58 protein-coding genes and 1 pseudogene (2 of these 59 running past the window's edge) are annotated in these 57,671 nt (G+C 36.5%); 11 read left to right on the forward strand and 48 right to left on the reverse strand.

Features of this window, described 5'->3' with window-relative positions; all coding sequences use genetic code 11:
- On the reverse strand, nucleotides 1-148 hold the beginning of the coding sequence (locus AHA02nite_RS04950; protein WP_246118813.1) for a M20/M25/M40 family metallo-hydrolase. Its footprint begins 1,463 nt before the window's first position; 148 of the gene's 1,611 nt are visible here — the first part of the coding sequence; its start codon is at nucleotides 146-148; its stop codon lies off the left edge, out of view.
- A gap of 77 nt (nucleotides 149-225) precedes the next feature.
- On the opposite strand from AHA02nite_RS04950, the gene AHA02nite_RS04955 reads away from it, so the two are divergent.
- From AHA02nite_RS04955 to AHA02nite_RS04970, 4 genes are read left to right on the forward strand one after another with little or no spacing between them, the layout of a single operon-like run.
- Nucleotides 226-948, forward strand: coding sequence for a glycerophosphodiester phosphodiesterase (locus tag AHA02nite_RS04955; RefSeq protein WP_146815118.1), 723 nt, complete (start codon nucleotides 226-228; stop codon nucleotides 946-948).
- 18 nt (nucleotides 949-966) lie between these two features.
- Nucleotides 967-1,986 (forward strand): NADPH dehydrogenase NamA, encoded by a 1,020-nt coding sequence (namA, locus tag AHA02nite_RS04960; RefSeq protein ID WP_146814971.1) that lies wholly within the window; start codon nucleotides 967-969, stop codon nucleotides 1,984-1,986.
- Between the two features lie 23 nt (nucleotides 1,987-2,009).
- Complete coding sequence (gene rnz, locus AHA02nite_RS04965) at nucleotides 2,010-2,939, forward strand: ribonuclease Z (RefSeq protein ID WP_146814973.1); 930 nt, start codon at nucleotides 2,010-2,012, stop codon at nucleotides 2,937-2,939.
- Entirely contained in the window at nucleotides 2,940-4,313 is a 1,374-nt protein-coding gene (locus tag AHA02nite_RS04970) for an aldehyde dehydrogenase (RefSeq protein WP_146814975.1), read from the forward strand.
- A 46-nt stretch (nucleotides 4,314-4,359) separates the two neighbouring features.
- Here AHA02nite_RS04970 and AHA02nite_RS04975 read toward each other — a convergent pair whose 3' ends face one another.
- The 5 genes and pseudogenes from AHA02nite_RS04975 to AHA02nite_RS05000 all read right to left on the reverse strand — a co-directional run bounded on the left by AHA02nite_RS04975 (nucleotide 4,360) and on the right by AHA02nite_RS05000 (nucleotide 10,836).
- Nucleotides 4,360-5,595, reverse strand: coding sequence for a DNA polymerase IV (locus AHA02nite_RS04975; RefSeq protein WP_281284091.1), 1,236 nt, complete (start codon nucleotides 5,593-5,595; stop codon nucleotides 4,360-4,362).
- 67 nt (nucleotides 5,596-5,662) lie between these two features.
- The gene (locus tag AHA02nite_RS04980) at nucleotides 5,663-6,784 is read right to left on the reverse strand and encodes a M20/M25/M40 family metallo-hydrolase (RefSeq protein ID WP_146814977.1); all 1,122 of its coding nucleotides are present in this window, start codon (nucleotides 6,782-6,784) and stop codon (nucleotides 5,663-5,665) included.
- Between the two features lie 18 nt (nucleotides 6,785-6,802).
- Nucleotides 6,803-8,350 carry an acyl-CoA carboxylase subunit beta gene (locus AHA02nite_RS04985; RefSeq protein ID WP_146814979.1) on the reverse strand — a complete coding sequence of 516 codons (1,548 nt, stop codon included), beginning with the start codon at nucleotides 8,348-8,350 and terminating at the stop codon, nucleotides 6,803-6,805.
- 11 nt (nucleotides 8,351-8,361) lie between these two features.
- A pseudogene (gene mce, locus AHA02nite_RS15250) lies at nucleotides 8,362-9,160 on the reverse strand (methylmalonyl-CoA epimerase).
- A 20-nt stretch (nucleotides 9,161-9,180) separates the two neighbouring features.
- A complete protein-coding gene (locus tag AHA02nite_RS05000; protein WP_146814985.1) occupies nucleotides 9,181-10,836 on the reverse strand; it encodes an acyl-CoA mutase large subunit family protein in 1,656 nt (551 codons plus the stop codon).
- A gap of 146 nt (nucleotides 10,837-10,982) precedes the next feature.
- Here AHA02nite_RS05000 and prli42 point away from each other — a divergent pair, with 146 nt between their 5' ends.
- Complete coding sequence (gene prli42 / locus AHA02nite_RS15060; protein ID WP_017186796.1) at nucleotides 10,983-11,123, forward strand: stressosome-associated protein Prli42; 141 nt, start codon at nucleotides 10,983-10,985, stop codon at nucleotides 11,121-11,123.
- 118 nt (nucleotides 11,124-11,241) lie between these two features.
- The gene (locus AHA02nite_RS05005) at nucleotides 11,242-14,271 is read left to right on the forward strand and encodes an efflux RND transporter permease subunit (RefSeq protein ID WP_146814987.1); all 3,030 of its coding nucleotides are present in this window, start codon (nucleotides 11,242-11,244) and stop codon (nucleotides 14,269-14,271) included.
- A 110-nt stretch (nucleotides 14,272-14,381) separates the two neighbouring features.
- Here the strand turns inward: AHA02nite_RS05005 and AHA02nite_RS05010 are convergent, their stop codons facing one another.
- From AHA02nite_RS05010 to AHA02nite_RS05095, 17 genes are all read right to left on the reverse strand, one after another.
- Nucleotides 14,382-14,828, reverse strand: a complete 447-nt coding sequence (locus AHA02nite_RS05010; protein ID WP_146814989.1) for a DUF4871 domain-containing protein — start codon at nucleotides 14,826-14,828, stop codon at nucleotides 14,382-14,384.
- A gap of 107 nt (nucleotides 14,829-14,935) precedes the next feature.
- Nucleotides 14,936-15,493 (reverse strand): YdcF family protein, encoded by a 558-nt coding sequence (locus AHA02nite_RS05015; RefSeq protein ID WP_146814991.1) that lies wholly within the window; start codon nucleotides 15,491-15,493, stop codon nucleotides 14,936-14,938.
- A gap of 1,164 nt (nucleotides 15,494-16,657) precedes the next feature.
- Nucleotides 16,658-16,903, reverse strand: a complete 246-nt coding sequence (locus tag AHA02nite_RS15255; protein ID WP_407642718.1) for a GNAT family N-acetyltransferase — start codon at nucleotides 16,901-16,903, stop codon at nucleotides 16,658-16,660.
- A gap of 249 nt (nucleotides 16,904-17,152) precedes the next feature.
- Nucleotides 17,153-17,356: a hypothetical protein gene (locus tag AHA02nite_RS05030; protein WP_146814993.1), complete on the reverse strand. Its 204-nt coding sequence runs from the start codon at nucleotides 17,354-17,356 to the stop codon at nucleotides 17,153-17,155.
- Between the two features lie 90 nt (nucleotides 17,357-17,446).
- Entirely contained in the window at nucleotides 17,447-17,728 is a 282-nt protein-coding gene (locus AHA02nite_RS05035) for a DUF4190 domain-containing protein (protein WP_146814995.1), read from the reverse strand.
- 61 nt (nucleotides 17,729-17,789) lie between these two features.
- On the reverse strand, nucleotides 17,790-18,272 hold the full coding sequence (locus tag AHA02nite_RS05040) for a hypothetical protein (protein WP_170235971.1): 483 nt from the start codon (nucleotides 18,270-18,272) through the stop codon (nucleotides 17,790-17,792).
- Nucleotides 18,273-18,396: 124 nt separating this feature from the next.
- Nucleotides 18,397-19,095 carry a DJ-1/PfpI family protein gene (locus tag AHA02nite_RS05045; protein WP_146814999.1) on the reverse strand — a complete coding sequence of 233 codons (699 nt, stop codon included), beginning with the start codon at nucleotides 19,093-19,095 and terminating at the stop codon, nucleotides 18,397-18,399.
- A gap of 239 nt (nucleotides 19,096-19,334) precedes the next feature.
- A complete protein-coding gene (locus tag AHA02nite_RS05050) occupies nucleotides 19,335-20,180 on the reverse strand; it encodes a DUF5700 domain-containing putative Zn-dependent protease (protein WP_146815001.1) in 846 nt (281 codons plus the stop codon).
- Nucleotides 20,181-20,221: 41 nt separating this feature from the next.
- Nucleotides 20,222-20,707 (reverse strand): hypothetical protein, encoded by a 486-nt coding sequence (locus AHA02nite_RS05055; protein ID WP_146815003.1) that lies wholly within the window; start codon nucleotides 20,705-20,707, stop codon nucleotides 20,222-20,224.
- A gap of 17 nt (nucleotides 20,708-20,724) precedes the next feature.
- Nucleotides 20,725-21,177 (reverse strand): GNAT family N-acetyltransferase, encoded by a 453-nt coding sequence (locus tag AHA02nite_RS05060; protein WP_146815005.1) that lies wholly within the window; start codon nucleotides 21,175-21,177, stop codon nucleotides 20,725-20,727.
- A 131-nt stretch (nucleotides 21,178-21,308) separates the two neighbouring features.
- Nucleotides 21,309-21,782, reverse strand: a complete 474-nt coding sequence (locus AHA02nite_RS05065; protein ID WP_246118814.1) for a GNAT family N-acetyltransferase — start codon at nucleotides 21,780-21,782, stop codon at nucleotides 21,309-21,311.
- Between the two features lie 17 nt (nucleotides 21,783-21,799).
- Nucleotides 21,800-22,663: an aminoglycoside phosphotransferase family protein gene (locus AHA02nite_RS05070; protein WP_146815007.1), complete on the reverse strand. Its 864-nt coding sequence runs from the start codon at nucleotides 22,661-22,663 to the stop codon at nucleotides 21,800-21,802.
- 31 nt (nucleotides 22,664-22,694) lie between these two features.
- The gene (locus tag AHA02nite_RS05075; protein WP_146815009.1) at nucleotides 22,695-23,033 is read right to left on the reverse strand and encodes a hypothetical protein; all 339 of its coding nucleotides are present in this window, start codon (nucleotides 23,031-23,033) and stop codon (nucleotides 22,695-22,697) included.
- A gap of 162 nt (nucleotides 23,034-23,195) precedes the next feature.
- On the reverse strand, nucleotides 23,196-23,549 hold the full coding sequence (locus tag AHA02nite_RS05080) for an HIT family protein (RefSeq protein ID WP_146815124.1): 354 nt from the start codon (nucleotides 23,547-23,549) through the stop codon (nucleotides 23,196-23,198).
- A gap of 393 nt (nucleotides 23,550-23,942) precedes the next feature.
- On the reverse strand, nucleotides 23,943-24,524 hold the full coding sequence (locus tag AHA02nite_RS05085; RefSeq protein ID WP_218025401.1) for a hypothetical protein: 582 nt from the start codon (nucleotides 24,522-24,524) through the stop codon (nucleotides 23,943-23,945).
- Between the two features lie 167 nt (nucleotides 24,525-24,691).
- On the reverse strand, nucleotides 24,692-25,228 hold the full coding sequence (locus AHA02nite_RS05090) for a transcription repressor NadR (RefSeq protein WP_146815013.1): 537 nt from the start codon (nucleotides 25,226-25,228) through the stop codon (nucleotides 24,692-24,694).
- The gene (locus AHA02nite_RS05095; RefSeq protein WP_146815015.1) at nucleotides 25,229-26,356 is read right to left on the reverse strand and encodes an IscS subfamily cysteine desulfurase; all 1,128 of its coding nucleotides are present in this window, start codon (nucleotides 26,354-26,356) and stop codon (nucleotides 25,229-25,231) included.
- A gap of 100 nt (nucleotides 26,357-26,456) precedes the next feature.
- On the opposite strand from AHA02nite_RS05095, the gene nadB reads away from it, so the two are divergent.
- From nadB to nadA, 3 genes are read left to right on the forward strand one after another with little or no spacing between them, the layout of a single operon-like run.
- Nucleotides 26,457-27,962 (forward strand): L-aspartate oxidase, encoded by a 1,506-nt coding sequence (gene nadB, locus AHA02nite_RS05100; protein ID WP_170235972.1) that lies wholly within the window; start codon nucleotides 26,457-26,459, stop codon nucleotides 27,960-27,962.
- Entirely contained in the window at nucleotides 27,949-28,797 is an 849-nt protein-coding gene (gene nadC / locus AHA02nite_RS05105; protein ID WP_146815019.1) for a carboxylating nicotinate-nucleotide diphosphorylase, read from the forward strand. The genes nadB and nadC overlap by 14 nt, the downstream gene beginning before the upstream one ends.
- Nucleotides 28,798-28,799: 2 nt before the next feature.
- Nucleotides 28,800-29,900: a quinolinate synthase NadA gene (gene nadA / locus AHA02nite_RS05110; RefSeq protein ID WP_146815021.1), complete on the forward strand. Its 1,101-nt coding sequence runs from the start codon at nucleotides 28,800-28,802 to the stop codon at nucleotides 29,898-29,900.
- A gap of 52 nt (nucleotides 29,901-29,952) precedes the next feature.
- Here the strand turns inward: nadA and AHA02nite_RS05115 are convergent, their stop codons facing one another.
- Complete coding sequence (locus tag AHA02nite_RS05115) at nucleotides 29,953-30,642, reverse strand: hypothetical protein (protein WP_146815023.1); 690 nt, start codon at nucleotides 30,640-30,642, stop codon at nucleotides 29,953-29,955.
- 172 nt (nucleotides 30,643-30,814) lie between these two features.
- Here AHA02nite_RS05115 and AHA02nite_RS05120 point away from each other — a divergent pair, with 172 nt between their 5' ends.
- On the forward strand, nucleotides 30,815-31,351 hold the full coding sequence (locus AHA02nite_RS05120) for a ribonuclease H-like YkuK family protein (RefSeq protein ID WP_146815025.1): 537 nt from the start codon (nucleotides 30,815-30,817) through the stop codon (nucleotides 31,349-31,351).
- A 100-nt stretch (nucleotides 31,352-31,451) separates the two neighbouring features.
- On the opposite strand, the gene AHA02nite_RS05125 is transcribed toward AHA02nite_RS05120, so the two are convergent.
- The 10 genes from AHA02nite_RS05125 to AHA02nite_RS05170 all read right to left on the reverse strand — a co-directional run bounded on the left by AHA02nite_RS05125 (nucleotide 31,452) and on the right by AHA02nite_RS05170 (nucleotide 43,090).
- Nucleotides 31,452-32,405: an aromatic acid exporter family protein gene (locus AHA02nite_RS05125; protein ID WP_146815027.1), complete on the reverse strand. Its 954-nt coding sequence runs from the start codon at nucleotides 32,403-32,405 to the stop codon at nucleotides 31,452-31,454.
- Nucleotides 32,406-32,530: 125 nt separating this feature from the next.
- Nucleotides 32,531-32,962 (reverse strand): BrxA/BrxB family bacilliredoxin, encoded by a 432-nt coding sequence (locus AHA02nite_RS05130; RefSeq protein WP_146815029.1) that lies wholly within the window; start codon nucleotides 32,960-32,962, stop codon nucleotides 32,531-32,533.
- 148 nt (nucleotides 32,963-33,110) lie between these two features.
- A complete protein-coding gene (locus AHA02nite_RS05135) occupies nucleotides 33,111-34,394 on the reverse strand; it encodes a dihydrolipoamide acetyltransferase family protein (RefSeq protein WP_146815031.1) in 1,284 nt (427 codons plus the stop codon).
- 35 nt (nucleotides 34,395-34,429) lie between these two features.
- Entirely contained in the window at nucleotides 34,430-35,413 is a 984-nt protein-coding gene (locus AHA02nite_RS05140; RefSeq protein WP_146815032.1) for an alpha-ketoacid dehydrogenase subunit beta, read from the reverse strand.
- Between the two features lie 2 nt (nucleotides 35,414-35,415).
- A complete protein-coding gene (locus tag AHA02nite_RS05145; protein WP_146815034.1) occupies nucleotides 35,416-36,426 on the reverse strand; it encodes a thiamine pyrophosphate-dependent dehydrogenase E1 component subunit alpha in 1,011 nt (336 codons plus the stop codon).
- Between the two features lie 18 nt (nucleotides 36,427-36,444).
- Nucleotides 36,445-37,866 carry a dihydrolipoyl dehydrogenase gene (gene lpdA / locus AHA02nite_RS05150; protein WP_146815036.1) on the reverse strand — a complete coding sequence of 474 codons (1,422 nt, stop codon included), beginning with the start codon at nucleotides 37,864-37,866 and terminating at the stop codon, nucleotides 36,445-36,447.
- Between the two features lies 1 nt (nucleotide 37,867).
- On the reverse strand, nucleotides 37,868-38,962 hold the full coding sequence (buk, locus tag AHA02nite_RS05155; protein WP_407642719.1) for a butyrate kinase: 1,095 nt from the start codon (nucleotides 38,960-38,962) through the stop codon (nucleotides 37,868-37,870).
- 20 nt (nucleotides 38,963-38,982) lie between these two features.
- Nucleotides 38,983-40,080, reverse strand: a complete 1,098-nt coding sequence (locus tag AHA02nite_RS05160) for a Leu/Phe/Val dehydrogenase (RefSeq protein WP_146815040.1) — start codon at nucleotides 40,078-40,080, stop codon at nucleotides 38,983-38,985.
- Between the two features lie 19 nt (nucleotides 40,081-40,099).
- On the reverse strand, nucleotides 40,100-40,999 hold the full coding sequence (gene yqiS, locus AHA02nite_RS05165) for a phosphate butyryltransferase (RefSeq protein ID WP_146815042.1): 900 nt from the start codon (nucleotides 40,997-40,999) through the stop codon (nucleotides 40,100-40,102).
- A gap of 36 nt (nucleotides 41,000-41,035) precedes the next feature.
- Nucleotides 41,036-43,090: a sigma 54-interacting transcriptional regulator gene (locus AHA02nite_RS05170; RefSeq protein ID WP_146815044.1), complete on the reverse strand. Its 2,055-nt coding sequence runs from the start codon at nucleotides 43,088-43,090 to the stop codon at nucleotides 41,036-41,038.
- Nucleotides 43,091-43,222: 132 nt separating this feature from the next.
- Here AHA02nite_RS05170 and AHA02nite_RS05175 point away from each other — a divergent pair, with 132 nt between their 5' ends.
- The gene (locus tag AHA02nite_RS05175) at nucleotides 43,223-43,453 is read left to right on the forward strand and encodes a DUF2627 domain-containing protein (protein WP_146815046.1); all 231 of its coding nucleotides are present in this window, start codon (nucleotides 43,223-43,225) and stop codon (nucleotides 43,451-43,453) included.
- Between the two features lie 193 nt (nucleotides 43,454-43,646).
- On the opposite strand, the gene AHA02nite_RS05180 is transcribed toward AHA02nite_RS05175, so the two are convergent.
- The 14 genes from AHA02nite_RS05180 to AHA02nite_RS05245 all read right to left on the reverse strand — a co-directional run.
- Nucleotides 43,647-44,999, reverse strand: coding sequence for an aspartate kinase (locus AHA02nite_RS05180; RefSeq protein WP_146815048.1), 1,353 nt, complete (start codon nucleotides 44,997-44,999; stop codon nucleotides 43,647-43,649).
- 107 nt (nucleotides 45,000-45,106) lie between these two features.
- Nucleotides 45,107-45,886 carry a sporulation transcription factor Spo0A gene (spo0A, locus tag AHA02nite_RS05185; RefSeq protein ID WP_146815050.1) on the reverse strand — a complete coding sequence of 260 codons (780 nt, stop codon included), beginning with the start codon at nucleotides 45,884-45,886 and terminating at the stop codon, nucleotides 45,107-45,109.
- Between the two features lie 196 nt (nucleotides 45,887-46,082).
- Nucleotides 46,083-47,168, reverse strand: coding sequence for a SpoIVB peptidase (gene spoIVB, locus AHA02nite_RS05190; protein WP_146815052.1), 1,086 nt, complete (start codon nucleotides 47,166-47,168; stop codon nucleotides 46,083-46,085).
- Between the two features lie 198 nt (nucleotides 47,169-47,366).
- Nucleotides 47,367-49,088, reverse strand: coding sequence for a DNA repair protein RecN (gene recN / locus AHA02nite_RS05195; RefSeq protein ID WP_146815054.1), 1,722 nt, complete (start codon nucleotides 49,086-49,088; stop codon nucleotides 47,367-47,369).
- Nucleotides 49,089-49,106: 18 nt separating this feature from the next.
- Nucleotides 49,107-49,556 carry a transcriptional regulator AhrC/ArgR gene (ahrC, locus tag AHA02nite_RS05200; RefSeq protein WP_146815056.1) on the reverse strand — a complete coding sequence of 150 codons (450 nt, stop codon included), beginning with the start codon at nucleotides 49,554-49,556 and terminating at the stop codon, nucleotides 49,107-49,109.
- Nucleotides 49,557-49,599: 43 nt separating this feature from the next.
- Nucleotides 49,600-50,415, reverse strand: a complete 816-nt coding sequence (locus AHA02nite_RS05205; protein WP_146815058.1) for a TlyA family RNA methyltransferase — start codon at nucleotides 50,413-50,415, stop codon at nucleotides 49,600-49,602.
- A gap of 4 nt (nucleotides 50,416-50,419) precedes the next feature.
- Nucleotides 50,420-52,312 (reverse strand): 1-deoxy-D-xylulose-5-phosphate synthase, encoded by a 1,893-nt coding sequence (gene dxs, locus AHA02nite_RS05210; protein WP_146815060.1) that lies wholly within the window; start codon nucleotides 52,310-52,312, stop codon nucleotides 50,420-50,422.
- Between the two features lie 31 nt (nucleotides 52,313-52,343).
- Nucleotides 52,344-52,931, reverse strand: coding sequence for a hypothetical protein (locus AHA02nite_RS05215; protein ID WP_170235973.1), 588 nt, complete (start codon nucleotides 52,929-52,931; stop codon nucleotides 52,344-52,346).
- 706 nt (nucleotides 52,932-53,637) lie between these two features.
- Entirely contained in the window at nucleotides 53,638-54,513 is an 876-nt protein-coding gene (locus AHA02nite_RS05220; RefSeq protein ID WP_146815062.1) for a polyprenyl synthetase family protein, read from the reverse strand.
- Nucleotides 54,513-54,743 (reverse strand): exodeoxyribonuclease VII small subunit, encoded by a 231-nt coding sequence (locus AHA02nite_RS05225; protein ID WP_146815064.1) that lies wholly within the window; start codon nucleotides 54,741-54,743, stop codon nucleotides 54,513-54,515. Before AHA02nite_RS05225 ends, AHA02nite_RS05220 begins: the two co-directional genes overlap by 1 nt.
- The gene (xseA, locus tag AHA02nite_RS05230; RefSeq protein ID WP_146815066.1) at nucleotides 54,733-56,091 is read right to left on the reverse strand and encodes an exodeoxyribonuclease VII large subunit; all 1,359 of its coding nucleotides are present in this window, start codon (nucleotides 56,089-56,091) and stop codon (nucleotides 54,733-54,735) included. Before xseA ends, AHA02nite_RS05225 begins: the two co-directional genes overlap by 11 nt.
- 14 nt (nucleotides 56,092-56,105) lie before the next feature.
- Nucleotides 56,106-56,954, reverse strand: coding sequence for a bifunctional 5,10-methylenetetrahydrofolate dehydrogenase/5,10-methenyltetrahydrofolate cyclohydrolase (locus AHA02nite_RS05235; RefSeq protein WP_146815068.1), 849 nt, complete (start codon nucleotides 56,952-56,954; stop codon nucleotides 56,106-56,108).
- 11 nt (nucleotides 56,955-56,965) lie between these two features.
- Entirely contained in the window at nucleotides 56,966-57,346 is a 381-nt protein-coding gene (nusB, locus tag AHA02nite_RS05240; protein WP_146815070.1) for a transcription antitermination factor NusB, read from the reverse strand.
- 143 nt (nucleotides 57,347-57,489) lie between these two features.
- Nucleotides 57,490-57,671, reverse strand: partial view of an Asp23/Gls24 family envelope stress response protein gene (locus AHA02nite_RS05245; RefSeq protein ID WP_146815072.1) — the final stretch only. Its footprint extends 217 nt past the window's final position; only the last 182 of its 399 coding nucleotides appear in the window; its start codon lies off the right edge, out of view — the gene reads right to left on this strand; its stop codon occupies nucleotides 57,490-57,492.

The raw sequence follows: 57,671 nt of genomic DNA on the forward strand, positions 1-57,671 counted from the left end.
TAGGATTTTGACTAAAATAATCTTCTTTAGCTAGTAAACTTTGTATGTAAGTTACTATGTTTAGCTCGTCTTTTTGCCCAGTAATACTATTAAAACGAACCAACTGACACAATAGGTCTGTTAATTGTTGTTTTGATTGCCACTTCATCACAAAAACCACCCCATCTATATATTGACTTTTCAAACTACATACACCACAATCATAACAGAGAATTGAAAGAGGTGTTGGCGATTAATACAAGAATTTTTGCTCATCGAGGTGCAAGTCATTATGCACCTGAAAATACATTACCTGCATTTCAATTAGCAAATGAAATGGGTGCATCTGGAGTAGAATTAGACGTCCAATTAACGAAAGACAACATCCCTGTCATTATTCACGATGAGAACGTTAGAAGAACAACTAATGGTGTAGGTTTTGTTCAAGATTATACTTATAAAGACATTAAACAACTCGATGCTGGCAGTTGGTACAATGAACGATTTGCGAACACTACAATACCAAGTTTAGAAGAGTTCTTGAAATGGGTACAGACTACTAATATGACCATCAACCTTGAATTAAAGACGAATGTCATTAATTATGTCCATATAGAAGCAATCGTCAACGAAATGATTGAACACTTTAAATTAGAAGATCGAACCATTCTATCTAGCTTTAATCCAGAAACTATTAGAAATTTAAGTGACATGAATTCACAAATCGAACGAGCATGGTTAACGCAAATGCGAATTAGAAAAGTCCATTTACTCTTAAACGATATTGGCGCACAAAGTATACATATCAAAACAAGACTATTATCATCAAACATGTTAAAAAGAATTTTACAAGAAGAGATTCCGTACCGCGTCTATACCGTTAACCGTGTTAAAACACTAAAAAGATGTGAACAATTACAGGCAGATGCCATTTTCACAGACCTACCAGATTTACTCACTAAACCTTAAATGAGGAGGCTACTACTTATGGAACCAAAACTATTCTCCCCTATCACTTTTAATCAAGTAACATTAAAAAATAGAATTGTTATGTCACCAATGTGTATGTACTCTTGTTATGAACAAGATGGCATTGTCACACCTTTTCATATAACACACTATGAAAGTCGTGCAGTAGGCCAAGTCGGCTTAGTTATGCTTGAAGCAACAGCCGTTCAACCGAATGGTAGAATTTCTTATGAAGATCTAGGCATTTGGTCAGATGGTCATATTGCAGGATTGAAAAGCGTGACAGAGCGAATTCATGCTCACGGTGCTAAAAGCGCTATACAATTAGCTCACGCTGGACGAAAAGCCGAACTAGATGATCCAATCGTTGCACCGTCCGCCCTACAATTAAATGAACGTTTTCAAACTCCACATGCTATGACGAAAGATCACATTGCTGAAACGATTCGATCTTTTCAATTAGCTGCAGAGAGAGCTCAAAAAGCTAACTTTGATATAATAGAAATACATGGTGCTCACGGCTATTTAATTAACCAGTTCCTCTCACCACTGACAAACAAACGTGATGATGAGTATGGGGGTAGCCGTGACAACCGTTATCGCTTTCTTAAAGAAATTGTTGATGCGATTCAAGAAGTGTGGGACGGTCCGATTTTCGTCCGACTATCTACTTCTGAATACCATGAAGAAGGTAATCAACTTGAAGACATCATATATTTTGCAAATCAATTGCACGACCAAGGGATCGATTTAATCGATTGTAGCTCAGGCGGTGTCGTACGAGTGAAGATTAATCCTTACCCTGGGTATCAAGTTACTTTTGCCGAAGCGATTAAACAACAAGCCGGAACTAAAACAGGTGCTGTTGGTCTGATCACTAATGGCATGCAAGCTGAAGAGATCATTCAAAACAACCGTGCAGACTTAGTCTTTATAGGTAGAGAATTGCTTAAAAATCCTTATTGGCCAAAACAAGCTGCAGATGAGCTACAAACTAATATAACGAGTCCGAAGCAATATCAGGCTGGTTGGCGTTAGATTAAGATTTAGGAGGAAAGGCCGTGGACATTACATTTTTAGGAACGGGATCTGGTGTCCCTTCGAAACTAAGAAATGTTTCATCTTTAGTACTAGAAATGCACCAAGAACGAGATGAGGTTTGGTTATTCGACTGTGGTGAAGCAACACAACACCAAATTTTAAACACTCCGATTAAACCTCGTAAAATTAATAAAATATTTATAACACACATTCATGGCGACCATATTTTTGGTTTACCTGGATTGCTAAGCAGTCGTTCATTCCAAGAAGGAACATCAACATTAGAGATTTACGGACCAAAAGGCGTTAAAGAATTCATCGAAACGGCCTTATCTGTTAGCCAGACTCATTTAAGGTATACGATTAAATACTTCGAAGTTACAGATGGTGTTTTGTTTGAGGATGAACAAATAAAAGTAACTGCCATGTCTCTCGTTCACGGAGTTCCTTCATACGGGTTTTTAATTGAAGAATCTGATCAAATCGGGCCTTTACTTCCAACTAAGTTAAAGGAAAAAGGTGTACAACCAGGGCCGATCTTTCAAGAGATTAAAAATAATGAAGTAATGACATTAGATGATGGCACTGAAATTGTTAGAGAAGAAGTAACAGGACCTGACATACTAGGAAGAAAGATTGCAATCTTAGGTGACACACTTCCATTTGATGACGTCATTGAGTTTGTACGTGATGCCGATCTGTTAGTCCATGAAGCAACGTTTACTCATGAAGATACGAAATTAGCACAACAATATAACCATTCAACGAGTGTACAAGCGGCTAAAATCGCTAAAGAAGCAAATGTTAAACAATTGCTTTTAAACCATGTATCATCACGCTATCAACAAGATCATCTCCAACAAGAATTAGAACACTTAAAAGAAATTATTAAACATGTCACATATGTTAAAGACTTTGATTCATATGAAGTATTAAAGGAGGGACGTTAATTGACGGAAATTCAAGAGCTTGTAAGTAAACAGAAAACATTATTTAAAGCTGGCAAAACGATGACGCATACGTTTAGAAACCACCAGTTACAAAAATTAAAAGACATGTTAAAACGAAATGAGTCTAACATCTATGACGCTTTAAAAAAAGATTTAAACAAATCCTCCTATGAAGTGCTCATGACTGAACTTGGCTTTTTATACAATGAGATCGATGAAACGATGAAGCATTTACGTGGTTGGATGACACCAGAAAAAGTTAAGTCACCAACAACTCACAAAGGTGCTAAAAGCTATATTTATAAGCAGCCCTACGGCGTAACTTTAATTATCAGCCCTTGGAATTACCCATTACACTTAGCATTTGCTCCCTTAATTGGCGCAATCGCTGGCGGTAATACGGCTGTTATTAAACCTTCTGAGTTCACTTCTCATACTAGCCAATTAATTGAGAAAATGGTTAAAGAAACATTCGAAGCTAAATATATATCCGTTGTACAAGGTGAAAAAGAAGTGAGTGAAGCATTACTTGACGAACCATTTGACTACATTTTCTTCACCGGTAGTACACAAGTCGGTAAAAAAGTCATGGAGAAAGCAAGTAAACAATTAATCCCTGTCACACTTGAACTAGGCGGCAAAAGTCCGTGTATTGTTGATTCTGATGCTAAAATTCAACTTGCAGCAAGAAGGACGGCTTGGGGTAAGTTAATTAATGCTGGACAAACATGTGTAGCACCAGACTATTTATTAGTTCATGAAAGCATTAAAGGTCAATTTATCGAAGCGTTCAAAAAAGAAGTTAAGCTAATGTACACGAAAAACCCAATCGAGAATGACGATTATACGAAAATCGTTAACGATCAGCATTTTAACCGGTTATTGGCTTATTTAGATGGAGAAAATGTCATTTATGGCGGACAATCTGACTCTAGTAAAGAGAAAATCAACCCTACATTAATCGCCAATGTTGACTGGGATTCCGCTATTATGCAAGAAGAGATTTTCGGTCCATTATTACCTATTATGACCTTTAATAAATTAGATGAAGTAGTCGACCATGTTGAACATGCTCGCAATCCATTAGCTCTTTACTATTTCTCTGAAAATATTCAAAAACAAGAATGGGTTATTAAAAACTTATCCTTCGGTGGAGCTTGTATTAATGATACGATTATGCACTTAGGTAACAATAATTTACCTTTTGGAGGAATTGGTACAAGTGGCATTGGAAACTATCACGGGATTCACAGTTTCGAAGCTTTTACTCATCGTAAAAGTGTTGTTAAACAAACAACATCTTTCGACTTATCTTTCCGCTATCCGCATTCAAAAATAGCTGAGAAAGTATTAACGAAAGTATTTAAAAAGTAATATAGAAATAGCCTTACGTCTGCGATCGTTTCTAACAGACATAAGGCTATTTTTTACGTTGATTGTTGCTCAAAAAGTCTTTTTGAAAGCTCGTCTTTACTTTCGGTTGTTCATATCCGCTTAAATTGACAAAAACTTCTTTACCATATTTACCTTCAATTTGTTCTATTGCGTTATATAATGGTTCTTTTTCAGCTTCTTGTTCGTAATTAAAAAGGTCCAATTGCTTAGATACTTCTTCCTTGTGCGAAAGGTGTTGTGCTGTCACGCCGAGCAGTCGTATCGGTTCTTCATTCCAATGCGAATAAAACAAATCAAGTACAATTTGGTTAATCTGATCTTTATGTTCTACAAAGTCCCTTAACTGACGACTTCTCGTAATCGTTTTCCGATCATGGTAACGAATCATAATTTGGATGTTTTCCGAAACAACTTGTTTAGCCTTCATACGGTCAGCTACACTTTGACATAATTGACTTAACATTTGTTGAATTTCATTTGAATCGGTTGTGTCAAAAGGAAACGTTTGAGAATTGCCAATACTTTTAAATTCATTAATAGCTTCAGGGTCTACCTCACTATTATCTATACCATTTGCTCTTAAATGAAGCCGTTCACCGTTAACACCAAGTAAGTTTTTTAGGGTTAATACGTTGAGTTTCGCTAAATCACCGATTGTTTCTATATTGATTTGTGTTAACTTCTCTTCTGTCTTCTTTCCTACTCCATACATTTCCCCTATGGGTAATGGCCACAGTTTTTCTTGGATTTCGCGTTTACGTAATACCGTAATTCCTAACGGCTTTTTCATATCGGAAGCCATTTTAGCTAGAAATTTGTTCGGTGCAATTCCAATGCTACTAGGTAAATCAAGCTCATCTACTAGCCTTTGTTGAATCCATTCAGCTAATTGAAGTGGGCTATACTCACCACTATAGTCAGTTAAATCCATATATCCTTCATCGATTGAGATCGGTTGGACAAAAGGCGTAACTTCAGACAAGATAGCAAACATATGTTGCGAAGCTTCTCGATAACGATTAAAATTCGGCTTTAAGGCGATTAAATTAGGGCAAATATCATAAGCTTGCCATAAAGGCATTGTTGTTTTAACACCTTTAGCCCTTGCCTCATAATTACACGTCACAATGATTCCTTTTCTCTTCTCTGGATCACCTGCAATAGCAACAGGTTTACCTTTTAATTCAGGACGATATGCCGTTTCAACTGATGCATAAAAGCTATTCATATCTACATGAAAGATAATTCGGCCTTTTCCCACTTCATCACCTACTTACTAAAAAGAAAAAGTATGGACAACGTAGCCCATACTTTATTATAACACGAGCTTATTTAGCCGCTTCAATTGAAATGGCTGTTAATAATTCAGCAATTTTAACTAATTCACCAACAGGCATCCGCTCATCTGTCGTATGAATATTCTCGTATCCAACACATAAGTTAACAGTCGGAATCCCTAAGCCTGCAATGATGTTAGCATCACTTCCACCACCACTAGCTTCTAGTTCACTAGTACGTCCAATTGACTTCGCCGCTTCTCTTGCAACTTCAACCACTTGATCGCCTTCTTGATGTTTATAACCAGGATACATATAGTTAACTTTCACTTCTACTTCGCCACCAACTTCTTCTTCTGCTTGGCGGCAAGCTTTCTGCATTTTTTCAATTTGCTTTTCTAATTTTTCAGGCTCTAATGAACGTGCCTCAGCCAAAATATACGCCTCATCACAGACGATGTTCGTTGCTTGTCCACCTTCAAAACGACCAATATTCGCTGTCGTTTCATCATCAATTCGACCTAAAGGCATTTTAGATACTGCTTTTGCAGCTAAAGTAATAGCTGACACGCCTTCTTCAGGTGCTACACCAGCATGTGCTTTCTTTCCTCTTGACGTAATTTCTAACTTCGCTTGAGATGGTGCTGCAACAATAATATTACCTACATCCCCATTACTATCTACTGCATAGCCGTATTTCGCCTTCACTAATGTAGCGTCTAACGCTTTAGCACCAACTAGACCAGATTCTTCACCGACTGTAATAATAAGTTGAATATCACCGTGCTCAATTTCTTCTTCTTTCAGTCGTTTAATCATTTCAATCATAGCAGCTATTCCCGCTTTATCATCGGCACCTAAAATAGTAGTACCGTCAGACACAATGTAGTCCCCTTCAATTGAAGGTTTAATGCCTTTACCTGGAACAACTGTATCCATATGAGATGTGAAATAGATTGGATCAGCACTGTTTTTAGTACCTTTTAAAGTACAAATTAAATTGTTCGCACCATGGCCTGTTTTTTCTTTAGCATCATCTTCTTGAATGTCCAACCCTAAGTCTGTTAATTTTTGTTTCAACACTTCAGCGATCTTTTCTTCGTGTTTCGTTTCTGAGTCTATTTGAACAAGTTCGATAAATTCATCGATTAGTCGTTGTTCGTTTACTTTCATGTTGTCTTACCTCCGTCTTTATAATGGAATGTTTCCATGTTTTTTAGTCGGTCGCTCTTCTTTCTTATTACGCAGCATATTTAAACCTTGTTTCAACTTCAGACGCGTTTCCCTTGGATCAATCACATCATCGACCATACCTAACCCTGCTGCTACATATGGATTCGCGAATTTCTCACGGTAATCATTAATCTTCTCTTGGCGCATCACTTCTGGCTCATCAGATTCTTGAATCTCTTTAGCAGAAATAATGTTGGCTGCACCTTCAGGACCCATAACGGCAATCTCAGCATTTGGCCACGCAAACACTAAGTCAGCCCCGATTGATTTACTATTTAATGCAACATATGCTCCACCGTATGCTTTTCGAGTAATGACCGTCATTTTCGGTACTGTTGCTTCTGAATAGGCATATAAAATTTTAGCACCGTGGCGAATAATTCCACCATGCTCTTGTTTAACACCAGGGAAAAAGCCAGTAACATCTTCAAAAGTAATAATTGGTATATTAAATGAATCACACGTACGAATGAATCGAGATGCTTTATCACTTGAATCGATATCAAGACCACCTGCTAAATGTTTCGGCTGATTACACACTAACCCAATCGTCTCACCGTCAATTGTTGCAAAACCAACAACAATATTTTTAGCAAATTCAGGCTGGATTTCAAAGAATGATTCATGATCCACGACTTCATTAATAACTGTGCGAACATCATACGGTCGAATCGCATCAAATGGTATTATATCAGCTAAGTCAGGACGAAAATCTTCTTCTTTCTCGAGTTCTTGTACAGGCGTCTTCTCTTGACTATTTTGTGGCAAGTAGCTAATTAATTGCTTAACTTGATCTAATGCTTGTTCTTCATTTTTAGCTTTTAAGTGGGCATTACCGCTTTTCGAGTTATGTACGTCTGCTCCACCTAAATCTTCAGAAGAGATCTTTTCACCCGTAACCGTTTCGATTACTTTTGGTCCAGTAATAAACATTTGTGAAGTTTCTTCTACCATAATGACAAAGTCTGTAATAGCTGGTGAATAAACAGCACCACCTGCACAAGGGCCCATTATAACAGAGATTTGTGGAATCACACCAGAATAGACTGAGTTACGATAAAAAACGTGACCATAACCATCTAAAGAAGCAACACCCTCTTGGATACGTGCACCACCTGAATCGTTTAAGCCGATAAAAGGTGTACCGTTTTTCGCAGCTAAGTCCATAACAGCTGCGATCTTCTTACCGTGCATTTCTCCTAGAGCTCCACCATAAACGGTGAAATCTTGAGCAAATAAGTAAATTGGTCGGCCATTTACTGTACCATACCCTGTTACGACACCTTCACCTGGCACTTCTTTTCCATCCATACCGAAATCAGTTACACGGTGTTCAATAAACGGATTTAACTCAACAAATGATCCTTCATCTAATAAGTAGTCAATTCGTTCACGAGCTGTCATCTTTCCTTTATCTCGTTGCTTTTGAATTTTCTCATCGCCGCCGCCTAATTCAACTTTTCGACGCTTATCATATAATTCATTAATTTTATCGAAAATATCCATAGTTAAGCCTCCTACTTTTGTTGACATAGTTCAAATAATACACCGTTTGCTGCCTTTGGATGTAAAAATGCGATTTGACTGTCATGTGCTCCAACTTTCGGTTGTTCGTGAATTAACGGTACGCCTTGTTCTTTTAAAGTATTTAATCGTTCATCAATATCATTTACATCTAAAGCTATATGATGAATGCCTTCACCTTTCTTCTCGATATATTTAGCGATCGGTGATTTAGCGTTAAGTGGTTCTAATAGTTCGATAGCACTTTCGCCAATTTTTAGAAAGGCAACTTTAACATGTTCTGACTCAACTTCTTCGACTCCTTTAAACTCAAGCCCTAGTTGGTCTCGGTAAAAAGGTAAAGTCTCATCAATACTTGATACCGCAATTCCGATATGCGCGATCTTATTCATGTGAATCACCACTCACACAAGATTTAATAAAATCAACAGTCTCAGTTGTTGGTGTACCTGGTGTGAAGATTTTCTGCAAGCCTTGCTCTAGTAAATAATCAATGTCTTCATCTGGAATAACCCCACCACCAATTACCGGGATATCCTCTGCACCTTTTTCTTTTAACGCTTCTACGACTTTTGGAAACAAAGTTTTATGGCCACCTGAAAGTGATGATAACCCAACGACATCAACATCTTCTTGAATCGCAGCTTGCGCAATTTGTGCTGGTGATTGTCTTAGTCCAGTATAAATAACTTCCATTCCATGATCACGTAAAGCTTGAGCGATGACTAACGCACCACGATCATGACCATCTAAGCCTGGTTTGGCAATTAGTACTCTTATTTTCCGTTCCATACTAATATTCTCCCTTCCTTTTACATTCCTGTATACTCACCGAATTCATCGCGTAGTACGTGACAAATTTCTCCGACTGTAGCGTACGATTTTACACAGTCTAAAATATAAGGCATTAAGTTTTCATCTGTTTGTGCTGCTTGTTTCAATTTATTTAATTGCTCATCCACTTGAGATTGGTCACGTTGACCTCTTATATTCTGTACTTGATTGACTTGTCTTTGTTCTAATTGTTCATCCACTCTTAATAAATCTTCATGGACTTCTTCTTCAATTTTAAATTCATTCATACCGACGATAATTTCTTCTTGTGACTCGATCTTTTTCTGCGTCTCGTAAGCAGTTTGATGGATTTCACGTTGCATATACCCTTCTTCAACGGCTTGAACGGCACCACCCATCTCTTCTATCCGATCTAAATACTCCATAACTTCCTTTTCGATCTCATCAGTCATCTGTTCAACGTAATAAGAGCCTGCAAGTGGGTCTACAGTATCAGCAACGCCGCTTTCATGAGCAATAATTTGTTGTGTACGTAATGCAATACGAGCTGACTCTTCTGTTGGTAAAGCTAACGCTTCATCTCTTGAGTTCGTATGCAAGCTTTGAGTACCACCTAGTACAGCTGATAATGCTTGGAGTGCCACACGAACAATATTGTTATCTGGCTGTTGCGCTGTCAGTGTTGAACCACCTGTTTGTGTATGGAAACGTAAACGCCAGCTTTTCTCATTTTGCGCTTGATACTTTTCTTTCATCATTTTTGCCCAAATACGTCTAGCTGCTCTAAATTTAGCCGCTTCTTCAAAGAAATTGTTATGTGCATTAAAGAAAAAGGCTAATCTAGGTGCAAATTGATCGACTGCTAAACCGCTTTCAATTGCAGCGTCAACATAAGCCATGCCATTTGCAAGTGTGAAAGCGACTTCTTGTACGGCAGTAGATCCTGCTTCTCTAATGTGATAGCCAGAAATACTAATCGTATTAAACTTCGGCACTTCATTTGCACAATACTCAAATATATTCGTAATTAACCGCATTGACGGCTTAGGTGGATAAATATATGTTCCTCTTGCAATATACTCTTTTAAAATATCATTTTGAATCGTACCGGTCACTTTCTCTTTCGGCACACCTTGTTTTTCTGCTACAGCTATGTACATACATAATAATACAGAAGCAGGTGCATTAATCGTCATTGATGTACTAACTTGATCAAGAGGAATCCCTTCTAAAAGCGTTTCCATATCTTCTAATGAATCAATCGCAACACCAACTTTACCAACTTCACCTTCAGACATCGGGTCATCGGAATCATAGCCAATTTGTGTCGGCAAATCAAAAGCAACTGATAAACCAGTTTGACCTTGTTCTAGCAAATAACGAAAACGTTTGTTCGTCTCTTCAGCTGAACCGAACCCAGCATATTGTCTCATCGTCCAAAAACGGTTGCGGTACATCGAAGGCTGAATACCTCGAGTGTATGGATATTGGCCTGGAAAACCAACTTTTTCACTATACTCTCCATCGACTTGATCTTCTTTTGGATAATATAGTGGATCAATTTCTATATCGGATTTGTTTACAAATTGTTCTTTTCGCTCTGGAAAGCGTTCATTCGTTTTTTCTACTTGTTTCTTCCACTCGTTTAATTGTTCATTAAAGTGTTCTGTCATTATGTAACCTCTCCCTTCTAACTCCATTTTACAGTTGTAAGAAAAATTCGTCATCTACTTTTATTGTAAAGCAAAGTTTAGTCTTGTCCAATGCTTGTTTTTCTTTTACAATGAGATTAGCGGATTAATTTAAGGGAGGAATCATTGTGTCTAACAACAAAAAGCCTCGTGCTCCTTATGCTTCATCTCGTAGAAAGAAAAAGACATGGACGACGATCGTAATCTATTTAATGATTATTGCCATGCTGTTAAGCTCTCTAATGATGGGTCTTAGCATGTTTGTATAAACGGAGTTATAAAGCATAGCCTTATTCAAGGCTATGCTTTTTATTTTAACTTATAGTTTTATAACGCTGTCAAAAGGGTAGTACTTAAGTTAGTGAATAATACATAAGGAGCTATCATATGAAATTCTTACTTAAACGCTATAAGATGGTTTTTTTACTTTTTACCTTACTCCTAATCATAGGTGGCTACACCTTCTATGACTTACCACAACGTGATTTCCCTGAAACACCGATGAATCAGGCGACTATTACGACGCCTTATCCTGGAGCTTCACCTGAGGATGTAGAACGAGAAGTCACATCAACAATTGAAAATGAGATTCACCAAATTAACGGCATAGAATCTTACCAATCCACGTCATCACGTGGTGTATCAAACATTATACTTTCGCTTGATGATCGTGAAAACCACCAAGAAATAATGACAGAAGTTAATCAAACCATTAATCAATTAAAATCGAACTTACCCGATGAAGCGTTAGATGCGAATGTGTCTTTATCAGAAGTGACAACACCGAGTCAGTCCTACTTTTTAACAGCTGATCATCCCGATGATTTAGAACAGCTCCACGAGTTAAAAGATGCGTGGACTAACCAAATTGAACAAATAAATGGTGTATCACATGTTGAGTTTAATGGTTTAGAAGAACAAGAGATTATTATTAACTTTGATTCTGAGACGATTCAAGACTATCAAATTCAATTCGCTGACATTCTTACAGCTTTAGAAGATGAATGGAATCCTAACCCTTTAGGAGAGCAAACGACTGATGACGGTTACCGAACGTTAACCATTAATCATATTAATGATATAAATGAAATTGAAGATACGAGAATTCCAACTGGTGATCAAGGCTCTATTAATTTAAATGAACTGGCTGAGATTACCGTTACTTCAACTCAACAACCGGATCTAATTACATATGATGGGGACTCAGTAATCAACATAACGGTATTTCTTCAAAGTGGAGAAGATATTCCAAGTAATAGTCAACTAGTTGATGAAGAAGTTCAATCATTAATGACACAATTACCAGAAGTCATTAACCTTCACCATTACTTTGCTCAAGATGAATTTATTGCTAATGTATTTGATGATTTATTTCTTTCATTAGCCATTGCTGTCTTAGCTGTCATTTTAGTAACGACATTAGGGTTAACTTTTATGGGCTCAATTGTTGTAGCTATAGCAATCCCAACTTCCCTTATTTTAGGTTTAATTCCTTTGCCATTACTAGGAACTGACTTGAACCAGATTTCAGTGATCGGTGCAATTATCGCATTAGGTATTTTAGTTGATGACTCGATTGTACTTAATGACAATATTGAAAGACGTTACCGTTTGGGTGATCAAGCACTTTCTGGAACGGTTAAAGGAATTAAAGAAGTGAGAAACTCTATTATCACTTCAACTTTAGCGATTGTCTTTACTTTTTCACCTTTAATCTTTTTGTCAGGTGCAAACGGAGCTTTTATAAGAGCACTACCGAGTGTTTTAATTTCAACATTAATAGCTTCAACGATTGTTGCACTAATTCTAGTTCCAGCAATTCGTTATTTTCATTATCAGAAATCGAGTAAGAAAATTAAAGCAAACCCTGGTATACTTGGCAAATGGCTAAGTAAAGGGGCAAGGTTTTACGCTAACCGTATTATTCGGAAGCTCATTCGAGTGCCTAAGCGTACTGTTGCCATTGGATTATTGATGACAACGAGTTTATTTCTGCTTATTTTATGGACACCTTTTGAGTTTTTCCCTTCTGCTGATCGGGAAGAGGTTACAATTGATGTCACACTGCCAAATGGCCTTACAAAAGCCGATACGTTAACGACTTTACAATCAATTGAAGAAGACTTGTTAAACGACCAAGAAGATGAAATTAAAGATATTAGTTTATTTACAAGCGGAAGTGCTCCAGCGTTATTCGGTCAACCACAAAGTAATACTGGAGAACATACGGGTCGGATGTATGTAAGAATTAATCAAGATGAAACGAATGCTGGATCATTTATAGATCAGTGGGAGAATCAACTAAGAGATGATTATGAAGAAGCTGAAATCTTTTTAGAAACGATCCAACAAGGACCGCCAACTGGTGCACCGTTAACGGTGACTGTATCTGGAGAAGAACTATCTAATATGTTAGACATCCGTGATGAAGTGATCGAACTATTAGATGATGCAGGTACTGAACTTGTTGTTGATAACGTTGGTGATTTAACACCTAACCTAACTTACGAACCAAATCGTGAAGAAATGGAAAACTATAACGTGACCGTTCAAACGATTAGTGAACAAATTAATTTACGTACGACAGGGATTCCCTTTGCACAAATTAATTCTGGACTCGATCAATATAACGTTCAACTTTATCTTGATCGATTAGAAGAATATGAAAGCTTAAACCTTGAAGAGATCGTCATACCTGTTGATTCTCAAGAAGGTCCGCCAGTTGCTAGTTTAGATGAGTTTGTTGATGTAGAAGAAAATGAGGTCATTCCGAGGATCCACCATGAAGATGGTGAGAGAACTGTTACGATTAGAGCTTATGCTGATCAAACTGATGAAATTGAAGATACAATCACACCATACATTGAGGATTTTAACGATACTCATAATCAGTACGCTCTAACGGTTGGAGCTGAAACAGACAATCAAGATACGTTCTTCGCAGAAATTACCGTCATCTTTTCTGTCGTCGTATTGCTCGTTTATTTATTAATTGCATTTCAGTTCAACTCACTAACAATGCCATTTCTTATTTTAATATCTGTCTATTTAGCGATTGCAGGAGCTATATTAGGGCTATTCGTCACTCAAACGCCAATTAGCTTCTTAGCTATTACCGGGATGGTCTCACTAACAGGTATAGTGGTAAGGAATTCATTAGTATTAGTGGATTTCATTGAACAATCAATCAAATCAAATTCCACTATTAATGAAGCCATTGTTAAGTCATCTGAAGCTCGATTTAGACCAATAGTGTTAACAACAATCACATCGATTATCGCACTAACACCTGTTGCCATAAGTGGTGATGTATTATTCCAACCACTCGCAATCACGATCATTTCCGGGATTGCTTTCTCAACTGTATTAACACTATTACTTGTGCCTGTACTCTACATGTTATTTAAAAGAGCATAAATGACTTTTGAGTGTAACTTCAATAAGGGGCTTAGAATTTTTTCTGAGTCCCTTTATTACACCAATTTCTTCTTCAATTAACGCCTCTGTCAATTGAATATGTGGAATTCCTACTCTTCGTAGACCTTAACAAATACAGAACCGTGCAGAGTATCACCAACATAAGCATCTAATTTCCACATACCACTTTTGGGTAGAGACATGTTTGAAGGCATATGTTTATCAGCACCATTATTTGCGCTACCTAATGTCTGCCCATCTATTAATGTTATGGTATTATCATTCAATTCATGAGTAGCATTAACTGTTACTTCTCTAGCATCAAATTCATCATCTTCTCCCCAAAAATGCCACATATATTTATTTGCCTCACCAGCATAAAACCTTGTAACATCATCATCGTAAATAAAACCTAATCTGTCCTCTATGCCTAGCATAGTATATCCATTCGATTCAAACATTTCACTTTCTTCCCAATTCTCTTCTTGAGTACATCCAGCGATAAAGAGAGAAAAAAGCATCAACAAAGAAACTAATAAAAGATAGTATTTTTTCATATATAACCTCCATTCTAATAATCACCTTATTCAACTCTTCTACTTCGTTAGTAGATCAACACAATCTAAATTCTTATTAAACTCTTGCCCCCGATAGTTTAATAAGATTATTTATTTACCCAATTAGGAATGAATTCTCCAAAATAATTACCGATTTTCTGAACTTCAGTCATTATACGACTTATTCCAGTTTCAGAAAGAAACCAGTTATCTTTAGTTATCCCGTGCCTATCAACAACAGGAGAGACAAGAAACTCTACCTCTTTCGGAAATTCGTGTTGATAACATAATAATGCACGCCGAGAATGCCCTGCCTTACAAACTATTATAACTTTATTGTAAGATATACCTTTTCCTTTTAAAACCTCCAAAGAAAAACGAGCATTTTCCAAAGTGTGCTGTGCTTTATCTTCCTTTAAAATCACGTCCTCTGGTACTCCGTTTTCTATCGCAAGATTACTTAGGTATTCCCATTCAGTAGTTCTAACGTGTGGTTTATATCCACCAGATGGAAGGATGTACGGTGCTAATCCTTGTTTATACAAAGCAGCTGCTTTTTCCATTAGTGGAGGATGATTTGCCCCAGGAACTAAAATAACATCTGCTGGAGAAATTTCTGTTTCTACGAAAATAAAGTCGGTAATACAATCAAACGGAAAAGTCATTAGTAATTCCCCCTTTATATAAGCTCCGATATATTAAGGTTTCCTTGTTGGACATTCCTGCTCACGTTAGCTCAAGAGATCTTCTAAACCAATGTTAACATAATATTCCAATAATTATATCAATAAAAAAGACGACCAACTTTCTTGATCGCCTTGTTAAACTCTTGCCCCCGTTTGTAGAATAAGAAACTCTTATTCATGGGTCTTAATCTCTTCTTTATGCTTAAAAAGGAAGTATATAGACAGACAAGATAAAATCAAAAAAGATAGTATAGAAATGAAACTATCAGCAATAAAACTAAGCATTACTGCAACAAAGATAATGAAGATACTCAGAATGATTCTAATCACTTTATTGCCCCTTTCCCGTTAAAGTAAGATATAAACTGCCGCATTTTCTTGGAATATTCTGCTTCCTTAGCTCAAGATTCATCGCACATAGAACAATCGTACCCTTTAAACCATATTGTAATAATCGAGAGACACCCATATCAAAAATGTAAATATGACAAGAATTGAAGTCAATAAAATCCACGAATAAGGTTTTTTTGGTTTCCGTAAGATGTCATACATTAAGTAAGATAAAAAACAAAATAGCAAAATCATAAATAATACTGTAAGCAAAGGTATTAGCAAATACATTCTATATACACCTCATTATACCGTTAAATAGCCCAATTCTAGAACATAGTTAATCATTGCTCTTGGCACTATCATGCTTCGTTAGTTGAAGAGCGATCATCCTTTCTGAACAATCGCCCTCCGTTAGCTCAATAATTGAAATATTAACTATATTAGTTGAGTCTCTTTTTTAAACTTTTTACTCCAGCTTATAGTCTGCACCATCAATCATTATAGACATTAAGCTTTTAAACAATCTTTGTTGAGACAGATTTCCCCAGTCCTCTTCGTACTCAGCCATCAGCCACATTACTTCATCAAGAAAGACATGCTTTATCGCCTTTTCTTGATTACATATGAACAATTCTTATTCAAGTAAACTGCTCACGTCAGTTTAAAAGCAATCGTTCTTATTGAACAATCGCCCCCATTAGTTTATGTACATTCTTTCACAATTAGAGTTCGTTTTATATCAATAATTGGTTTGTTTAATTATAATACCTGTCTTTTCTTATCCAATTTAAAATGCATCTACCTCTATAACTATAGTCCGATGTCCCTATGCATGAATATGATTCTTTCTATTTCTTCAAAACCATTTTTCTTATAAAATTCTTCAGCAGGTATTCCTCTATCTGTGAGCAGGGTAATGTTACTTATATTATAGCTATGAAGCTCTTTTATTAAATGATTTAACAGCTTTCTTCCAATCCCCTTATTTTGACATTGTGTTTTTACACACATTTCATTAATAAAGAACTCATCTCCGCTCCACCAATATCTATTCACACCAAAAATAAAGCCGAAAATTTCGTCGTTTTCTACCGCTAAAACGCCTAAAAATCCAGGTGTCTGGTAAAAACTCAGTAAATATTTTTAGCCTTTGTAAATGTCCATTCATCATTCCAAGGATCATCGTTGAATACCTCAATGAATGTTTCCGTACATTTCATTAAATCATTTCTTGAAAAAAGTATGAATTCCAAGGTAAATTCTCCTTATCATTAAAGGTTTTATTAAAATCTCCATAACCATTTATTAAACGTCTTCATCTATTTTTCGAAAGTTATACGCAACAAAGCCAGCAATTAAACCGAATGCTGTAACCCAAAGAAAATGTGGTAAGTAATAAGTTATCTCAACGAATGTACCTTTGACATAATCTGTTACTATAAAAATTGTCATCATTAAGATCGGAAATACTATAATCCAAAACAACATAGATTTTACCGGTTTAGACATCATATCACCCACCTTGTTTTAACCTAGTCCTCGTATTTTCACTATCCTGCTCACTTTAGTTGAATAACGCTAATACATCCACATACCCAGTTAACTAAAAAGCAGCATACCAAAAGTAATAGAGAAAATTATTGTAAGAAGAATTCCTACCAGACTACAAACCATACCCACGACTACTTTTCTTTTTCCGGTTTGATTAATACTCTTTATTTGTCTTAGCCCTATGACACCATAAACGAAGCCAATAATTCCAAGTATTAAGCCGATCGATACAAAAGAAGTAACAATTGAAAGAAAACCAAAAACCAACGAAACATTACCTTTGCTCTGAGCCTTATTGTAAATGTCATCTGATGCATGAAGATTATTCATATTTCCCCCACCTTTTATCTACTGAAGCAGTACTTGATCAATAATACTATCGGAGCACACATTACTTATATTTTTTAAATATCGAACCGATTGAAACACTTAGTAGTTGAATCAAACATAGAAACATTCCATTCATAATATAATAATGTAACCCTTGATAGCCGTACCATGGTAAAGGATATCGTTCTGTTACTGGAGGGATGAATCCCCTGAAATAATCAGCATTATTGTAAAACTCGATCAAATACCAAGAACAAATAACAAAAGATATACCAAAAGTTATTAAAATGAAAAATGAACTTTTAATTATGTCATTGGGATAAGCTTTATGAATGTAAATAGCTATTCCTATTGATAAAAACAAACCTAGAACAATGATTAAAAAGTTAAAGTATATAATGACATCTACATACGGTGGACCTATATACGAGTGTAAACGAACGTCTAATAAAAAGAATAAAACCCAATACATTGCCATTGCTGTAACAAAGGACATTGCTACAAACAACACCCCTGTTAAGAGGCCGATGAATGACCTTTTCAAATAATCACCTCAATACAATTTTTTCGCATAATTGATTTCATTAACCAACTGGCTTGGTTAACTTATACGTTACTTCGCATTTGATCAATTTCTTTAGAAATATTGCACTAATTAAGCAATGTTTCTACTTAAGGATTTTAAGAATATTCTTTGAGTTTTTCAGCATTCCGAGCAAACCAAGCTCTTTTTTGGCTTCTCTAATTAATTTCTTGTCCGCAAGTTTAATGACCTCATCATCTGCAGATAAATAATTACCATCATTAAACATTGGTTGAGGGTCATACTCAATTGTAAGTTGGATCGCTCGTGTTTCTATTTCTCCGACAATTTTATTTGATAAATATATAGCCATATCAATACCTGCTGATACTCCAGCAGCAGTTATAAATTTATCTTGTTCTACTACTCTCTCACGTGTTGGGATGGCATTAAATTGACTTAATAAATTTATTGGTTTCCAATGCGATGTTGCTTTTAACCCTGATAACAATCCAGCTGATGCTAAAATAATCGAACCAGTACACACAGATGTGGTCCATTTCGTACTTTTATCTACTTCTCTAATCCAATTCAATACATTCTCATTCTCTATTTCCTTCATAAATGCTATTGAGGAACCTGGTATGACTAGTATATCTGCTTGGTTAATATCATTAATATTATACTTAACATTAATATCAATGAAGCCAGAGTCAGCCTTTATTTCACCTTTTTCTTCTGCTACAAATAGTACTTCAGCATCTGTCATATTCCTTAAAACTTCATATGGACCAATAGCATCAAGCATCGTCATTCCATCATATACATAAATAATTATTTTCATCGCTTACCCCTTTAGTTTATTTAGCCCACACCCCATTCTAAAACAACTACCCTTTCGGCGGTTCACTTTGGGGCTTCGTGTCGTAAAGCTCATCAGTTGCTAGTCTCAATTTCAGATATCAATTTAATGTTCTTTATTTGTTGTTGTTTTACCTACCGCACTAGCCCCTTCCAAACAAATTCCTGGCAAATGATCCGCTCCTTAGTTCAAAGGTAACCATTACAAAATGTACATTTGCGTTACCTCACAAGCTCTAAAAGCACTTGATTAACTTCATTAGAAAAATTAGGGTTTTTCCAAATAGTTACAGATTTACGTTCTCCATGCTTCTCTATTAAGCGTTCTAATACAACATAGGCTATATAGTAAGCTAAACGTGTATAACCAAAGTGCGTACCCCCATTAATCGAAAACCATTCACTAAAAATCTTTGTTGGCGACTGTTGATTTATGTCTTCAATAAAAGTAGATACGATCCTTGATTGGTGATCTTTTGCAAAATTAAGCCACTCTTCCCCATGATCATCATACGAAAAATAAACAGGTTCACCTGCGGTTGTGACTTGTTTTGAAAAGTAAGTTGCACAACCTTCTTGTAACAGCCAAGTAAAAGGGCTATTCCAATTTAGGTTTGACCAACTCAACTCCTCTTGATCCGAAAGAATATTATGTAAGACATGTCCAAACTCATGTGCAATAATCACTTCTAAATGTTCATCTATAGCAGATAATCTTTCTAAGCAAAACGTCACTTCAGGAATAATTTGACGGTGGGTAAAAGCATTTGATCCAAATGCTCCAACGATTATATGTACATCCTTTGTAAATTCAACATCATACTTATGCTCATATGTTAACTGGACTTGTTTAATTAAACCCTCAATCTTATCATTCGACTCTTTAATGTCACATAATTTCTCTGGGTAAATTTGAATAGCTTTTGTAATCTTTTCGTCCACGTTTTTACAATGGTACAAAAAATATTCCTTAAAGTGTGGCGAAAACTTTTCATGGTATTGTCTTAAAAATTCTTCTGTTGGAACAAAGTTCTCCAAGAAATAAGGAACCGTATTATGAATTTTCATAAGTTATCTCCTTTAATATAAAAGTTATCAACACACATTTCTTATTCTTCTGAGAACTCGAACTCCCTATCCCAGGAAAGCTTTAAATTTTCTAAATATGAGTAGAGTTTGTTAGAGTCAGTTTCATGATAACTACCATGTATAAAAGGTTCACTTATAAATAATTTTCCATCTTGAAATAGTCTTAAATGAGTCGTCGGGGCTCCATTAGAATATTTTAAATCAATTGTATAATTGTTTATCCAATCTGTTTCGGTGGAGGTCTTTTTTAAGTTCGTTGATGTTAATTGTTGATAGATAGATTCAATAGTATCAGGATCCTCTATAACAGTTGAAAGACCTTTGTTATTATTAATATCAAAAAGTGTTATTTCTATCTTTGTTAGTTCCTCACTATGATTATAATAGCTGTGGATTTCGCTTAATTCATTTTCGAAAGTCGTGTATCTCGTCTGGTTATAAACAAAAAAGGATATTACAAAGATTATGATAATCCCAAAACCGATTAGATAATGCTTCCTTTTCATACAAGCCCCCCTTATGTTTAGATATGCTGAGATAAGCGAATCATGTCCCTACACTGAATTCCGTTTTCAATGATTTCATCTGGGTAATGCCTAACAAAAAAGTCATTATCAACACCAACTATTCTAAAGCCGCATTTCTGATAAAGAGCAAGTTGCCCTATGCTTGAGTTTCCAGTTCCAATTTCAATAGTTTTGTAGCCTTTTTTCTTGGCTACATTAATTGAATTCATTACCAACCTTTTGCCTATCCCTCTACCATGTTGTTCTTCAGCGACTGCAACATTTACCAGTTCCACCGTCTCTGGTCTTGTAGGAAGTAATACAAACACCCCAATAATTTGCTGTTCAACTTCTGCTATAAAGCACTCACCCCTAGCGGTATATCCCTCAACAATATTTCTTGATGGGTCAGCCAGTAGCAACAATTCCAACGGAAGTTTCTCATCTTTATTAAGTTTCCTTATATCCATTTTTACCTCGCTTATAATTTTCGGTCTGACTTTAATAAAAACTATTAACCTTATATACTAAATTTAGTAAATGATGATGAAGTTCAGCATTCAACAGAAATAACTCAATGGCTTTCCGGTGATAGTCATCATTATTTCAGTTTCTTTTCAAAACTATAATAAAGTTTTTGTTCATAAATTCTCTCATCATATTTTTCAAAACCTAAAGGAATCCAAAAGTCCAATGCTTTCTTATTTATCGCATGAACAGCAATTTGGATTGATTTCACACCTTTATCCCTCATTAGATCTTCGTATAGAAAATAAGACTCTTTGGCATAACCTAAACCTTGATACTCTTTGTCAATTAGAAGTAAGCTTAACCATGGTTTGTGTGCACGAGGACTGAGCATCCCGTATTCAATAATGCCAATCGGCTCCTCATCTAAACTTATTAAGTATCTATTTGTTTTTAGCTCTACCGCTTCTTCGTATTGATATAGTATATCGTTGGCTTCCAAGTATCTTTTATCAAAAGCAATATAGTTATATTCAGGGTTACTATTAAATATTTTCTTTTCAATACTTACTTGATCCCTATGACTTTCAACAAATGTTAACATCATTGGTCTCCTTCTCATTTTCACAGCAACCATTTTTTTAATCTCATTAAATTTTCTTCTAGAAATAACGCATGTTCTTCTTTTCCTCGGCGTTTACACCACCCTATACTATTAAATGCATCCGTAAATCGATAGAAAGGCAATACTAGTTCTAAGTCAATTAATGGTCTGATACTGTTATAACCTCTTTGAAAAGCCCTATATAAACTACTGTCATAACTTAAAAAGTCGCGATACAATTTGGTGAAATCAACTTCTGTTGAACCAAACCTTACACTTTCAAAATCAATCACTCCTGAAACTTGATCATGGTCAACAATTATATTTGCTGGGCGAAAATCCATATGTACAAAGCTTGGCCCATCGGATGAAGGAAGCTGTTGTTTCATTCGTTCAAACTTTTCAATTGCTTTTTGATATAATTGCACAGCCATTACTTCCTTAGCATCTTCTGCAAAACTATAAAATTGTTGATCAATAAATTGAGACCAGTTTGGGAATTCATTTTTTATACCACTTAGTACTTGCTCTGAAGGCGGTTGAATGGAATGCATTTTAGCATGAAGGACACCCACTTGGAACGATGTTGTTGGTTTAGCTACAGATGTCAGTGGTTTCCCTTTTAGTTCAGATAACAAATAAGCACCAGGACATTCATCATCACCTGACCAATAATTGATCAATTCTGGAATTGATACGTTTCCTTTTAAAATTTGATAAGCTTCTAATTCTCGCTGATACTTCAACTTTGTAAAAGGAATCTTCAAATAAACATTCTCACCATTAGACAATGTACATTTATAAACTGTTGAACTATGGGAGTCTTCAACTTCACTTATTTCAAATACATCCAATTCAAATTGTTGAATAACACGATTTGACACCCAAACAACTCCCTTCTACTTATAAATGCATTTATTTTTTTGAGTATTTCTTTGCAAATGTTGAAGGAGAGAAAGAAACTTTATAATCACCTCTAAGTTCCTTCTTCACTTTGTCAGTTAATAATCTACCAATTCTATTATGTTCTTCTTCAAGTTCAACACCATTAGAAACGACTTCATCATTAGTCCAGTTAATCCATTCGCCATATTTCAAAATCCACTTCATTAACTCATCTCTTAATTCAATGGATATAGGAAATTCTTCTGAATCTAAATTACACCCACAGTGATGACACCAAAAAGGGTCCGCTCCAACGTCACCTTCAACTTTTATATCATTAGTTTTCTTTTCGTCACAAAGACATTCCATAATGCTTTATATACCCTCCAAATACTCTTCAATCAATTGTAAACTCCGCTGCAAAATGGTTCTCTTCGTAATTTGTAATACGCTTCACTATACGGTATTCTCCAGTATCTAAACTTCCACAGATTCCTAACGTCTACATCGTTAAACTTCCAACCCATTAGCTTAATAACTTACCCTCTTGTTCTCATTACCTTTGAACATAGATCTAATCCCTTTACCGGCAAGAGCTTCATCTTCATATCTAGGCAAAACGTGAAAGTGCGCATGGAATATGTGTTGCCCTCCAACTTCACCACAATTCCATCCGAGGTTATATCCTTGAGGTTGGTGTTTTTCATCTAAGTATTTCTTAACTTCTTGTAAGAGTGTATATGTAGCATTCCATTCTTCCTGTGTCATGTCAAAAACTGTTTCTCTATGCTGTTTAGGAACAATTAAACCTGCACCTTCAAGCTGACTACCTTTCACTTGAAAATGTTCCATCTGTAAAAACATACAATGTTCATTGCTCAACATTACTTTTTGCGTTGGCTCAAGTTCTGGTTTACAAAAAACACAACCTTTAACCACAATAGCGCCCCCTTTGAAGACAACTCTATTTCTCCTACTAAGTCAATCATGTTAGTCTATTAGATCAATCATTATTTCAACTTTAATAAAGAAAAAAATTCTTTACCACATTTGCGAAGACAGCCGATAACGAAATAAACACCACTGGAAAAATAACAAAATACATTACATCTAGTTGAATTGAAATTAATAAAGGGTCTACAAAGTAAAAGTAAAAATGATGACTCATATATACGAATATTAGAAAAAACACCCAAAACAACAGAGTATCTTTCCCCATATAATAACCTCCAGCAGAATAAAAAATACTTTTAAACAATGTTGCTCAATTTAGTTCAATCATCGATGCTCTTCAATAAAATTCTCAACCCACTCTATATCAATTGGCCCGTTAACAACTTTATAGGGACCAGTTCCAACATCAAGCATACGCTCTTCATAAACCGACGCTAAGATTGGTCTACTATCTGAATAAATAGTTATTCGAAAACCATTTTCATTGGAAACATCACTATCCCAGTCGCGGTGCCTCATCCTCTTAACCTGATATTGGCTTAAAAATTCATTAAATTCTTCAACATGTTCTCGTTCATCCGTTCTCCATTTTTCTCCGTGCCCCTCATGAAAGACTAATGCATGTATGTCATCTTCGTCATAGCTAATTACTTGATCTAAACTTTTCTCTCTATACTCATTATAGAAATACAAAGATATGATCAAAACGGGTGTTGCCATAAGAAGTAACGTTAAAGCCTTCCCCTTAGATAAGGCATACTTTAATACTTTTTCTGTTCCATATAAAGTTAATGGAATAATTACAATAAAGTAAATTAAAATAATAGCTAAATTCATTAACCAGTTAGGGTGCGATATTAACATAACTACTGTTCTATAAATAAATGAATTTATAATCAAAAACAACGCGAAAAGCACCCAATACAACAATTTATTACCTATTCAAAACACCCCTTTCCCCACTCCATATTAACATATAATTCCACCCTCTTTGCTGCTTTTTTCAAAAAATTCTAAACAGAAGTGTATAAAAATAAACCGCTAACCACTGATTGGTTAACGGTTTATTACTATTAATTTTCAACTATAAAACCTCGGTCACGAAGGGCTTGTTCAGCTTGGTCGAGTAATTCCTCTTCATCAGCAGCAATCGTATGTAAATGAACGCCACCTGTTAATTCAGATAATAAAGCGGCTTTAGATTGATCAACTTGTGCCTTAAACTTCTTCACATCCACTCGGTTCGAAATGTGAAGCACAGCTTTAAACTCACCGTAAATTGGATGGTCGACTATGACATCTTTAACATAAACACCATGGTCAACTAATATGTTCAACTCTTCTTCTGTTTGTTCTTTATTATGGCAACAAGCTATTGTGCGTTCATACCTTGGTGTATCTTCCTGTTGACTCATGTATATATAACCTTGACTCGTAGACATGATCGGTTCATTTTGAGCCTTTAGTAAAGCAATATCGCCAACAATGACTTGTCGGCTTACTGCATACAGTTCCGAAAGCTCCTTACCTGTTTTAGGTTCAGCAGTTTGTTTGAGTGCATTCAATATTTGTTCGCGTCGTTCATTGCTAGATAATTTCTGTTTCGACATTTATGTCACCTCGCTTATGACTTCGGTTTCAATTAGATGATCTAAATATTGAGCTAAACTGATCACATCCGCTTCAGTCGTATACCGGCCAAAAGAAATTCTAAAAAATTGTCTCGCCGTTTCATCATCAACTTGTAGAGCGACCATCGTATTCGTCTTCTTTTCATATCTGACGTCACACGCACTACCAGTTGATATAGCAAAATTATTACGATTACATTCTAACATAACGTATTGGCCATCCATACGCTCAATTGCCATACCGACTATTGAATCTAATTGGTTACCTTTTTCTGATTCAAAAAAATGTACATACTGTTCGTGGTCCAACGATTGTTTAAAAACATTTCTCAATTTCGCCATATCTTTCGCTTCGTCTTCTAATAAAGTAACCGCTTCTTCACAAGCTGCTGTAAAAGCAACTACACTTGGTATGTCTATTGTATTTCCTTTCAAAATAAAATGAGCGAGTGTTTGTCTTTGAATAGGTTGTTCTTTTAAGTATAATAACCCAATTCCTTTAGGTCCATAAATTTTATGACTTGAAATAGATAAGCTATCAACTAAACTAGCGATATCCGTCAAATCCAACTTACCAAAGCTTTGCACTGCATCCACATGAAGCTTTATATTATTTTGCCGACATAGCTTACTAATTTCTTCAATCGGCTGTATTGTACCAATTTCACCATTTATATGTTGTGTACAAACAATCGCTGTATCTTTTCTTATTAAACGTTTCAAATCATTAATATTGATTACGCCATCTTGATCAAAATAAACGACACTCACTTCATAGCCTTCATTCTTTAACTTCTCCTCTGTCTGTCTAATAGAATTATGCTCACCTGCAGATATGATAATATGGCGTCCTTCAGTTATTTCCTTTAAATGTTCGATCGCTAATAAGTTACTTTCAGACCCACCACTTGTCAAGTAGACTTGTGTTTCATTTGCCCCTATATAAGAACTAAGCTTCTGTTTACATAGCTGTACAATTTGGTAAGCTTCCGTTCCATAATCATGAATACTGTTGGCATTACCATAATACTTTTGGGCCGCTTCAGTGTATGCTGTCAGTGCTGTTTCACTCATCGGTGTCGTCGCAGCGTAATCTAAATAGATCACATAACCCTCTCCCCTAAAATTTGATCAATACTCTTGCTATTTATTTAATAATATGTAAATATAGGTGTCAAGACACATGTATGTTTAGAGGTGTAAAATTGTGAATACAGACATCCTCGTAATAGGAAGCGGGATTGCCGCTCTCCAATTAGCTAATAAATTAGACTCTCAGTATAACGTAACAATAATTACAAAAGGAAAAATGAATGATAGCAATTCGTACTTAGCACAAGGTGGAATAGCTGCTGCAATCGACCAATCTGATGATGTGTTAAGTCATGCTTTTGATACGTTAAAAGCAGGCGAGTATTATAATTTGCCTTCAGTTGTGAAATACATCACAAAGATGGCACCAACTATAGTAAAACAACTGATCGATCAAGGTATGACATTTGACCAAATAGATAATCAACTTATTCTTGGAAAAGAAGGAGCTCACGAACATCGTAGAATCGTACATGCGGGTGGTGATGCTACAGGCAAGTATATGACCGAATCACTAACTAACCAATTAAGTGAACAGGTCAAAGTTTATGAAAATAGTTTCGTCTGTGAATTACTAATAGATCATACTAAGCAACAATGTTGTGGTGCCATATTTATTGATTCAAGCGGAAAGTCACGAACGATTAAAGCAACATACACTGTTTTAGCAACAGGCGGGTGTGGTTCAATTTATAACTTTACATCTAATCACCCAATGGCTTTAGGTGACGGTGTTGTGTTAGCTCACCAAGCAGGTGCAAAAGTATCTGACTTAGAGTTTATACAGTTCCACCCCACTCTTCTATACTCTAACAATCATACATATGGTTTAATCTCTGAAGCTGTACGTGGCGAAGGTGCGGTATTAGTTAATCAAGATGGGCTTCGAATAATGGAAAATATTCATCCATTAAAAGACCTAGCACCACGTCATATCGTCGCACAAACCATATATAACCGCAGATTAAAGGGTGATGAAATCTATTTATCTATTAAACAGATCAACCAATTTCAAAACCGTTTCCCATCAATTAGTCAAATGTGTACAAAGTATGGAATTAACCTAAGTGACGGATTGATCCCAGTGACACCTGGTGCTCATTTTATGATTGGAGGTGTTGAAACCGACATTAAGGGAGAGACGAACGTTTGCAATTTATATTGTATTGGTGAAGTAGCTAATACGCGTTTACATGGAGCCAATCGATTAGCAAGCAACTCTCTGCTAGAAGGACTCGTGATGGGCGATGAACTTGCTAGTCATTTGAATAAACAACCTAAAATACCTATTCCTGAACGAATAGCTACACGGTCACAACTTAAAGTTCCTATATTGCCAAACTTAAAACTATTACAAAACTCCATGATGGAAAACGTCGGCATTATAAGAAAGCGAGAAGAACTCACGAATCAACTTAATTGGTTACACTCTACCATCCAATCTAACCAGCAAACCAATATAAATATGGAAAACTTCAACAAATATGTCGCTTATAAGATGGCTTATTTGATTACACAAGCAGCATTAAAACGTCATGACAGTCTCGGTTGTCATCAAATGGCTGAGCATGAAACTTCAATAAATACTACGGAAAGTAGGGAATATGTTGAACAAGTTTAAGTTAGAAGAAATGTTAAAGACATTTTTTATAGAAGACCTTGGTGATTTAGACGTTACTACAGATTACATTTTTAATGAGAAAGATATAGGAACTTTGACGATCCAGGCAAAAGAGGTTGGGATTTTTTGTGGACAGCTAATTATAGAGTCTGCATACCATCTATTAGATCGTGAAGTAGATGTTACATTGCAAGTTGAAGACGGTGATCGAGTAGAGCCTACACAGGAGATTGCACGTATACACGGCCCTGTTCCAAGCTTACTAAAAGGTGAACGTGTCGTCTTAAACTTAATTCAACGACTTTCAGGTATTGCCACAAAAACGAACAAAGCGGTAAACATGCTAGATTCCGGTTACACTAAAATATCTGACACACGTAAAACAACGCCAGGGCTACGTATGTTAGAAAAATACGCTGTAAGGGTAGGCGGCGGCATTAACCACCGCTTGCGCCTCGATGATGCTGTCATGATTAAAGATAATCATATTGCTTTTGCAGGGTCTATAAGTGAAGCGGTAAATCGTGTTCGCAAAAACATCGGTCATATGGTCAAAATCGAAGTCGAAGCCGAAAATGAACAGCACGTTCTAGAAGCTGTTGAAGCCAACGTCGATGTTATTATGCTCGATAACGTTGAATTAGACCAACTATACAAACTCATTCAACTCATTCCACGGGATATTACGACTGAATTATCAGGTGGGATTGAAATTCAAGATCTACCGAAATACCGTGAGTTAAATATAGATGTCATTTCAATGGGGTGCTTAACCCATCAAATTGAATCACTAGATTTCAGTGCGAACCACCAATTTGAAAAGGAGCGTGTTTAGCAATGTCTTTATTACAACACTTGGAGCAGTCTGTCTCGAAAATTCCTGAGAAGTATAAACAAATGAGTGATGAGGAGTTAGAACAGATCATTATAAACGCTAAAGAACAATTAGGTGATGAATTATTTATTCCTGGTCACCACTATCAAAAAGATGAAGTCATTCAGTTTGCTGATGCAAAGGGTGACTCATTAGAACTAGCGCAAAAATCAGCTCGTACAACAGCAAAACACATTGTCTTTTGTGGTGTTCATTTCATGGCTGAAACGGCTGACATTTTAACGAACAAAGATCAACACGTCTATTTGCCGGACATGAGAGCAGGTTGTTCCATGGCGGATATGGCGGATATTAACCAAACAGAAGTTGCTTGGGAAAGGCTATCTCAGTTAGTTGGAGAAACAATCATTCCTATTACTTACGTTAACTCAACAGCAGCTATTAAATCTTTTGTCGGTAAAAATGGTGGTGCCACCATTACTTCTTCGAATGCTAAAGATATGATGAAATGGGCATTAACTCAAAAAGAAAGAATCTTATTTTTACCAGATCAACACTTAGGTAGAAATACAGCCTATGACTTAGGAATTCCACTGGAACAAATGGCGGTATGGGATCCAATTATGGAAAAACTTCATTATGATGGTGACTTAGATGATTTAAAGGTCATCTTATGGAAGGGGCATTGTTCAGTACACGAAAACTTCACTGTCCCTAATATAAAAGAAGTAAGAGCGAAACATCCTAACATGAATATTATCGTTCATCCAGAATGTACAAGAGAAGTTGTCGCGTTATCTGATGACGCTGGATCTACTCGACATATTATTGAAACGATTGAAAGTGCACCTTCAGGCAGTGAGTGGGCGATTGGTACGGAGATGAATTTAGTCAAACGACTAATTAAAGAAAATCCTGACAAACATATCATTTCATTGAACCCACATATGTGCCCGTGCTTAACGATGAACCGAATTGACTTACCTCATTTAGCTTGGTGTTTAGATTCATTAGCACACGGAGAATCTGTTAACCCTATTGTTGTAGAAGATGATATTAGTCACTTTGCAACAGAAGCGTTAAATCGTATGTTAAACAAGTAAGAGATATAAATTTTGAGCATTGGATATTCATCCAATGCTCAATATAAATTATTTACTCATTATCCAAACCCTCAACAAACTCTTCAATATCAGCCTGATCATTTGTGTGAAGAACAACTCCCTCATGATCTGTTATGATATATGTTGTCGAATTTGTATAAATATTAAGCAGCTCCTCGATATTTCTTACATCATCTTCTGACGTACCTCTTGAGGTTAATAAAGTAAATACATGCTCGCCTTCAGAATCATGATATTGTCCCAATCCATTATCTTCTTCATTAAATGCATGGAGTGCAAATTCACCTTGTTCTACAGTCAGTTCTTGAACTAAGTCTTCTTTAGTATAGGGGATCACGCTTATTCCTTCAGCTGTGTACTTTGTTAATTCCTCATGTTTAGAAATTAGCTCATTGCCTGTAACTAAGTCAGGTGTATAATCCCCTTGAATTTCAACCTCTACCTTTTGAAAGCGCCTCAGCTCTTCAAATGTACTTACTTCACCTTCTATTTCCGCTTCACCGACCATTTCAACCATAAAAGCTTCAATATGCTCTCTTTCACTTTCAACTTTATTGTTAATTTTCTCTTCTTCAGTCAGATGACTTCCTACATATATAACTAATGTTTCGTTCTCTTGATCAATACCGTGTATTTTACCATCAACTGTCTCAGTTTCGACACTTTGACACCCAGACAAAAACAAAATTAAAACAGCTACTACAGTTATGTAAAACTTCATACTCTCACCCTTTAATTTTATAAATCAAAATCAAGCATATCACTAAATGTAAATACTGTTAATATAATCTCCAAATTATAAGCCCAACCAATTTGTCCATATTAATAATAAAATAACATAAACTATATAATAATATGAGACAACATTTTGAAAACAAAAATGGAGGGTTGTCATGTTACAGTATAAAGTGTTTAACTACACATTTAAAAACTTAAAAGAAAAAAACATGACGTTTGAACAGGTTTTTGACCATATTTTACACTTTATCCGCCGAGATCCGAGTGGTAACTTTAAGTTAATGATTGGTACGGATTCACAAGTTCACAAAAACCATACGACTTTCATTACCGGTATTGTTATTCAAAATGAAGGTAAAGGCGTTTGGGCATGCTTAAGAAAGGTGAGAATTACAGATAAAATTACGAATTTACATCAAAAGATCTCATACGAAACTTCGTTATCAGAAGATGTCTTCTCAATGTTTAATCAAGAGCGCAAAGATGCGATGTACGAAATCGTACTACCTCATGTTGACCATGGTGCTAGTTTCACTATTGAAGGGCATATTGATATTGGTGGAGGTATACGGAATAAGACGAGTATGTTCATTAATGAAATGGTGGCACGTATTGAGTCGTTAGGTGCAGAACCTAAAATTAAGCCTGAAGCGTTTGTTGCAAGCAGTTATGCGAACCGCTATACGAAGTAAAAATGTAACTAAGTTAAATATACTTTTAAAGCTACCATATTGTGGTGGCTATTTCGTATGACAATACATATAAAAAACCAAGCACGAGGCTTGGTTTTAATTAAATATCACTTTTCTTATATGATCGCTTCAGTATTAAATACTGTTCAATCTCATTAAGCAATAGATACAAATTAGCTCTTTGTTCGAACGTTTCGCGGTCATCTGGCAAGTCTTCTTTATTGAATTTCTTCCTTATTTGATTCAATTTCTCTAAATATTTTACTGCTGTATTACCTGGATGGACATGATCAGCCAACTCTTCAAAAAGCTCACCAATGTAATTATACTCATCTTCTGTTGCATCGACCCGGCTAATCAGTGGTAACATACGCTCTAAAATATCAAATTGTTTTTCTCGCATATGAAAATAATGATAAAAAGGGTGATGCCTTCTTAACAAGTGATTCTCTACATCTCGTGATGCTAATTCATTTGCGTCTTCAATTAATCTTGCTGTCTCAGTAATTTCATGCCCAGACCAGTAATATTCACCAGTCTTTAAATAATTAGCAATTTCTCTTAAGATCTTTGAGAAATTCTCCTCTAATTCATCCCGTATTTTCTCCAACTCAGAATCTAAACTAGGCATATACATATTTAAGATTAACGCAACACCAAGCCCAACTGTAAGTAGCACAATTTCATTCAGTACAATTGATACAGATAAGGCCCCTTCTCCATATAAATGTAGTATGATGACAGTGCTTGTAATAATCCCTTCTGTAATTCCTAACTTAACTGTAATTGGAATAAAAATTATTAAGATAAGTCCAATAACTAGCGGGTTGTATGCTATTAGTTCAAAAAGCAAGCCAGCTACAGCGATTCCAATCATACAAGCGTAAAAACGGTACCACGCTGTTTGTAGCGACCGTTGCCTAGTAACTTGAATACATAGAATCGTTAGTATTGCAGCCGAAATAGCATTATCTAATTGTAATGCTTGAGCAATCATAATCGCTACAGGCGCACCTATTGCTGTTTTTATCGTTCTAGATCCTACCTTGAACATGTTCGATCCTCTTCCTCTTTTCCTCTAATTATGTATGTTTAATATACCATAATTTACCCGCATCAATCGTTTTATAATCTTCTAAACATAAAAAAAGGTGGTACAGTATACCACCTTAATGACTATTAATATTCTTCACAATGTTCGTCGAATAGATTTTGTAGTTGTTGTACAACTTCTACTGGTGTTGAACTTTCAACTTCGTGACGCTCAATCATTGTTACAATCTTACCATCTTTCATTAATGCAAATGATGGTGAAGATGGCGGGAAACCTTCAAAGTAGCTTCTTGCTTGCTCTGTTGCTTCACGATCTTGACCAGCAAACACTGTAACTAAGTGATCTGGACGATAATCATAATGAATAGCGTTAGCTGCAGCTGGACGTGCAACTCCACCAGCACAACCACAAATTGAGTTTACCGCAACTAAAGTAGTTCCTTCACGAGTTAAAGCTTGATCGACTTCTTCAGGTGTTGTTAACTCTTCATAGCCTGCTTCTGTAATTTCTGTTCTTGCTTGGTTGACGAAATCTTGCATATAAATGTTAAAATCCATGGCGCATGGCTCCCTTTTATTTAATATTACCATTCTAATAATATCAACATTTCAGACTTGTTTCAAATTGTCTGCAATGACTATAATGAAAAAACTACCTTGTAAACACCATCAGTGATGATGACAAGGCAGTTTTTATTCTATTTCATTAGTAAATAGAAGTATTTTCTTCTGACATGTTCTCTAAAATTTCTTTAACACGCTGTAAGAAGTTACCGCAAATTAAGCCGTCTAGAACACGGTGGTCTAATGATAAACATAAGTTCACCATGTCACGTGGGGCAAACATACCATCAATGTAAACAGGGCGTTTTACAATTGATTCTACTTGTAGGATCGCTGCTTGTGGATGATTAATGACACCCATCGATTGTACTGAACCGAATGAACCAGTATTGTTCACTGTAAACGTTCCACCTTGCATATCATCATTTGTTAATTTACCGTCACGTGCTTTCGTTGCTAGTTCTACAACGTCTTTAGCAATGCCTTTGACACTCTTATCATCAGCATGTTTAATGACAGGTACAAATAATTGATCATCACTAGCTACAGCAATTGATAAATTAATGTCTTTCTTTTGAATAATCTTATCGCCTGCCCACATACTGTTCAGCTGAGGATATTCTTTTAACGCTTGTGCGACAGCTTTTACGAAAAACGCAAAGTACGTTAATGAATAACCTTCTTTTTGTTTAAACTCATTTTTCTTACTGTCACGGAATTTAACTAAGTTCGTAACATCTACTTCAACTGTCATCCATGCGTGTGGAATTTCAGTTTTTGATTTAACCATATTCTGAGCAATTGCTTTACGTACACCTGAAACTGGGATCTCCACATCACCTGGTTGTGCACTTGCTGTAGGCTGACCAGATGGAGCTGTTTTAGGTGCCTGTTGAGCTGATGCAGCTGGTTGTTCTGTTTGCTCTGCTTTTGGTGCTTCTTGTGCTTGTGGAATTTCACCAGAATCAATGACTTTCTCTAAATCTTTACGTGTAATACGGCCACCTTTACCTGAGCCGGTTACTTGATTTAAGTCGATGTCATTCTCTTGCGCTAGTTTTAAAACAGCTGGTGAGTAACGTTTTTTCATTGGTTGTTCTTCATCAGACTGTTCATTAGAAGTCGTGCTTTCTTCTTTTTCAGTTGTTGTTGAAGATTGTTCGCCTGAATCTTCACTCGAACCACCTTCAGTTTCCATATAACAAATTAAACCGCCTACTTCAATAGTGTCACCTTCTTGCGCAACAAGTTCTTTAATAGTTCCTGTGAACGAGGAAGGGACTTCAGCGTTTACTTTATCCGTCATTACTTCTGCAATTGGGTCGTACTTATTGACTGTATCGCCAACCTGTACTAGCCATGAACTAATCGTACCTTCAGTTACACTCTCACCTAACTGAGGCATCGTTACTTTTTCGACCGCCATTGGTGTTTACCTCCTTTTATTACAAAATAAACGAATTAAAATTCAGCTAATTCGCGCATTGCTTTCTCGAGTTTATCAGGGTTAAGCATGAAGTATTTCTCCATAGTCGGTGCATATGGCATAGACGGTACATCTGGTCCAGCTAGTCGTTGGACTGGAGAATCTAGATCAAATAGACAATTTTCCGAAATGATCGCAGATACTTCACTCATAATGCTTCCTTCTTTATTGTCCTCTGTTACAAGAAGTACTTTACCTGTTTTCTTAGCCGCTTCAATGATCGCTTCTTGATCTAACGGATAAACCGTACGTAAGTCTAAAATATGTGCTGAAATACCTTCTTCAGCTAATTTTTCTGCAGCTTCTAAAGCAAAGTGAACACATAAGCCATAAGTAATGATAGTAATGTCATCACCTTCACGTTTAACGTCAGCTTTACCGATTGGTAATACGTAATCATCTTCTGGTACATCACCTTTAATTAAACGATAAGCACGCTTATGTTCAAAGAATAAGACAGGGTCTTCGTCACGAATCGCTGCTTTAAGTAATCCTTTAGCATCATAAGGAGTTGAAGGCATGACGATCTTCAAGCCTGGCTGGTTAGCAAAAACAGCTTCTACTGATTGTGAGTGATATAACGCACCGTGTACGCCACCACCGTAAGGAGCGCGAATAACCATTGGACAGTGCCAATCATTATTCGAACGGTAACGAATGCGGGCTGCTTCTGAGATGATTTGGTTTACAGCTGGCATAATGAAATCGGCAAACTGCATCTCTGCAATTGGGCGCATACCATACATAGCAGCACCAATACCAACACCTGCAATCGCAGATTCTGTTAGTGGTGTATCAAGCACTCTTGCTTCGCCAAATTGGTCATATAAACCATCTGTTGCTTTAAATACGCCACCTTTTTTACCAACATCTTCACCAAGAACAAATACTTTATCATCGCGTTCCATTTCCTCTTGCATTGCCTTCGTAATTGATTGAATATAAGACATTACAGGCATAATTATTCCCCTCCCTCTTCAGCATACACATACTTCAGCGCATGTTCTGGTTCTGCATACGGAGCGTTTTCAGCTTCATCAGTTGCTGTATTAATCTCATCATCTAACTCTTTATTTAACGCTTCTTCCTTTTCCTCTGTTAATACACCAACATCTCTTAAATATTGAGCAAAAGAAATTAAGTTATCTTTCTTCTTCATTTCTTCTAGCTCTTCTTCTGTGCGATAAGCTTTATCATTGTCATCACTTGAGTGAGCAGTTAAACGTTCAGTCATCGCCTCAACAAGTGTTGGACCTTCACCATTCATCGCCCGTTCATGCGCTTCTTTAACGACTTTGTAAACTTCTAAAGGATCATTTCCGTCAACTTGATACCCTGGCATACCATATGCAACACCACGATCAGCAACTGATTTACTTGCAACTTGGCGCTCTAACGGTACAGAAATCGCATACTTATTGTTTTCCACCATCGTAATGACTGGTAACTTATGAACACCTGCGAAGTTTAAACCTTCATGGAAATCACCTTGGTTAGAAGAACCTTCACCTAATGTTACAAATGAAGCAATTTCTTCTCCTTCCATTTTTGCCGCTAAAGCCACTCCTACAGCGTGTGGAAGTTGTGTTGTAACTGGAGAAGAACCAGTTAAAATTCTATTTTTCTTCTGTCCGAAGTGTCCTGGCATTTGACGTCCACCAGAGTTTGGGTCATCTGCTTTTGCAAATGCTGCTAGAAACAACTCTTTTGTCGTCATACCAAAAGCTAATACAACACCTAAATCACGATAATAAGGAGCCGCATAGTCCTTATCACGGTTTAATGCATAACTTGCTCCTACTTGTGCTGCTTCTTGACCTTGACAAGAAATAACGAATGGAATTTTACCTGCACGGTTTAAAAGCCACATTCTTTGGTCAATCTTTCGTGCTAAAAGCATCGTGCGGTACATGTCTAACGCTTGATCATCTGATAAGCCTAAATCTTGGTGACGATTTTCTACTTTACCCATAAGTATACCTCCCTTTAATTAACCATGAATTTGTTTTCCATCAACAGCTAATGCTGCTTCGCCTATAACTTCAGATAACGTTGGATGAGGGTGAATCGTTTCCCCAATCTCCCATGCTGTAGCATCTAAAACCATCGCTAAACCAGCTTCTGAGATCATATCAGTAACGTGAGGTCCAATCATGTGAACACCTAAAAGATCTTCATTATCTTCATTCGTGATGATTTTAGCAAATCCTTCTTTTTCACCATGTACTAGTGCTTTACCAACCGCTTGGAATGGGAATTTGCCTACCTTAACGTTATAGCCTTGTTCTTTAGCTTGGTTTTCTGTTAAACCGACACTTGCCATTTCAGGGTTAGAATAAATACAAGAAGCTACATGGTTGTAGTCAATCGGTTCTGGATTTTCGTTAGCAATATGTTCAACAGCTAAAATACCTTCATGTGATGCAACGTGAGCTAACTGCATGCCCCCAATAACATCACCAATTGCATATATATGTGATTCTTTCGTTTGGCAATTTTGATTTACTTTAATAGCACCGTTTTCAACAACAATATCTGTATTTTCTAGCCCAATATTATCAACAATAGGCGCTCTTCCAACCGAAACTAACATACGGTCTGCTTCAAACGTTTGATTTTCTCCATTAACCTCTGCTTCTACTTTAATACCGTCAGACTTTTCAAGTGAATCAGGTAAAACTTTAGCACTTGTCACTATTTTAATACCTTTTTGTTTAAGCGCTTTTTCCGCTTCTTTAACAACATCGTGGTCTTCAGTTGGCAAGATTTGATCCATAAACTCGATCACCGTTACATCAACACCAAAGTCAGCTAACATTGAAGCCCATTCGATACCAATAACACCTCCACCAACGATGGCAATTGAGTTAGGTAAAGATTCCATCTGTAATGCTTCATCTGAAGTCATAACTGTTTCACCATCGACTTCAAGACCAGGTAATGTTTTCGGCTTTGAACCAGTTGCGACAATAACATTTTTAGGGACAATCATTTCATTTTCTTCACCGTTGTTCATTTCTACTGAAATTGTACCAGCCGTTGGTGAGAAAATACTTGGTCCTAAAATGCGACCGTGACCTTCAAAAACGTCAATTTTACCTTTTTTCATTAAACCTTGAACACCTTGGTGTAATTGATCGATAATTTTTTGCTTGCGTTCTTGTACTTTAACGAAATTAAGCTTTGTATTTTCTGTTTCTACACCGTAACTTAATGCATCTTGTGTTTGTTTAAATACTTCTGCACTTCTAAGTAATGATTTTGACGGAATGCAACCTCTATGTAGGCATGTTCCTCCTAGGTCTCCCTTTTCAACCATTGCAACTTTTAAACCAAGTTGACTAGCTCGGATGGCAGCGACATAACCACCTGTACCGCCACCGAGTATGGCAACATCGTATTCTTTTGCCATGTTAAAACTCCTTTCTATTAGGCATAGAGCGGTAATGTTGCGGTTGTTCATCACCATTAAGTACTCTAATTGTGCCTTCAGCTAAAGCTTCTAACTCATTTTCACCTGGATAAGTTAATACATCAGCTATCCAATCAATACGGTTTGTAATCTCTTCTACAAAACTTTCCCCATACGCTAAGCCGCCTGTTAATACAATAGCATCCATATTGCCTTTTAATACTGTACTAATACTTCCGATTTCTTTGGCTATTTGGTAAGCCATAGCTTCATATACAGCCTTCGCTTGCTCATCACCTTGTTCTACTCGCTCTTCAACTTCTTTAGCATCATTTGTTTCAAGGTATGCCACTAGACCACCTTTACCAACTAGCATTTTATGAACTTGCTCTTTCGTATATACCGATGAGAAGCATAAATCAACTAACTGACCAGCTGGCACTGTCCCAGCTCGCTCTGGAGAAAATGGTCCTTCTCCATTTAAGCCATTATTAACATCTATAACCTTGCCATGATCATGGGCACCGACCGTAATGCCACCACCCATATGACAAACAATTAGACGCGTATCTTCATATGCTTTACCTAAAGTTTCTGCTGCTCGTCTTGCAACAGCTTTTTGATTTAGCGCGTGAAAAATACTTCTTCGAGGCAGTTGTGGTACACCTGAATATCTTGCAATATCTTCAAGTTCGTCTACAACTACAGGGTCTACGATATAAGATGGGACATTAACATTACTTGCTATTTCATATGCTAAAATTCCACCTAGATTTGAAGCATGCTCCCCGTAAAAACCTTCTTTTAGATCATGGAGCATAGCTTCATTTACTTCATAAGTACCACCTTCGATTGGTTTGAGCAAACCACCTCGTCCACAAACTGCATCTAATTTAGATATATTAAAACCTTCATAATCTAATGCTTCTAAGATGACGTCTTTTCTAAATTGATACTGTTCGATGATGTTTGAATATGTTTCTAATTCTTCTGCTTTATGACGAATCGTTTGCTCAATTAAGCAATGTTCATTTTCAAACACGGCGATTTTAGTTGAAGTCGAACCTGGGTTAATAACTAATACACGGTAGTTCATTTTCTTGATGACGCCTCCATTTATTTTCTTCTTGAAATGATACTATGTTCATTTTGTAAAAAAGTACTTCTTGAACGACGAACACTAGCAATGCGCTCTTCTGCCATACGGTCAGCAGCAATGTGTGTAGAAATGTTATCACGTTTAGAAATTTCAAAGATTTTACTTAAGCTGTCATAAATAGCATCAATTTGTTTAAATGCACGGTCTTTGTTATAACCGTTTAGCTCATCTGCAACGTTAATAACACCACCAGAGTTAATTACGTAATCAGGTGCATAGACAATGCCAGCTTCATGCAGCATGTCACCATGTTTATGTTCTGCTAATTGATTGTTTGCTGAACCTGCAATAGCTTTAGCTTTTAGTTTTGGAATCGTCTCATCATTTAATGTTGCACCTAAAGCACATGGTGCATAAATATCACAGTCTACTGTGTAAATATCATCTGGATCTACTGCTTGAGCACCGAAGTCTTCTACTGCACGATCAACAGATTCTTTGTTAATGTCTGTAACAATTAACTTAGCTCCTTCTTCGTGTAAATGTTTACACATATGATAAGCAACATTACCAACACCTTGCACTGCTATAGTCTTACCTTCTAACGAATCAGTTCCGAAAGCTTCCTTAGCAGCTGCTTTCATGCCACGGTACATGCCATAAGCAGTAGCTGGTGATGGGTTACCAGAAGAACCGAACTCAGGCGAAATACCTGTTACGTAATCCGTTTCCATATAAATGTAGTCCATGTCATGCTCTGTTGTACCAACATCTTCAGCTGTAATATAGCGACCGTTCAGCCCTTGAATGTAACGGCCGAAAGCTCTGAACATTTCAGGATTTTTATCTTTTTTCGGATCGCCAATAATAACGGTTTTACCGCCACCTAAGTTAAGTCCAGCTGCTGCGTTTTTATATGTCATCCCTTTAGCTAGACGTAAAGCATCGATTACTGCTTCCTCTTCTGAATCATAAGTCCACATTCTAGTTCCACCTAATGCTGGCCCTAAAGTTGTGTCATGTAACGCGATGATTGCTTTTAATCCTGAGTTTTTATCTTGGCAAAATACCACTTGTTCATAATCATACTCTTCCATATAAGTAAATAATTCCATTTCATATTCCTCCCTAAAATTAAGATGATGTTAAAGCAAACGCTAGTGAGTAGATTTTGCTTTCAGCTGTATCCGCACGTGAAGTTAAAACAATTGGTGCTTTAGCTCCACTAATAATCCCCGCTACTCTTGCATTAGCGAAATAAGTAAATGATTTGTATAGCGTGTTACCTACTTCAATATACGGACAAACTAAAATATCAGCGCTTCCAGCAACATCTGAGTTAATATTTTTTTCTTGTTTTGACTCTAATGAAATTGCATTGTCAAATGCTAATGGGCCATCAACAATACACCCTTGAATTTGCCCTCTTTTTTGCATTTGAGATAATACTGCTGCATCAACAGAAGCTTGCATAGCTGGGTTAACAATTTCAACAGCTGCTAGTGGTGCAACCTTTGGATTGTCATAGCCAAGCCTATGGGCAACGTCAACTGAATTTTGAATGATTTGTACTTTCTCCTCTAAATCTGGTGCAATATTCATCCCTGCATCAGTTAGAAATAAAAGTCCATCACGGTTAGGAATTTCAAATAATGCAACGTGAGATAAGATTCTCCCGTCTCTTAAGCCTGAATTTTTCTTGAGTACAGCTTTTAAAACGATCTTCGTTGCAACATTTCCTTTCATTAGGACATCTGAACGTTCTTCGGAAACTGACATGACTGCTTTCTCAACAGCGTTCTCGACTGACGTAGCATGGTGTAACGTAATCCTTTCTTGCTGTAAGTCTAGCTCAATTTCTTCAGCCGCTTCTCGGATTTGTTCCATGTTACCGAAAAGCTTAAAAGCTGCAAGGTCGCGTTCAACCCCCTCCTTTACCGCCTTCAAAGTTTCGACATTAGTTGCCTCTGCTACAGCAACCGTTTTCTTCTCCTCCATTTGACAGAGGTCATTTACGAGTTGATCTAAGTTCATTATTCTCTCACCTTCATGTTGTATTAATTCTAGTTATTAGCTTTGTACATCTTTTCCGAGATTGTGCTTTTCCATTTTGTAATATAAATTGCGTAATGAAATATTTAGCTGTTTGGCTGTTTTGGATTTAATATAATTATTCTTCTCTAATGTCTCAAGTATGAGTTGTTTTTCAAATTCATCAAGCGCATCTTGTAGCGGAATAACCTCTGTACTTACTGGTTCATTAAACAGATCTAAATCTTTAAAAGAATGTTTTCTTAACGATGGTAAGTGTTTGTCTTTAATATAACTTTCATTTTGCTCCATACTTATAATGGCGCGGCCAAGTATGTTTTCCAGTTCTCTCACATTACCAGGAAAATCATATTCTTTAAGTATTCCTAGCGCTTTTACATTTACACCTTTTACATTTCGCCCATAATCTTCATTGAGCTTCGTAATTAAGTGCTGTGTTAAAGGCTCGATATCATCAGTTCGTTCTCTTAAAGGCGCAATCATAATAGGTAGTCGATTTAATCGATAAAACAAATCTTCACGGAATTCTTTTTCCATCATTGCACGCTCTAAGTTAACATTAGTTGCTGCAATCACCCTTACGTTAACAGGGATGGGTTTTCTACCACCGACCCTAATAATTTCTTGATTTTCTAGAACGTGTAGCACTCTAGCTTGCAGGTCAACTGATAAATCACCAATTTCATCTAAAAACAGTGATCCATTATTGGCTTCTTCAAACAACCCTTTTTGCTTTTCAGGTGGGCCTGTTTCATCACCGAACAAAGCTTTTTCTAGTGCTTCTTCTTCCATCGAAGCACAATTCACTCGAATAAATTTATAATGTTTACGATCACTTTCGTTGTGAATCGCGTGTGCAATCAGTTCTTTTCCTGTTCCTGATTCACCTCTTAGTAGGACCGTAACAGGTGTTTTGGCACCTACTTTAGCCTGTTCTAACGTTAATTTCATCTCGGTCGACTGTGCAATTATATCATCAAATGTGTACTTAGCTTCTAAATTCCGAATTATTTGGCGAGCTTTTTTTAACTCAGATGTTAAAGATTCAATCTCCGACAAATCGTGAATTATGGCAACACTACCCTTGAGAACACCGTCAACTAAGATCGGTGCAGCATTAACTAAAACATCACGTTTTAATGGGCCTACTTTCATGCGTGCACCTCTTACAGGTCTTCTAGTTTCAAGTACCTGCATGTGCATACTTTCACCTTCAGATATGTCAGCAGTTGCTGGTTTACCGATGATTTCGCTTTCCTTTAACCCCGTGATCTTTGTATATGCAGGGTTAATTAGTAACCCTCGGCCATATTCGTCAACAACGGAGATCGCTTCTTCACTCGATTGAATAATGGCTTCTAACATATTTTGAATATTTTTTAGGTCAGTTATTTCTTCTGCCAGCTCAACAACTTCCGTAATATCTTTAAAGACAGCAAAAGCACCTAATAGCTCACCTTGTTCAGTAACAAGTGGGATTCGTGTTGTAATAATACGTTTTCCATTACTCAAGTTCAGCGGTTGGTTGAGTTCCTTTTTTCGGGTTTTCATAACATTTGGTAAATGCGAATCTGAGATGATTTCAGTTACTAAATGTCCAACCATCTCATCCCTATTAAGGTTTAGTATGTTTTCAGCTGCTTCATTAACATATGTAATGTTGTGATCTAGATCGATGACGATCATTCCGTCATGAATTGAATTTAATAGTAAATCACGTGAATCAGTCTCTTTTTTTAGTTGATCCAGTAATGATTCTTTCTCATTTAACAAGTTATAAATAACGTGAGCAACCGTACCAGGTATTAATACCGAACGCCTCGTTTTATAATTTTTCAAGTCATTAAATACTTCTTCCTTACCTGTAGTTTCAACGATTATATCAATTGGTTCATTTAAAGCATCAATATACGACTCATAAGTGTTTATTGATTTATTAGCAGCTAATTCAATGCCGGGAGCGAGTTGATTGATGTCTGCAACAGCTTGCACATTAATCATATCAGTTTGCTCAAATAGCTTTAAAATAGCTGTTCCACCTTGTCCTGCTCCTACAATTAGCACATTTTGCATAGTTTTACACCTACATTTGCAAGTTTTTGCATACTTCCATGATAATGAAAGCGCTTTAATAATGCAAGTTTTTTTCGTTTTTTCTTCTAGCTATTTTTGGTATACTACAAAAGGGATAAGGAGAGAAGAATAATGATGAGGTTAATTGCACTTTTAATTATGGTAATACCTGGAGTTCTAGCTGCATATGGAATCATATTGATTCGCGATTCTTTCTTTGGGGAAGCAGCTGCAATTTTTTTCAATAATGTTTTAATCCAGTTAATCGCTGGTATTATTTTAATTGTTGTAGGGATTGGGTTTATTGGTGGCTTTATTTTACACCGTGACCGAAAACGCAACCGAACACAAAATAATTACTAAAAAACAGAGAAAACCCGAACGAAATCACATTTTGACTTCGTTCGGGTTTATCTTTTAGCCCGCTCCATCAAAATGCTTCGCTTTCCGGTCTACGCATTTTGATTCCGCTAAGTAAGTGTTAACAAACATAAAAAATCAAAAGTCCGTGTTTTCATAACACTTAGATTCCTTTTGTCCCAACCTCTTTTTAAAATTAATCAGTTAAAAAGAACTCTTGGTATAATGATTTGATCGCTTCGTTTAAGTTCTCTTCATATATTCCAAACATCATGGAAACTTCGGAAGAGCCTTGATTGATCATATCAATATTAACATCTGCTTCTGCGAATGCTTTCGTCGCTTTAGATGCAACGTTTAAGCGATTACTCATACCTTCACCTACGAGCATAATCATTGCTAATCCGTGTGTTACATCTACTGTATCTACTTGCAATTCATTTTTAATTCTGTTCATTAACGTTTCTTCTTTATCACCTTTTAAATCTTCTGTACGGATAATAACTGACATATCATCAATACCTGAAGGTGCGTGTTCAAATGAAATGTTTTCTTCTGCAAGAATGCTTAATAACTTTTGACCGAACCCAATTTCGCGGTTCATTAAATACTTACGCACATAAATCGTTGAAAATCCTGTATCACTTGCAATACCAACGACTGGCTGACCGTTATCTTTTTTGCTGGCAACAATCATTGTTCCACGACAATCCGGGTCATTTGTGTTTTTAATGCATACTGGAATATTCTTTTTAAATGCAGGAATTAATGCTTCATCGTGAAATACTGAGAAACCTGCATAAGATAATTCACGCATTTCTTTATAAGTCAATGTATGAATCTCTTTAGGTTGATCTACAATTTTCGGGTTTACACAATAAACGGAACTAACATCAGTAAAGTTTTCATACAGCTCGGCTTGTACACCTGCAGCAATGATTGAACCTGAAATATCAGAACCACCGCGAGGGAAAGCTGTTAAAATACCCGTTTCTGTATAGCCGAAGAATCCTGGTATGACAACTACACCTTCACGTTCTCTAAGGCGGTATATTTGCTCATAGCTTTTTTCTAAGATTTGAGCACCATTAGGGTCAGAGCTGACAATGACACCAGCATCTTTAGGATTCACATAAGTCGCTTTTGTACCTCTCTTGTTCAGGTACGCACTTAAAATACGAGCTAATGAATCTTCTCCCATTGCCTTTAATGCATCCATTAAGTGAGTCGTGTTTGTCGTTTCTCTAAGTAATCTTCTTGATTCATTTTCAATTCGAGCAACAATATCCTTTGATAATTCAAGTTCTTCTGTAATGGACATAAATCGTTGAGAAATTTTGAATAACGTTTCCTCATAATTTTGCCCACTATCATATTGTTCACCTAATTGAATAAATAAATCTGTTACTTTAACGTCATCGTCGTATCTCTTTCCAGGTGCTGATACGACAATAAACTTCCGATCTTGATCGGCTTCGATAATGCTAGCCACTTGGCCAAGCATCGAACTATCTGCTACAGAACTGCCTCCAAATTTTGCTACTTTCATTATTATCACCACTATTTGAATTGTTTTATAACAATGATTATTTTAACATATCGAGAATAAAAAAAAAGGAGTTAACAGATGTTAACTCCTAAAGTGATTCTAATGCTTTATCCAACTTTATGTTCTAACCTTAACTTATCTGCGATCATAGCAATGAATTCAGAGTTTGTGGGTTTTGCTTTTGAAACGCTCACTGTATAACCGAAAATTGCTGATAAAGAATCTATGTTACCACGATTCCAAGCAACTTCAATCGCGTGACGAATCGCTCGTTCAACTCGAGAAGCTGTTGTATTATATTTTTTAGCAATATCTGGGTATAAAACTTTAGTAATAGATCCTAATAATTCAATATCATGATATACCATTGCAATTGCTTCTCTTAAATATAAATAACCTTTAATATGAGCCGGGACACCAACTTCATGAATGATCGAAGTAATGTTAGCATCTAAGTTCACTTTTGGTGGTTTGCTTTCGCCAAATCCGTGTTTAAGTGGTGAAACTTGCTTTGAACCAGCAATGTTTAATACTTGGTCTTTAAGCATGTCTAAATCAAAAGGCTTCAACATATAATATGTAGCGCCTAATTCAACAGCTTTTTTCGTTACGGATTCGTGTCCGAAAGCAGTGAGCATAATCACTTTAGGTGTTTTGTCTAATGACGCGTTACGCAGCTTTTCTAATACAGCTAATCCGTCAATGTGAGGCATAATAATATCTAAGATTAAAATATCAGGCTGTTGTTCTTGGACCATTGTTAAGCAATCATTTCCGTTGTAAGCAGTACCTACAACTTCCATTTCTTCTTCTTCTGAAAAGTGATCCTCTAACATCGAGACCAACTCTCGATTGTCATCAGCTATTCCTAATTTAATCTTCCCCATAAAAATATTCCCTCCTATTAATAAATATCCGTTTGACCCACATTTAACCAATTCGACATATAAGCATAATCTCCTTTTTAATTTGTGAAATTTTTGAGATATATTCACTTTTTTTGAGGTTAAAACACGCATTCTACAAGGGTTCTTATAATTCGACATAAAAAAGCCCAATACTTAATTAGTACTGGGCTTAAATTTAGCTAGCGTCTTGCATCTCTTCATCTTCTTTTATTTTTAACCCTGCTTCATTTAACATCCATTCTATATGCACACCATACCCACTTGTTGGATCATTTAAAAATACATGTGTTACTGCACCGATTAATTTACCGTCTTGTATAATTGGACTACCGCTCATTCCTTGCACAATTCCACCAGATGCTTCTAACAAGTCGTCATCTGTAATTTGTATAACCATCCCTTTAGTTTCTGGGTTTTGTGAAGGTACGCTACTTACAATTTCAATTTCAAACTCTTCAATCGTATCCTCTTCTACGACTGTTAAAATTTTGGCTTTCCCTTCTTTTACTTCATGAGCTTTAGCAACAGGTAGTAAACCGACATGGTCATTTACAAATAATGAGTCGTCTTCCAACTTTCCGAAGATCCCATAGTCAGTGTTTTTTTGAATCGTACCTAAGCTTGTATCATCCATTGAGAAACGCGCTCGCTTCTCACCTGGCGATCCACTTTCCCCTTTATTAATCGAAGTAATCTTTGAAGGCACAATTTTACCATTGTAAATGTCTAATGGTTTCTTTGTTTGCTGATCAGTAATAACATGTCCTAATGCACCATAACGTTTTGATTCTGGATCATAAAAGGTCATCGTACCGATGCCAGCAGTTGCATCTCTTATAAAGAGACCGAGCTTATAAACATCTTCACCTTCATCGGCAAGCGGCTTTACCGTTAAAGGGAAAATATGCTCTTGTCTTTTAATTAATAATTCAATCGGTTCTTGCTCAGTTTCGTATTTCTGTATTAGCTTCGTGAAGGATTGCATATCGTTAATTTTATGTTGATTTAGTTGTAAAATAATATCACCAATTTCAACGCCTGATTCCTCAGCTGGTGAGGTTTTACCCTCGTTAGTTGAGACAGGACTAAAACCGACTACGACAACACCAGAAGTGTGGAGTTTAACACCAATGGATTGACCTCCAGGTATTATTTCTTCAACAGGTTGTAATGTTTCAGCAGCTACATGGTATGTTAATGTGAATGGAAGAACAAACGAAACAAGGAGAATGATTTTTAATGTTATTCGTGATCGGCTCATCAAGTACACTCCTCATTTCTCTTTATAATTGAAGCTTTAAAGTTAATTTGAGCTTTTTTCACCTTTTTTAAACGATAAAAGTAAATGCAATTTAGTTTATCATTTCCTTGAATAGATTAACTTTGATTGTATATAAAATAATTACTAACTAACCCATTACATATATTAAAAAAAGGTTAAACATACGAATAAGTATGCTTAACCTTTCATCACTTCTGCTTGTTCAATTAATTCTTTGGCATGATTCGTTGTCGTTTCAGTTACTTCATTTCCAGAGATCATGCGCCCGACCTCTTCAACAGTTTCGTTCGCCGATAATGGATGTACACTCGTGTTGGTGTATCCTTTTTCTGAAACATCTTTTTGAATTAAGTAATGATGGTCTGCCATTGCCGCCACTTGTGGCAAGTGAGTTATGCAAAGCACTTGGGACTCATTTGATATACGGTGAATCTTTTGGGCGATAGCTTGCGCTACACGACCACTCACACCAGTATCAACCTCATCAAAAATAACACTTGTAATTCCTTGATGCTGCGATAAAATGCTCTTAATAGCAAGCATAATCCGCGAAATTTCTCCACCTGAGGCAACTTTATGAAGTGGTTTCATCGGTTCTCCAGGATTTGTTGTAATGAGAAATTGTATAACGTCTAAGCCTTGTCTTAACAATCTGACATGACGATCGCGCCAGTTTACTTCACCTTTGTGAGTGTTAAATTCAACATCAAACTGAGCTTTTTCTAAATAAAGATCTTGTAATTCATGTTGAATTGCTAATATAAGCTTTTCTGCGATTTCTTTCCTAAGTTTATGCAAATGTTCAGCTTCAGTTAAGGCATCTTTTTCCGCCTCTTTTATTTCATGTTCAAGTGATTGTAAATGACTGTCTTTATTCTCAAGTTGCTCTAACTCTTCTTCCATTTGAGCCATATGGGTCATCAGTTCATTAACATCTTTGCCGTACTTTCGCTTTAACCGATTAATTTCAAACAATCTTGTTTCAATTTCATCTAAACGATTTGGTTGAAATTCTAATTGATCCAAACGATTTCGCAAATCAAACGACAGCTCTTCTAAAGAATAGTAATTGGCTTTTAATTGCTTAGAGAGCTCCTCAAAGTCATGGTCCACATCTTCTAATTGCTCTAAAGCAGACATCGCATGTCCTAAGAAATCCATTGCATGGTTCTCAGCTGATAATGACTCGTACGTTGTATTTAAACCTTCAAAGATTCGTTCATAATTCATTAAATGACTACGCTCTTCTTCAAGTTGATCATCTTCACCAAGTTGTAATTGCGCTTCACTCAATTCATTATGTTGAAATTTAAGCAAATCAATACGTTGTGCAATTTCTTGCTCATTGTTAGATAGTTCCTCATACTTTTTCTTTAGGGATTGTAAATGGCTGTATAATTCATGATAATGTTCTTTAGTTTGATCGAGACCATCACGGTCAAAAAAGTCTAAAAGTTCAATATGTCGTTCTGGATTCATTAAAGATTGTGTCTCATGTTGGCTATGTATATCAATTAAATGTGCACCTAATTCTTTTAAGACTGCTAATGTAATTAGTTTACCATTAACTTTGCAAATGCTTTTGCCTTTGGATGTAATACGTCTTTCGATTACAACACTACCCTCATCTTCATCAACTGGTATTTCAAATTGCTCCAACACTTTATACGCCATATGTTGGTGGTCATCTATAAAGAATAACCCTTCAATTGATGCTTGGTCAGCATTATGCCTAACGAATTCTACAGATGCCCTAGCACCAGCTAGTAGCTGAATTGCATCTATAATAATTGATTTACCTGCACCAGTTTCTCCTGTTAGTACAGTTAAACCTTCATTAAAAGATAGTGATATTTCATCAATAATTGCAAAATTCTTAATCGATAATTGTGCTAACACAATAGACACCTCATATTCTTAGAGCATTTTCATAAATTCATCATAAATAGCTTCACTTTGAGATGGTGTACGACAAATGATTAAGCACGTGTCATCTCCACATATACTTCCCATAATATCTTCCCAATCTAATTGATCAATTAAAACACCGACAGCTTGTGCATTACCTGGTACAGTTTTTAGAACTATGAAATGGTCAGCACGATCAATTGAAACGAAACTCTCTAACAAGGTTCTCTGTAGCTTCTCAGTTGGGTTAACTTTTGTATCTCCAGGCAAGCTGTATTTATAGTATCCGTCATTAGTTGGAACTTTAACTAATTGTAGTTCTTTTATGTCTCTAGAAATTGTGGCTTGTGTTACATCATATCCTAGGTCATGAAATTTTTGCACGAGCTCATCTTGTGTTTCAATGTCGTGTTTGTAAATTAAATCACGGATTTTTAATAATCGTTGGGTTTTTTTCAATTTTTTCACCATCTTTTAGTTCAGTGTATAACATCAGACCAGTTTACTTATGAAAATCTTCGTGTGCTTGGTTAATCACTTGATCTATTTCTGTATTTGACAACCGATTTTCTGATTCGTTTTCTAGCCACTTAGCATGTAAAAGAAACTCAATATTGCCATCTCCACCAGTAATAGGTGAATAATCAAGCCCTTCGATAACAAATCCTTCATTTTCAACAAATGATAAAATGTCGTGAACAACTGCGATATGTACTTTCTTATCACGCACAATTCCCTTTTTCCCCACTTGCTCTCTTCCTGCTTCGAATTGAGGCTTGATTAGGGCTACAACATCAGAATTCGGCTCTACGATCTGACGAATCACTGGGAATATAAGCTTTAATGAAATGAAAGAAACATCTGTTACTGCCACATTTGGCATACCGTATTCCAACTGATCTTTTGTTACGTAGCGAAAGTTAGTACGCTCCATAACATAAACACGATCATCTTGTCTCAGTTTCCAATCCAATTGGTTATAACCGACATCAATCGCATAGCTTGCTTTTGCTCCATGCTGTAGAGCACAATCTGTAAAACCACCTGTTGATGAACCAATGTCTACAATTAATCGGTCCGAAAAATCAATATTAAAGCTTTTAATCGCTTTTTCAAGCTTCAAGCCGCCCCGACTAACATACGGGACAGCTTTTCCTTTCACTTTAATATTAATAGTCGGATCAACTTTAACCCCTGGCTTATCTAAACGTTCATGATCAGTGTGAACTAAACCAGCCATAATAGAACGCTTCGCTTTTTCTCTTGAATCAAAAAAGCCTTGTTCAACTAAAAGTGTATCTAAGCGTACTTTTTTCATATACTTAAGCCCTTTTCTCTTTTGTTGGCACGATCTCTTTTACTTCATTTTGAATATGCTTAGCGGTCAAACCAACTTCTTCTAATAAATCATCGACACTTCCGTGTTCAATAAAGCGGTCAGGTATACCCATTCTTGATATAAACGGATATGCTACCTTTTCTTCTTCAAAAAATTCTAAAACTGCACTACCGAATCCTCCTTGAAGAGCATGCTCTTCGACTGTAAGGATTGGTAATTGTTCTTGTGAAATTTGCCTTAACATATTAGCATCTAACGGTTTAATAAAACGAGCATTAACGACTCGAACTGAAATATCATCTTTTTCTAAATCGGCTGCAGCTTCCATTGCTCTTTCAATCATCGTACCGAAAGTTAATATGACAAGATCATGACCTTCTTTTAGTACTTCCCATGTTCCGATTGGCACCATATCATACTGGCCTTCCACAGGGTGATCTTTAGCATTACCACGTGGGTAACGAACTGCAATCGGTCCATCTTGATGATTTAATGACGTATAAACCATATCTTGACACTCTTGTGCATCTTTAGGCATCATAATTGTCATATTCGGTAAATGACGTAAAAATGATATATCAAATACACCTTGGTGTGTTTCGCCGTCTGCGCCAACTAGCCCAGCACGATCAATACCAAAAGCTACGTTTAAATTTTGACGGCATACATCATGAACGACTTGGTCAAAGCCTCTTTGCAAGAAGGTTGAATAAATTGATAAAAATGGCTTCATCCCTTGTGTTGCAAGTCCACCTGCGACCGTCGTTGCGTGTTGTTCAGCTATACCTACATCAAAAAGTCTGTCAGGGAATTTGGATTTAAAGTCTTCTAGCTTACTACCAACAGTCATAGCTGGAGTAATTGCCACTACTTTCTCATCGTGATCTGCTACTTGCATCAACGTATCACTAACAACTTTACTCCATCCCGGTCCACCTGAACTTTTCTTCACCGATTCACCAGATTCAATCTTGTAAGGTCCAACACCATGCCATGTTCCGATTTTATCGTTTTCTGCAGGGTGATAGCCTTTACCTTTAGTCGTTAATACATGAATTAAAATTGGTCCTTCAGTTCTCTTAGCATAGTCAATGGATTTAAATAAATCCTCATAATCATGACCATCAACTGGACCATAATATGTGAATCCTAACTCTTCGAAAAACATGCCTGGCACAACTAAATACTTCATGCTATCTTTAATACGCTCAGCAGTATTAGCAATTTTTCCTCCAACTGAAGGAATCTTTTTGAGTAAAACTTCCAATTCTTCTTTTATCCAGTTATAACGTTGGCCGCTTCTCAAACGCCCTAATACGTTATGTAAAGCTCCAACATTTGGCGCAATAGACATCTCGTTGTCGTTTAAGATGACAATCATATCTTTTTGCTCGGCTCCAATATGATTTAACGCTTCTAACGCCATACCACCTGTTAGTGCACCATCACCAATAATAGGTACAACATAATTATCTTCTTTTTTAACATCACGAGCTATAGCCATTCCCATAGCCGCTGATAAAGAAGTAGAACTATGACCTGTCTCCCATACATCATGTTCACTTTCGTTCATCTTAGGAAAGCCACACAAGCCTTGATATTTCCTTAAAGTATCAAAGTCTTTTGTACGGCCGGTAAGCATTTTATGCACATAAGCTTGATGTCCTACATCCCACAAAAACTTATCCTTTGGACTATCGAATGATTGGTGTAAAGCTAAAGTTAGTTCGACAACACCAAGATTAGGGCCTAAGTGTCCGCCTGTCTTTGATAAGTTTTCAATTAAAAACGAACGTATTTCTTCGCTTAACTGTTGTAATTCTTCTACTGATAAGTCTTTTATTTCCGATGGATGTTTAATGTTTTTAAGATCCATTTAGGATCACTCACCTTTATAATTAATTTCATTATTTTTTATTTTTATGTGATGGCAAAACACGTATACGTAAATTGTTTTCGATAAAAGTAGTTATTTTTCCTGCAAATAGAACTAACTCCGTTGAAGCTCGTACAGCGATCGACTTCCCCATCGCTTTTCCACCTACAGTTAAAGCTGCAACAACACCTGTGAAGATCACTGAGATTGTAAATTGATATGTAGAAGCTTGTCCATTTGAAATCGAAGTTGCTAATTGAATAACAACTAGTGTTGATGCTGTACCACTTATAACACCTGCGATATCTCCTATTACATCGTTACAGAAGGTAGCAAATTTATCTGCATTACGCACAATTCTAATCGAATTTTTAGCTCCGTAAACTTTTTCCGAAGCCATCGAGTGAAAAGGTGTCTCACTTGCCGCTGTTGCAGCAATTCCCATCATATCTGATAATACACCAATAAATACAATTATAAAAACAATAATCATACCTAATATCCATCCAACACCGCTTAAAATGGAATTAGATATTATTGTAAAAATGGCCGCTAACACCAAGGTGATAACGGCTATACTAACACTAAATTTAATGGATTCTTTTATTATTTTGATCATGTTATGACCTCAGAATGTATTGTAACCTTTGTTTAATATCATATGTACGTGAAGAGGTGGTCATTTAAGAGGTAAAAATTGCGGCTTAGGTCCAGTAGGTTTTCCCAGGCCGTTACCGTGTGTTGCCACTACGGCGGTTCCCCTTTAAAACGACCTTAGCCTCGTCTCCGAAAGCTAGACTGGATTACCACTTAGTCCACACTATAATCCCTCTTAAATGTCGCAACGGAACAGTCTAGGAGTTTTCCTCGACAGCCTTTGACCACTCCCTAGCCTCTTTTGCAGCATCTATTTCATGCAACGTTTAACGTGTTAATCGTTGGCCTAACGATTGAACACGTACTGAATTGCAATCCCCTAGACACCACTCAAGGCAGGCTACGCTGCAGATAGCGAATTCCTCGGTATCATGCAGGTTCATACCCCATTTCATACCCCATTAAGTGCGATTAATGGGGCACAAGAATGGGCCTCCACGGAAGCAGGGTCAACGCCCACATGCCATTGTGGATCGCCCTCCAACCTTAACTCCCAGCATCGACCCAAGGCTGGGCGCCTCAAGCCAACACCAGAAACTTCATCGATGTGCCCTTTGGCGGATTTTTAGGCCCGCCTTCAGAAGTGGGGGGCCGACTAGCATACTGCACCACCCCTTGCGTAAGTTCTATTTTATCACATCAGCTTACCACTAACAATTGTAAAAAGCCTAGTAACTTCGTTTACCAAATAGTTCGATAATGTCCATTAGTTGGGTATTTTCGACCCTTGCTTCGCGCAGAGCCTTTTGAGCACGTTCCATATAATCGTCACGCTTCTCTATCGCTCCATTAATTCCTAATAGTTTCGGATATGTGCCCTTGTCTAGTGATACATCACTACCGACTGGCTTACCGATTTCCTCTTCATCTCCGGTAACATCTAATATGTCATCTTGTACTTGGAAAATTAACCCTAAATAACTTGCATATTCATCTAGTGCCTCAATTTGGGGTGGAGTTGCTCCACCTAAATATGCTCCAATTTTAACTGCGCCACGGATTAGCTCTCCTGTTTTATGTCGATGAATCCTACTAAGTTCTTCTACAGTTAAATGTTCACCTTCACCTTTTAAGTCTAAGTATTGCCCAGCAATCATTCCTTCTAAACCGCTCGCTTTACTTAATTCAGCTAAAGTGAAAACTTTCTCCTCAGCTTCTAACTTGGCAGATGAAGAAACGACTTGAAAGGCTAAAGTAAGTAATCCATCACCAACTAATATAGCTGTAGCTTCATCGTACTGTTTATGAATAGTTGGTTGGCCACGTCTAAAATCATCATCATCCATTGCTGGTAGGTCATCGTGTATTAGTGAGTATGTATGAATTAATTCAAGTGCAATAACGACGTCAGATACACGTTCTTCATCTTCTGAAAAAGCATTATAAGCAGCCAACATTAAAATTGGTCGCAACCTTTTTCCACCAGCATTTAGCGCATATAGTACAGCTGATTTTAATTGCTCTGGTAGATTTAATTGCTCCGCCTTGTTTTGTAGTTGTTCATTGATCGATTGTTGTTTTTGCTCAAATGACAAAATGTTCACTACGACTCTTCCTCCACTGTATATGGCTCAGACTCACCGTTTTCGTTTAAAATCTCCGTCATTTCATTCTCAACGTTCTTCAATTTTTCATGACATACTTTAGATAGCTGCATACCTTCTTTATAATACTGAATAGCTTGTTCTAACGGGACGTCGCCTTGTTCTAATTGTTCTACAATCTTCTCTAATTTCTCCATCGCTTGTTCAAAAGTTAAGTTATTATTCTCCATCTCGATCATCCCTTTCTTCAACACGTTGGACTTGACTTACAACTTGACCATCTGTAAATGACACCTTCAACAATCCACCAGTTTCAACTGACTTAGTTGATTTAACAATATCATCATTTTCATTATAAGCAATCGAATAACCCCTCTTCATCGTTTCAAGCGGGCTTAAAATGGATAACTTTTCTATTTGTGTGTTAAATTCATGTTGCTTTTGTTTATGATTACTAGCCATAACTTGGTTCAACTTCTCCGTTACATAATTCGTTTGATTTCGCTTCTCTTTAAGTAAGTTCGAAGGTGAGTGGGCAACTAACTGATCATAAGAAGAGTTTAAGTTTTGTTTCTTCATGTGTACTGCTTGTTTGATGTTTTTATTTAATTGTAGCACAACACGGTCTAGATCTTGTTCTTTCTGTCTCGTTAAGTGGACTGGGTACTTAAAAGCATAAGCATTCCTTAAAGAGTTTAAACGCTCATTTAAAGTATTTACCTTCTGTTTCATTTGTTGCTGCAGGCGATGAGAAGTGACTTCTACTTGCTTATGTAGTTCATCTAATGAAGGAACAGCTAGCTCTGCTGCAGCAGTCGGAGTAGGTGCACGTAAATCAGCAACTAAATCACTTATTGTAAAATCTGTTTCATGTCCTACAGCTGATATAACAGGAATTGTAGACTGGCTAATAGCTCGGGCAACAACTTCTTCATTAAACGCCCAAAGCTCTTCAATTGAGCCACCACCACGCCCTACTATTAATGTGTCAAAATCACCTATGTTGTTCGCCTCGTTAATTCCATCTGCGATTGATTTTGATGCGAATTCACCTTGAACAGAAACAGGGATGACAACGCGTTTCGTGTGGGGATAACGACGTGCTAATGTTGTAATTATATCGCGTACAGCTGCGCCTGTTGGTGAAGTTACAATTCCGATTTTTTCAGGGAATTTTGGAATTGGCTTTTTAAATTCCTCATTAAAAAGCCCTTCACTGTTCAACTTCTTTTTTAACTGTTCATATGCCAAGTGTAAAGAACCTAAACCGTCAGGCTCCATACTACTTACATATATTTGGTATTGGCCACTTCGCTCGTATACACTGATATCACCATGGACTAGCACTTTCATGCCGTTTTCAGGTTTAAATTTCAGTGAGCGATTGGAAGAAGCAAACATAACAGCTGAAACTCGGGCATTTTCATCTTTAATCGTAAAGTACATATGCCCCCTAGAATGGTGATTGAAATTTGATATTTCACCTTGTAACCAAACATTTTTTAAGTGTCGGTCGACATCAAATTTCTTCTTAATATACTTCGTTAATGCGGTAACGGTTAAGTATTGTTGCTTCATACTGAAGGTCTCCTTTAACTTAAACGTTTTGCTGCTTGGATCGTATTACTTAATAGCATTGTAATCGTCATAGGTCCTACCCCTTTTGGTACGGGAGTAATAAAACTGACATGACCAATCATTTCATCAAACGCTACATCACCGACTACTTTACCAGTTTCTAAAAACGTATTACCGACGTCTACAACGACAGCGCCTTTTTTCACGTCTTTCTTTTTAATTAGTTCTGCTTTACCAACAGCTACAATTAATATGTCAGCTTGCTTTGTATATTCATTTAAGTTATCTGTCTTTGAGTGACAATAAGTGACTGTAGCATCTTCATTTAGTAACATTTGTCCGATTGGTTTTCCGACTATGTTACTTCTACCAACTACAACGACATGTTTTTTTGCTACTGGTACTTGATAATAATGTAAAAGCTTCATAATGCCATACGGTGTGCAAGGATAAAAAGCTTCCTGTCCAATTGAAAGTCTACCTACATTAATTGGGTGAAAGCCATCTACGTCTTTTTCCGGTGATACAGCATCTAAAACACGCTTTTCATTAATATGATCAGGTAAGGGTAACTGAATGAGTGTTCCATGAGTTGAAGAATCCTCATTTAAGGTTTCGATATGGTTAAGTAGTTGTTGTTCTGAAGTGTTCACGGGAAGTTCGATGACATCAGATGTTATTCCAATTTTTTCTGCTGCTTTTTTCTTTATTCTAACATAAGTCTTAGACGCTGGATTATCCCCAATTATAATGACTGTTAATTTAGGGATTACACCTTGTTCTTTCAAACTTCTAATATCTTCGGTTAAGTTTGACCTTATATAATCAGCGACTGTGTTTCCATACATAATCGTCGTGCTCATTGTTTCACCTTCTAACTGCTCATAATCTTAGATAAGACACCATTAATGAACTTTCCTGATTGCTCATCATGAAAGCGTTTGGCCAATTCAACCGCTTCATTGACCGCTACTTTATCTGGTGTATCATCTACATAACGCATTTCATACGCAGCAATCCTTAATAACGTTTTTTCAACAGCACCAATTCGATTGATACTCCAATGTTCAAGGTTTTGTTCGATTAATGTATCTAATTCTTCTTTATACTCCATTACCCCTTTAATAATTTGGGTACTGAAAATACTTAAATCTTCGTCTAACACTCTAAATAGATCTTCATGTTTTGCATCTTTGTTAATATCTATTTGAAATAAAACTTGAAATGCTTTTTCACGGCTATGTTTCCTGCTCATTGAACCTTTCTCCTTCTATATTAAATTCCGGCAATTACTACTAAGTAAGTTTACCATGAAAAAAGAAATAAATAAAAATATAATGTTAAAACTAAAAAAATCTAACTCGCGCTACTATGTAGACACGAGTTAGACTTTTCTGTTTATTTTTCTGGCTTTGATTCTTCTTGTTTTTCTTCGATTTGAACACCGACAACATGTACATTGATTTCAATAATTTCTAATGCGGTCATATTCTTTAATGTTGTGCGAATGTTGTCTTGAATCTTTTCACAAACTTTCGGAATAGATACACCATAATCTAATACTGTGTAAACATCGATCT

This window comes from Alkalibacillus haloalkaliphilus (genome assembly GCF_007991275.1).
In the GTDB taxonomy this organism is placed as follows: domain Bacteria; phylum Bacillota; class Bacilli; order Bacillales; family Alkalibacillaceae; genus Alkalibacillus; species Alkalibacillus haloalkaliphilus.

Bases quoted from the DNA above. Each gene is read 5' to 3' on its own strand.
- namA (WP_146814971.1), top strand. From the start codon at position 967: ATGGAACCAAAACTATTCTCCCCTATCACTTTTAATCAAGTAACATTA.
- AHA02nite_RS04980 (WP_146814977.1), bottom strand. From the start codon at position 6,784: ATGAAAGTAAACGAACAACGACTAATCGATGAATTTATCGAACTTGTT.
- AHA02nite_RS04985 (WP_146814979.1), bottom strand. From the start codon at position 8,350: ATGGATATTTTCGATAAAATTAATGAATTATATGATAAGCGTCGAAAA.
- AHA02nite_RS05000 (WP_146814985.1), bottom strand. From the start codon at position 10,836: ATGACAGAACACTTTAATGAACAATTAAACGAGTGGAAGAAACAAGTA.
- AHA02nite_RS05005 (WP_146814987.1), top strand. From the start codon at position 11,242: ATGAAATTCTTACTTAAACGCTATAAGATGGTTTTTTTACTTTTTACC.
- AHA02nite_RS05010 (WP_146814989.1), bottom strand. From the start codon at position 14,828: ATGAAAAAATACTATCTTTTATTAGTTTCTTTGTTGATGCTTTTTTCT.
- AHA02nite_RS05015 (WP_146814991.1), bottom strand. From the start codon at position 15,493: ATGACTTTTCCGTTTGATTGTATTACCGACTTTATTTTCGTAGAAACA.
- AHA02nite_RS05030 (WP_146814993.1), bottom strand. From the start codon at position 17,356: ATGTCTAAACCGGTAAAATCTATGTTGTTTTGGATTATAGTATTTCCG.
- AHA02nite_RS05035 (WP_146814995.1), bottom strand. From the start codon at position 17,728: ATGAATAATCTTCATGCATCAGATGACATTTACAATAAGGCTCAGAGC.
- AHA02nite_RS05045 (WP_146814999.1), bottom strand. From the start codon at position 19,095: ATGAAAATAATTATTTATGTATATGATGGAATGACGATGCTTGATGCT.
- AHA02nite_RS05050 (WP_146815001.1), bottom strand. From the start codon at position 20,180: ATGAAAATTCATAATACGGTTCCTTATTTCTTGGAGAACTTTGTTCCA.
- AHA02nite_RS05055 (WP_146815003.1), bottom strand. From the start codon at position 20,707: ATGAAAAGGAAGCATTATCTAATCGGTTTTGGGATTATCATAATCTTT.
- AHA02nite_RS05060 (WP_146815005.1), bottom strand. From the start codon at position 21,177: ATGGATATAAGGAAACTTAATAAAGATGAGAAACTTCCGTTGGAATTG.
- AHA02nite_RS05065 (WP_246118814.1), bottom strand. From the start codon at position 21,782: ATGATGTTAACATTTGTTGAAAGTCATAGGGATCAAGTAAGTATTGAA.
- AHA02nite_RS05075 (WP_146815009.1), bottom strand. From the start codon at position 23,033: ATGGAATGTCTTTGTGACGAAAAGAAAACTAATGATATAAAAGTTGAA.
- AHA02nite_RS05080 (WP_146815124.1), bottom strand. From the start codon at position 23,549: ATGTTGAGCAATGAACATTGTATGTTTTTACAGATGGAACATTTTCAA.
- AHA02nite_RS05090 (WP_146815013.1), bottom strand. From the start codon at position 25,228: ATGTCGAAACAGAAATTATCTAGCAATGAACGACGCGAACAAATATTG.
- nadA (WP_146815021.1), top strand. From the start codon at position 28,800: ATGTCTTTATTACAACACTTGGAGCAGTCTGTCTCGAAAATTCCTGAG.
- AHA02nite_RS05115 (WP_146815023.1), bottom strand. From the start codon at position 30,642: ATGAAGTTTTACATAACTGTAGTAGCTGTTTTAATTTTGTTTTTGTCT.
- AHA02nite_RS05120 (WP_146815025.1), top strand. From the start codon at position 30,815: ATGTTACAGTATAAAGTGTTTAACTACACATTTAAAAACTTAAAAGAA.
- AHA02nite_RS05125 (WP_146815027.1), bottom strand. From the start codon at position 32,405: ATGTTCAAGGTAGGATCTAGAACGATAAAAACAGCAATAGGTGCGCCT.
- AHA02nite_RS05130 (WP_146815029.1), bottom strand. From the start codon at position 32,962: ATGGATTTTAACATTTATATGCAAGATTTCGTCAACCAAGCAAGAACA.
- AHA02nite_RS05135 (WP_146815031.1), bottom strand. From the start codon at position 34,394: ATGGCGGTCGAAAAAGTAACGATGCCTCAGTTAGGTGAGAGTGTAACT.
- AHA02nite_RS05140 (WP_146815032.1), bottom strand. From the start codon at position 35,413: ATGCCTGTAATGTCTTATATTCAATCAATTACGAAGGCAATGCAAGAG.
- AHA02nite_RS05145 (WP_146815034.1), bottom strand. From the start codon at position 36,426: ATGGGTAAAGTAGAAAATCGTCACCAAGATTTAGGCTTATCAGATGAT.
- lpdA (WP_146815036.1), bottom strand. From the start codon at position 37,866: ATGGCAAAAGAATACGATGTTGCCATACTCGGTGGCGGTACAGGTGGT.
- buk (WP_407642719.1), bottom strand. From the start codon at position 38,962: ATGAACTACCGTGTATTAGTTATTAACCCAGGTTCGACTTCAACTAAA.
- AHA02nite_RS05160 (WP_146815040.1), bottom strand. From the start codon at position 40,080: ATGGAATTATTTACTTATATGGAAGAGTATGATTATGAACAAGTGGTA.
- yqiS (WP_146815042.1), bottom strand. From the start codon at position 40,999: ATGAACTTAGATCAACTCGTAAATGACCTCTGTCAAATGGAGGAGAAG.
- AHA02nite_RS05170 (WP_146815044.1), bottom strand. From the start codon at position 43,090: ATGCAAAATGTGCTAATTGTAGGAGCAGGACAAGGTGGAACAGCTATT.
- AHA02nite_RS05175 (WP_146815046.1), top strand. From the start codon at position 43,223: ATGATGAGGTTAATTGCACTTTTAATTATGGTAATACCTGGAGTTCTA.
- AHA02nite_RS05180 (WP_146815048.1), bottom strand. From the start codon at position 44,999: ATGAAAGTAGCAAAATTTGGAGGCAGTTCTGTAGCAGATAGTTCGATG.
- spo0A (WP_146815050.1), bottom strand. From the start codon at position 45,886: ATGGGGAAGATTAAATTAGGAATAGCTGATGACAATCGAGAGTTGGTC.
- spoIVB (WP_146815052.1), bottom strand. From the start codon at position 47,168: ATGAGCCGATCACGAATAACATTAAAAATCATTCTCCTTGTTTCGTTT.
- AHA02nite_RS05205 (WP_146815058.1), bottom strand. From the start codon at position 50,415: ATGAAAAAAGTACGCTTAGATACACTTTTAGTTGAACAAGGCTTTTTT.
- dxs (WP_146815060.1), bottom strand. From the start codon at position 52,312: ATGGATCTTAAAAACATTAAACATCCATCGGAAATAAAAGACTTATCA.
- AHA02nite_RS05215 (WP_170235973.1), bottom strand. From the start codon at position 52,931: ATGATCAAAATAATAAAAGAATCCATTAAATTTAGTGTTAGTATAGCC.
- AHA02nite_RS05225 (WP_146815064.1), bottom strand. From the start codon at position 54,743: ATGGAGAATAATAACTTAACTTTTGAACAAGCGATGGAGAAATTAGAG.
- xseA (WP_146815066.1), bottom strand. From the start codon at position 56,091: ATGAAGCAACAATACTTAACCGTTACCGCATTAACGAAGTATATTAAG.
- AHA02nite_RS05235 (WP_146815068.1), bottom strand. From the start codon at position 56,954: ATGAGCACGACGATTATGTATGGAAACACAGTCGCTGATTATATAAGG.
- nusB (WP_146815070.1), bottom strand. From the start codon at position 57,346: ATGAGCAGGAAACATAGCCGTGAAAAAGCATTTCAAGTTTTATTTCAA.